This is a genomic window from Pantoea sp. ABR1s, assembly GCF_057812235.1.
The window spans coordinates 3,483,931-3,540,261 of sequence record NZ_CM173823.1 but is presented as its reverse complement, the minus strand read 5'-3'; the positions used below and the strand labels follow the sequence as shown (position 1 = coordinate 3,540,261).

Here is a 56,331-nt window from a genome sequence, read left to right as displayed (position 1 = left end):
AGGAACAGATTGGCAAACTAATTTGGCCTGCATCCCATTGATATTTCCCAGTGATTGGTATCCTTACGCATATACACTGTACGGTAGTAATGATGAGGCTTCGTTATAAACAGTATGTACTATCCCATCGTTCATTACTTTGAATAGTATGTTCTCAACATTGCTAAATTCTGGATTACCCCGTTTTGCAAGTGTGCTATCCAGAATTATTTATGTTTAATGTGTGTGTTTTTGCCGTAATTTTTAATACATTAACTTCACTATTATTCTTCTTTATTTCAGTGCATCCGGTTGGAGTAAATCATCGTTTTTGAAGTCAAAATAACCCAGCGTTACCATATGTGAATTATTCCATATAGCATAATCTGCAATATCACCCGGCTTACTCATTTTATATACACAGTAATAGTATGGCTGATATTTACGACACTCGTGAATGTTGTAGTTTAAATCTGCTTTGTCAGAGGAATATCTCACCTTTTACGCTTAGAACAGCTCTTCGCCTACGCCGACACCATTGAAAAACAGGTCAACAGTGCGCTCTTACGCATTAACAACCTGACGCAATCCATCCTGGCGAAAGCATTCCGTGCTGAACTCACCGCGCAGTGGCGGGCAGAAAAACCGGAACTAATCAGTGCTGAAAACAGTGCTACCAGTATTACTGGAAAAAATTAAAGCCGAGCGTGCAGCCAGTATAGGTAAAAAATCCTGATTCTTAATTTTTTTTGCGCACCTTAATGGCGCGCTTCTTATTATTTAATTCCAGCTAAATCTTAATATTTATATCCAAATGATTTTATAAATAGCTTATTTCACGCTGGACTTACCGTCTTTTTCCTGATGATATATACAGGTATTTAGCGCGGCGCGGATGTGCGCCAACACACCCGCGCCGCTAATCACAATCACTATTGAAAAGGAATAGTAATCATGACTGACGCCCATTCTATTGCACAACCGACCGAACCAGAAGTCTCTCCTGCAGATAACCGGCAATTAACCGTTAGCTATGCAAGCCGCTATCCGGATTACAGCCGTATACCCGCCATCACTATGAAAGGACAATGGCTGGAAGCTGCCGGTTTTGCCACGGGCACAGCAGTAGATGTAAAGGTAATGGAAGGTTGTATTGTGCTCACCGCCCGGCAGGAGAGCGAACTGATGCAGTCGCTGCGCCAGGTATGCAAGCTGTCGGCGCGGAAACAAAAGCAGGTGCAGGAGTTTATTCAGGTCATTGCCGGTAAACAGAAAGTCGTCTGAGTGTAAAACCGCTCCCGACATCGTATCGGGAGCGGTTAAATGTCAGGACGCGATCACTTCCACAAATACATCAGTTGCCTGACTTTCTTCGCTGTTGACCATATTTTCCTCCTTGCAGACCAGCGCCTTATTACCTGACCGCAAAGAAACGTTATCGCTGAACTTAAAGCTATACCGCTGTGATACAATGTTAATGCACGGTATCCCATTCCCTGATCGAAGCGAATATTCAATACTTGGCCATCTTCAGCGGTCATCGCCAGCTTACGATGATATTAAATATTACGAGGCGAACAGAATGCCATCACTTTGACTGGTTTTGACCTGCTCACCATTAATTAACATATTGCAATGTTAGTGCTGTCTTCATCGGAAATTTGAAGACGTGCGTATAAAAATGGCTTTTCAAATTAGCATCCTTCGTGAGGCCAGAGCCGATTTTTTTGCCCCGAAACTCTCCGTAAGCATACTATTCACAAAGCTACTTTCTAAACCTGGCGCAGGAAATCTGGCGGTAGAATTATAAAGAGTGTTATCTACATTCAGCACTGAGTTATCAAAGTCTATCAGAGTTTTCAGCACGTTGGCGAAATAGAAACACAGTAAATATTAGATATATCACTAACTCATGATTGTGCTGAATATTAGACGTAGATCATTTTCATTTTTTGATGAGGCATTATGATAAATCACCCTCATCTATAAAGTGGTCAAAGTAAAAGGAGCCAGACATGGCATTAAAAGGAATTTTCACTGTCAATGATGCAGATTACTCACCTTTACTCATGTATGGAATCGGGACGTTTATGGCGTACTCTGGTAACAGGGAATATCGCAATCGTGCAGGATGCATTGCAGTTCCAGACAACGGGCCAATACCTGATGGTTTATATCACATCGTTAAGCGCCCAACCGGTGGCTGGAAAGGTATAATCCGAACTGACTTGCACGATTTCTACTCATGGCCTACTTCAACGCCAGTTATCAAGTATGAATGGTTTGCTTTGTATCGTGATGATGGAAGGATAGATGACCATATGTGGGTTAATAATGTAGAGCGAGGGAATTTCAGACTACATCCTCGCGGGCCTCTTGGTGTATCTTTAGGTTGTATCACTTTGCAACACAGAACTGATTTCATCGCTATTCGGCAAGCATTACTCTCTACTTCACAAGTGAAATTACGTAATGGACTAATGTCTTTTGGCACAATTGAGGTGGTTTTAAATGGAAGCAAAACGTGTCCCAGCGGGGTTTAGAATCCTTATCGCAGTATCTTTGTTTGTAATGACGTTCCTTCTGACAAGACCGTCAGATCCATCGACACAAGGAGAGCAGCAGTTTTGGACAGAGTTAGCAAAGCTATTTAATCAACGCGATATTGAGGGTTTCGTGGGAATTGCGCTATTAGTGATATGTACAATGGTAACACTCATTGGTTATCAGATTATAGTCAGAGCGATTGAGAGGAAAAGTAACATTAAGAAATGATTTTTATAAAATGTGAATTAATTCTGGCAGAAGTTGAAAAATTAATTATAAATTGAATGATGTAAATCCTCTCACATTGTGCATTAAATTATTATGACATGTACGGCTAACTCTCAGGTTTTTTGCCAAAAAATACGTGCATGCGCAATTGATTGAGTTGCATTGTAACCTGCTCACTGTTTTCTGGTGTACCTCCATCGGGACATCGGGTTTTCGTTGCCTGATTGTTTGATTCACTTTCCTGCAGTCCGATTATCCTCCTGGGAATGAAAGAGACAACACAGGGATGCTTATACGGGATTGAGCCTGCCAGAAAACCGTTTTATTTGCCTGTCGATAGATAATCCGGAATGCTTTCCAGACAAGGAGAGCGGTCAAAGGAACAACTAAAAGCCATGATAGAGTGTGGTGATGTGGTATGCCTGAATGATGTGTCTGTTCTGTACGCCGGGCTGTTTTACATTGACGACAACGGTAAGTTAATTTGCGGCGATGAAAATGTCTTCAGATTCGGTGGAGCAAAAATATTATCGGTGCTTTTAATCATGCAGTGAGTAAGCGCGATCACCGACGGTCTGACGGAAAACCTGCGCCAACTTCATTAAGGCAGCTCCGCGTGGGAGGCGGGAGACAGTCAGTAACCTACGGAACGCTGAACATCAAAAACGTCGGCCGGTTACTCGCTGCTGGCGGTATCTGTAACGATAATAGTGAGGGGTTTCGTATAACGCTGAACAGTTTGGTGGCGATGTCTTCAGCAACTGATTAGTGTCAGGCGGGGAAACCCCCGGTTAACCTGTATCACAGATTAGATAATAGTTGCTTTAGTCAATGCAACAGGAAAGCTTGCCCCTTAAAATTATAAAGGGCAATAATTAAACTATAGTTAATTGATGTTTTTCGTATTTTAATATAATTATCGTTTGAGCGCTTATTGCACTCTGTACCCGGTACCTGAAATATCAGATAATCGCGGGTGGGTTTTCCCTGGTGTTGTATTGGTCTTTGACCTCCTGACCGCTAAGCATGGTGAGTGCCCGGTGGTCAGGTACTTTTTTAAGTATAGGGTCTGCGCAGGTGTAATAAAAGCTGTCTTAAAAGACAGGGGTAATGGTTCCCATGTGTGATTATCAGGAATGAATGAATGAATTCTGCTATTGAGTTTTTTTTGCGTGATTACGATGAATTTCCGCCAGAATTAGCAACCGAACTCTACCGGCTCAGAAGAAAAACATTTCGTGAGAGGCTCGACTGGAAAGTCGAATGCATTGACGGCATGGAAAAGGATCAATTTGACAACGAAAATACGACTTACCTGCTGGGCATGCATAACGGGAAGTTGCTATGTGGTGCACGGTTTATAGATTCGACGCAGCCGACGATGATGAGCGAAATTTTTCATGAATATTTCGAGGGTATAAGTGGTCTCCCCACAGATATCCCCTGTTGTGAGATTAGCCGGCTGTTTTTAGATAAAGAAAGACGTGACTCTGCAGGCCTTCATGGCTTGCCCGCCAGTAAAGTGTTATTCCTTGCAATGATTTTTTATTGCATGAAGAGAAACTATCGGGGGATGTACGCTGTGGCAAGTCGCGGCATGTATGCAATATTTCGCCATGCAAACTGGAAAATAGAAGTTATTCAAAAAGGCGTTTCTGAAAAAGGGGAAGTTATCTACTACATTTTCATGCCTGCCAGCATGAGCATCGTGGAAGATATTATCACCAGGGACAAAGCCAGTGGCTGGCTTCGTGAGATGTCCCGGCATTTACGCCATCTTTAACCAGTAACGCTGGCTCAGTTGTCCAGCAGCCGGAGCTCCGTCCCTAGTTTTACCGCATGTGTGGCGTTATTCACTCCGAGCTTTTTCATGACGTTGCCCATATGAAATTTTACGGTGCGTTCCGCAATAGATAAAATGACCGCAACTTCGGCGTATGTTTTCCCGGCGCCGACCCACTTAAGTATTTGCCGCTCACGCGGTGACAAAAAAACGTTTTTTTTCTGATGGTGTTGACTGTATAAGTTAAGCGTCTTCTGATGCAATTTAATAAGAAAACTAACTATTTTCGAACGATTTTTTTCCATGTCAATACCAGAATATTTCTGACTGATAATGGATAGCAAAGCCAGGTTGTTCAGGTAGTCATGCAGAGGGAATGTCTGCCCCTGGAAAATATTATATTGAAAACTTTCATTGAAGATTCGCGTGAGATTGTAGCCGCCTGACAGAATGACGTTGTTTTCCCAAAAAAAATCCTCAACACAACGTAAACTCTGAATAATGACAGGATCAATAAATTGATATTTTCTTTCAAGGTATATATCGAACCACTCAGGGTTATTATTAATAATACGCATCTGTGAAGGGTCTTTCTTGTTCATAATGGCGTAGGCATAGATAACACCCTTGTAATCCTCAAAGAATGCATTCAGTTCATTCTGGATTAACAAATTGATTCTTGTATCGTTGTAGTATGTATCCTTCACGTCAGTTTCTACCTCCGGGATGAGTGGATAAACCAGTATAATCCGCTTCGTTAGCTGTTGCTAATCGTATTTTAATCCAGCTAACGGACAGCGGAAATGACATCTGCCAGCAATATCCTGAATATTTTTGCTTTACAAAACGGATGGAAAGACCAGCTTACAAGACTACAGATGAATTATCGGGATTCACAAAAATCTGCGGGGACAGCAGGAACATTCGAATAATGATTCGCGATTTTAAGTTATTGCTGACTGGAGTGAACCGACAGCAGCATTTTTCATAACAAAACTCATGCTGGCAGGCGTAATTAAACAGGCACCGAGTCAGTATCTGACTGCTGACGGTTTTTAAATCCTGATGCTCATGCTCCCCCTTTGGCTACCCGGCGTTACCGGGTCGTCAGTTCTGCTGCGCTAACCCCTGTGGCTTTCGGACATAGGGCCTGATGGCAAACGTTCAGGTCAACCCTGCAGCCGGCTTAACGCCTGCGCTTTCACTGGCCGTATAGGTGATGACAAGCGAGTGTTAATCAGCAGGAAGCACATCAGGTCGTGTAAGCAGGCCGGTAACCTGATTACTCTCCTGAACAGCAAGTCTCTATTTTAGATGACTATTGGTTACTACTGGTTTATGGGATGAGTAAGTGGTCTTTCTATCAGAGGCCAGGGCGCATGGGGATGTACAGGGGCAATGATATGTTGCAGGATGTCCCCACGCTTTATCAGAAAAGCGTAACAGGGAAGGGGCGTTAATCATGAAAAACAAGATGATGCTAAGTGTCGTATTTTTCTTAACGGGATGCCCTGGGCCTGGCGACCGAATGGTGGAGCGCAAATCTACAACGGCATTTATCAAAGACAAGCAAGTTTGTGTGGTGTCGCCACTGGAGCCACAAGAAAGGATTACTGCCATTCAAATCAACAGCGATAAAAGCAACTCTCTTAACAAGGTTTTTGATGACAAACCTGTTTATATTCCAAAAGGTGAGTGTCTTCCTGTGTTTGGATTTAAGTTCACAACTGGAGAACGTTATTATTTCGCCTATGATGTTCAATCTGATAAATCAGCGTCGCATTTAGTCACTGCTGATTTTTCTTATTCCAAAGAATAAGGAGGCAGAACATTCACTCAGTTGCCCTAACCACCCTGCAACACCAGCGCTATACTAACCAACCCGAAGCTGGTTACCACTGGCTCCGTGCTAAACTGGATAAACGCTCCCCCAATATGAACCCTTGTTGATGAGGTTGTACCTGCATTGAGTCGCCTGACCGGACGCCATCCGCTGAACGGGAAATTATTGTGGCGATGCCGTTCTCTGCCGCTGGTCATCACGCTGCTGCTGGTGGGATGCGCCCGCTCTGACGCGCTGTGGACGGTCACGCATGACCTCTGCATGAATAACTATCACTATCGTCGCGATCCGGCTCCCTGCCAGCAAATTTATCTGCCGCAGGACAACACGCAGGGCTACAGCATCATCCAGAATCCTCGCCACAGGCTGCACTTTATTCTGGTGCCCACGGTGGCGATGTCCGGCATTGAGAGCATCGCGCTGACGCGCCCCGGACGTCCCGACTATTTCGGCTACGCCTGGTTAATGCGTTATCGTCTGATGGCGGCCTATGGCGCTAAAGTGCCTGAGGATCGGCTCGGCATGGCGCTGAATTCCGCTTATGGCCGTAGCCAGAATCAACTGCATATTCATCTGACCTGCCTGCGGGAAGATGTCTATCGCCAGCTTCAGGCCGAGCGCCCCTTTATTCATAATGACTGGCGACCCTTGCCCGACCGTTTGCTGAACCACACCTACTACGCCCGTCGCGTTATGCAGCCTACGGCGATGGGGATCTATCCTGTCTCCTCCGTAGCACGCCATTTCCGGCTGTCGCCGCCGCAGCTGGCGGAGTCTGGTGTGGCGCTCATCCCGGCGACGTTTTCGGGAGAAAAAGGGTTTATCCTGCTAACTACCCGGCGCGGCTGGGATAAGGGCAATCGGGCTTCCGTTGAGTCGCTGCTGGATAAACGCTGCGCAATTCTTTCAGCGCCGCCAGCTGATGTTTCAGACGGGAAGTAACTAAACCTTATCACCCTTAATCCTCCACCGACACAGCCACTCTGTTGTAATCAAATGCTCTGCCAGCAAGAACCCGACTGACGAGGACGATCGCCCGTGCATCGGTTTCGTAAACATTGAATCAGGTTCGTGTCCGCCCTGTTTCAGTTCCTGCTCCAATGCCACGAAAAATGCCTTCTTCATGTCGCTGAAGATATTGATTTTACCGACGCCATAACGAATTGATTCCGCGACCTCGCTGTTTTTGTTGCCCGAACCGCCATGCAGTACACGTGGAATATTAATTAATAGTAAGCTTGTTACAAGCTTGTCATTTATACATGATTGTTGAGCTATAACATCTCTGTTACTCTCAGGTTAAATAACAAGCCATAAACGCATATTAATTACATCTGTTAAGTGACTTATTGCTAACATAATCATCCTATTTCTTAAATTCAGACTTTTTCCAGGGAAAATTATTGCTCATTTTCTTTTCACCAGCGTAGGATAAGCGCACAAAGGATTATAGATGCAAGGATTATCAATGGCTCTACATGGAAAGTTTGTTATTAATGATGCTGACTACTCACCGTTATCCTTTCCGGGTGTGGGAACGTTTTTAGCGTTCTCTGGCAATGGTGCTTATCGTAATCGTGGTGCCTGTGGAATGATTCCTAAAGAGGGGCCTGTACCAGCGGGTAAATACTGGATTGTTGACCGTCCTGAGGGAGGCCTCCGATCACAACTAAATGCCGGTGTAAGGGATATTTATAATCATTTTGCCAGCGGTGCTACGTTCAGGCATTCCGAATGGTTTGCAATATGGCGGGATGATTGGGCAATTGATGATTACACCTGGGTTGATAGCGTTAAGCGTGGTAACTTTCGTTTGCACCCCGGCGTTCTTTCTGAGGGTTGTATCACACTTCCGCATGATTCTGATTTTTCCCTGTTACGCAATGCATTATTAAGGACCCAGAAAATAGAGGTTCCTTGTATGAGGAAGTTAAAGGCCTATGGAACGATTGAGGTAATTGCCAATGGCAAAACATGTCCTTAGTCTCTTTATAAAATTAGCGCTCTTTACTGTGATTATGCTGTTCGTTGCTAAAGAAGTTCCCTATGATGGATTAGTTGACTCTATAACAGCCTTATTTGATTTCCAAAGCGCTCTGAACGTTACCCATTTCATTCTGGGTGAACCTGACTTAGAGGCCTGGGAGTCGTTGCGAGATTACTTTTCTATTTTAATTAATACTCTAATCAGCATTCCGGTTATGAGTGCGATTATCACCCTTGTTAACGGCCTTACTCACAAAGTGAACCCATCTTGCCTCCCTAAAGAGTGGGCTTTCTCTACCGTGCGACGATTGATAAAAATAATCATTTTTGTAATGCTGCTTTGGTTATTCGTCCGCTTTGTACCTTACCAGGCTGTTTTTCCGGACATAGAAAAATTTTCAGATGTTGCTATGGCTGCACTTATGGCTTTCAACCTGATTTTAGCCATTTTCTGCTATTACTTTATTATGAAGAAATGCACATTCAAAAGGAGTTTGTAAAATGCCTATTCCAGCTTACATGTGGCTTAAAGATGACGGCGGTGCAGATATTAAGGGATCTGTAGACGTTCAGGATCGTGATGGTTCTATCGAAATTGTTGGCTTCAGTCACGGTTTAAATATTCCAGTGGATAGTGCCAACGGTAAAATCACCGGCAAGCGATCACACTCTCCCATTATGATTGAAAAAGAGTTTGATAGCGCCAGCCCATACTTATACAAAGCCGTTGCTACTGGTCAGACGCTGAAAAGTGCGGAGATTCGCTGGTATCGCATTAACCATGCCGGGCAAGAGGAATGCTATTTTGTTATGACTATCGAAGGGGTGAAGGTGACTGGCATTAATCCGGGGATGCCAAATGCTAAAATGGCAGGAAACTCGCAGATCAACCATATGGAAAGCCTTTCCCTGATGTACGACAAAATCACCTGGCGTTACGTTGATGGTAATGTGCAGTATACGGATGACTGGAATGTTCGGTCCTGAGATTAAAATCCTGTTTCCTGTGGTATAGCTAAGTTCTCCTTGGCAGTGAAGCAGTAATTAAAACGTTACCGGGGTGTAATGGGGGATTTAGTGACGACCTCCATGCATGCTCGAAAAACGTTACGACCGCGTTATCCGGTTGTACAACATCTAATAAAGGCACCTATTCATCGGTGCCTTTTCCCGGCCTCCCTACCAGTCTTCAAGCCACCATCCACGCCACACAACCCCTTACCGATACAACGCCGCTTTCCCCACCGAACTAAACAGCGCCATCTTCGCCGCGACCACTTCACTCGCCGCCTGCATCGGTTTAACAAAGAGGGAATTAGGCTCGTGACCCCCAAGCTTCAGTTCCTGCTCCAGCGCCACGAAGAACGCCTTCTTCATATCACTGGAGATATTGATTTTACCGACGCCATAACGGATCGATTCCGCGACCTCGCTGTCTTTGTTGCCCGAACCACCATGCAGCACCAGCGGAATATCAACCACCTTACGGATCTGCTGCAGGCGCTCGATATCCAGCTTTGGCTGCTTCCCTTTGGGGTAGAGGCCATGCGAGGTGCCGATGGCGACCGCCAGCGTGTCGGTGCCGGTCTCGCGCACAAAGGTCTCTGCCTGCTGCGGATCGGTATAGAGAATCTCGTTACTGCCACCTTCGCCGCTGCCTTCCGCCACGCCGATGGTGCCCAGCTCCGCTTCCACAGAGACATTAATCGTGTGCGCTATCTCGACAATCTTCTTCGTCAGCGCAATGTTCTGTTCGAAAGGGTGAGACGAGGCGTCAATCATCACCGAGGTAAAACCGGCGTAGATCGCCTTCATCACCTCTTCCAGCGAGCGGCCATGGTCCAGATGGATCACCACCGGCACGCGCGCCTGAATCGCCAGCGTCCGCAGATAGCCGATAAATTCCGGGCCGGTGAAGGCCATCTCTTCAGGATGGATCTCCAGAATCAGCGGTGAATCCAGTCGCTCGGCAGTCTCAACCGCCACACGGCCAAACTCCGCGCTGGCGATGTTAAACGCACCAACGCCAAACTGATGCTGTCGGGCAACGCTGAGCAGATCTTTCATGTTGTAAAGCATAGGTTTTATCCTTGTTTTGCAGGAACGGAGATATCTTTTTTCAGGAACAGCAGGATCAGCGCTGTCAGCAAACTGCCTGCGGCAATCGCAAACAGATAACCCATGACATTGCTGATCACGTTAGGAATGAAGATGACGAAAATGCCGCCGTGCGGAGCGCGGGAAGCACAGCCCAGCATCATTGACAGGGCGCCCGCTAATCCGGAGCCCGCCACGATGGCCGGGATGACGCGCAGCGGATCGGCGACCGCGTAGGGGATCGCGCCTTCGGTAATAAATGACAGACCGAGGATGTAGGTGACCTTGCCGGTCTCGCGCTCCTGCTCGGTAAATTTGCGGCGGAAGAGGGTGGTTGCCAGCGCGATGCCCAGTGGTGGCACCATGCCCGCCGCCATACAGGCGGCAATCGGTCCATAAACTCCGCTCGACATCAGGCCAATCGCAAACATACAGACGGTTTTATTCAGCGGGCCGCCCATATCAAAGGCCACCATCATGCCGAACAGCAGGCCGAGAATGGCCGCATTGGTGTTACCCAGCGAACTGAGGAAATCGGTCAGCCAGCCGAGCAGCATTTTTATCGGCTCACCAATCAGCAGCGCCATCAGTGCGCCGGTCAGCAGCACGCTCAGCAGAGGCACGATTAAAATAGGTTTCAGCCCGGCGACCGCTTTGGGCAGATGGATATGGTTATTGATCAGCAGCGTGATGTATCCGGCCAGGAAGCCGGCAATCAGCGCGCCAAGAAAGCCGGAGCCGGTGTGGATCGCCATCATCCCACCCACGGCGCCCGCCACGATGCCCGCTTTGCCGCTGACAGACTGGCTGATCCCCAGCGCCAGAATCGGTAGCATCAGGGCAAAGGCGGAACCGCCACCGATGTCAGAGAGCATCTTCGCTATCGGGCTGAAGTTCGCGTCCCCTGGTGTGGCCGCCGTAATCCCGAATGAAAAACTCAGCGCGATCAGAATGCCGCCCGCCACCACAAACGGGATCATCAGGTTCACGCCGGTGATCAGGTGCACATAAATCTCTGAAATCCAGGAACGGGAACCCGACGTCTCACGGGCACTGTTAGCCGGTTCCGATGCACTGGCCTGTGGGGCGGAGTCGGCAAGCCTGGGAGCCAGCTCGCCGTTAACAATGGCATTTAACAGGCCTTCAGCATCCTTCGCGGCACGGGTAACGGGCACCTCAATCACGTTTTTGTGCTGGAAGCGCGCCATCTCAACTTTTTTATCTGCGGCGATTAACACGACGTCCGCCCGATGAATATCGTCGTCGCTGAAAATATATTCGCTTTCAATCGCGCCCTGGGTTTCAACTAATACATTCAGGCCCAGTTTTTTAGCCGCTTTTTTTAAATTACTTTCGGCAAGGTAGGTGTGGGCGACACCTGTAGGACAGGCGGTAATGGCAATAATGTTCATAAATGTTCTCCAGTGAAAATTTTATATTTATGTTTTTCTGTCTGAAGGGATGGCTACAACCTGGAATACCTCCTTTATTTTTAATTCATGCTGCTCTCCGGTTTATTCAGGCTCCCGATCGGGATAAGAGTAAATGAAACATCTCTTCGCGATGCGGGACATTAAGTAATTGCTCGACGACATCCTCATCGCCTAACGCGATGGATATTTTGGCGAGCATTTTGATATGGCCCACATCTTTATCGGACTCTTTTACTGCGAACAGAATAACCAGCCGGACTTTAGTGCCGTCGATGGTCTCCCACGGAATATCCTGGCGTAAACGACCCACGGCAATGCGGGTTTTGGCGACGGCCGCAGATTTACCGTGCGGAATAGCAATATGGTTTTCAAATCCGGTAGAGCCTAATTCCTCACGCAGATAGACATCTTTCAGAAAAGCGGCTTTATCGGTGACGGCCCCGGTCTGGCAGAGCAGGTCGGTCAGTTGAGAAATAATCTGCTCTTTGGTCTGGCAATCGACATCGAGAATAATGCACTCTTCTTTTAATACTTCGTTAATAGCCACGGCTGTCGTCATTTTGCTTCTCCATTATCATTAATTAATCGAATTCGATACCAGACATTCTGTTACCCGTGCGATATCTTTCGCCGAGAACAGGGCCGAGACATACACCACCGGTTTTTCCAGCGGTTCCAGCCGGATGGTGGAAATCACCACGTCACACTCATGTCGTTTCAGGGAGTCAGCAATATTTTTCCCTGGAACGATGTCGATAATTTTCCAGTCGGGAAAGGCGCGGATAATCCGTCCGTAAAGCAGCTGCGAGGTGCCCAGACCGCTGGAGCAGACCAGCAAGACCCGTTTTACCTTGATGCTGTTTTCGATGGCCGCCTGAATATGCACCGTCAGGTAAGCCACCTCATCGTCACTGATCTCATCCAGGCTGTACTCCTGCGTCAGCTGGCTGATTACCGCTTTAACGGCGGCAAACACCGTGCCCAGCTCGGTCTGGATATCATGCAGCAGCGGATTTTTAATCCGGATGTGATATCTGAGGCGGTTCAGCATCGGCTTGATATGCGAGGACAATGATGCCTGCAGGTTCTGGTCGGTGGTGATTTCAATGTTGATGCGCTGCGCCACCCGGGCGATCAGCGCCTCAGCAAAGCGGGTTTCACGTTCCGAAATCAGCGAGTCATCGTGCTGTGGTGACTCACCACCCGCCTTACCGGAGGAGACCAGATACTGATAGATGGAGTGAGACTCCTCGGCCACCAGTACCGTGTTGTAGGCGGTCTCAATGCGCTCTATCACCGCCAGTGACACCTGCCAGGCGTGATGGTCGCTGACCCGGTTCATCGACACCGCGCGGGCGTCGGTCCTGTGCATCGGCGAGTGACTGCGGTGGATCAGCACCAGAATATGCGTAAATAAATTGATGTAGTAAGGATCGCTTATCGTATATTGCAGTTGCTGTTCAATAAAATTAATTAATTGCAGGGTAAAATGGACAGCCTGCTGACCAAACTTCTCTGAAAGCTCCTGCAGCGTGCTTTCATCCAGACGGCTTTCCATCATGTCCTGACGGTTATAAATCGATTTTAACACCAGCGCTTTCATCGCCATGCGAATATTATGGTCACTGCCTTTTATGCTGGTTCCGACACGACTTTTTAATAAGGTTAAATCAAACTGATGTAACCATGCTTCTAATGTTTTCAAATCATTCACTATCGAAGCGCGGCTGATAAAATATTTATCCGCCAGTTCGCTGATGGAGGAACTTTTTGGTGAAAGCATTAATAAATCAGACGCTATTTTCAGCATCCTGAAGTTACTGCTGAAATCATCCACCTCGGTTGAGAAAATCCGGCGCGCGGCTATTTCTGACTGCGCGTCAGCGAATTTAATTGTGATCCCTCTCCCACTTTTTCCGCTGAGATTGATTCCCTGGTCAGAAAGTTTTTCGTTAATGTCGGCAATATCGCGGCGTAGAGTTCTGGGTGTAATAGACGTTTTTTCTGAAATAGCGTGCAGGCTCACATAACTGTTATGAGAAATAAGCTGTCGCATAATCGTCAGTTGCCGTTCAGTCAGCGCCTTCATCATCATCAGGTTCCGCTTAATCCGTTATTCGCCTTGTCAGTTATCATCTAAACAAAGGCACTATGCCATGTAAATATTAAAACATGGCCACAACCTGGTGGTCAGGCTGACCACCTGACAGTAAATTTCTTAAATAATCGGGGACGAGATGAAAGAATAAGTGAAAGGGGATGGGAGGGTTTGGCGGGCTGACTGGCAGTGATCCGATTGGTGGGGCTACATCAATGGCTGAGGGCGGAACCTGGCGGGAAAGCCCGGCTTACGCCGGGCCAGATTTTATCTTTACGCCATCTTCAAACGCTGCAATCGTTTCTCGCGGCGAATCTTGCGCTCTTCCATCACCGCAACCAGCGCCATCAGGCAGATACAGGCGATAGCAGCGGCATCCAGTGCGGCAAAGGTGCCCGCCCAGCCGGTCAGGCCAAATATCGGCGTGCCGTCGGCAATCATGCCAAGGCCCAGTTTGGCGAAGCTGTCACCAATCAGATAGGCGAAGGTGCCTTTGATGCCATCTGCTGCGCCAATCGCTTTTTTCGGCACAAAGCCGACCGCGGCGACGCCGATTAACAGTTGCGGGCCAAAGACCAGGAAGCCCAGTGCGAACAGCGACGCCAGATAAACATACTGGTTGCTGGCATGCTGATAGATCCCGAGCGTGGCAATAATCAGCGCTAACGCGACGCAGGCGACCAGCGCACGGCGGCCATTGGCCAGATCGGATAACCAGCCCCACATCAGCGTGCCCACCAGTGCGCCCACTTCAAACAGGGTAAAGCCCTGAATCGCCACCTCTTTAGAGAGCTTCAGCTCCTGGAAGGCGTAAACCGTTGACCACTGATCGATCCCGATGCGCACCACATAGAGGAAGATGTTGGCGAAGCAGAGCAGCCAGATCACCTTGTTCTTCAGTACGTACTCGACAAAGATCTGCCATTTGGTCATCGACTCATCTTCAGCTTCTTTGTCCTCATCGCTCAGCTCTTCGTCAAACAGCTCTTCGGCCTTGCCCAGGCCATAAGATTCCGGGGAGTCGCTGCCGTAGCGCAGGCCGATAAAACCAACAATCAGCGCGATAATAGACGGGAAGATAAACATCCCAATTACGTGGCCGTTGAACAGCACATTGGCACCAAACAGCGCAACGCCTGCCGCACCGGCACCGCCGAGGTTGTGGGAGATATTCCACATGCCAAGATAAGTACCTCGTTTGCGGCGCGGCGTCCACTTAGTGATGGTGGAGTAGCTACAGGAGCCGCCGGTACTCTGGAAGAATCCGCTTAAGGCATAAAAGGCGATCATCAGAAACAGGCTGACGGATCCGGTGCCCATGCTGGCGCTGAAACCCAGCATACAGATGGCCGAGAGGATCAGCATAAACGGCAGGAACTGCTTGGTGTTTTTGCCATCAGCATAATAGGAGACCAGGGTTTTCCCGACGCCATAGGTGATGGAGAAGCCCAGACCGATCATCCCCAGCTGCGTCATGCTCAGTCCGTAGGTGGTGATCATATCGTTCTGCGCGATATTGAAGTTTTTGCGGATCAGATACATGGTCAGGTAGCCGATAAAGACCACCAGATAGGACTGCATAAACGGCTTGAACCACATCTTGCGCCGCAGTTCGATGGGCAGATCCAGCGTCGGTCTGCGCACCTGTTTGAGGAATGCCAGCATGGAAGGGGATTCTCCTGGTTGGAATAGCTGCAATGGGCAGCGAATGGCTGGCATTGTAAAAACCTGCCGCCAGACTGGCCTGAGACAGCATCCAGGCGAAACCAGGAAAATTTCTTAGTTTTGCCCCACTCGGGGCAAAAAGGAGAGGCGTATCACGCTTCAGGCAGGGCGCGCGGCGCCTGAGCATTTAAAAACGGCAGCAGAAGCAGGGCGGATATCCCCGCCGCCGTGGCAATCACTGCAAAGAAGCCGCTCCAGTGCCAGACGTCGATAACCCACGCCAGCGGCCAGCCGGAGAGGGACGCGCCAAGATAGGCGAAAAGGCCGACGAAGCCGGTTGCCGCGCCTGCCGCATCTTTATGGGAACACTCGGCTGCCGCCATACCAATCAGCATCTGCGGGCCAAAGACAAAGAAACCGGTAGTAAAAAAGCAGGCTGCCTGCATCACGTAACTGGTAAAGGGCATCAGCCATAGTGAGCCGACGGAAAGCAAAATCCCGGCTGCAAAAATCAGGTTCATCGGCCCACGGTTGCCGTTAAACAGCTTGTCCGAGCCCCAGCCCGCGACCAGTGCGCCTATCACACCGCCCAGCTCAAACAGGGTGACTACCGAGTTGGCCGTGACCAGATCTACCCCCAGCGTGTCGGAGATGTAGAGATTTCCCCAGTCATTAAGCGCCGCGCGAACCACATAGACCAGCACGTAACAGAGTGACAGCAGCCAGATATAGGGGTTGAATAGCACATAGCGTATCAGGATCGCTTTGCGACTCAGACCTGCGCCTTCCTGCTGCTGCGCCATCTCCATCTCATCCTGTCGCCAGTCGCCTACCGCGGGCAGGCCGACAGTCTGAGGCCGGTCGCGCAGACGCCAGCAGAGAAACAGTCCGGCGAGGATCGCTAAACTGCCCGCAATCATCATCCCGATTCGCCAGCCATAGTGCAGCGCCACTGCACCGATAACGATCGGGATAACCGCACCGCCAACGTTGTGCGCGGTGTTCCATAATGCCCACCAGCCGCCGCGCTCGTTGCGCGAATACCAGCTGGTCAGCAGGCGCGCGCAGACCGGCGCGCCCCAGCCCTGGAAAAAGGCGTTGATGGTCCACAGCAGCGCAAAGGCCCACAGTGAGGTCGAGAAGCCAAACAGGATATTGACCACGCCGGTAGCGATCAGCCCCAGCCCCATAAAGTAACGGGCGTTGGAGCGGTCACTGACGATGCCGGAGAAGAACTTCGACAGGCCGTAGGTGATGTAAAATAGCGTCGCCAGCAGGCCAATATCGGTGCGCATCATCACGCCGCTGGCGATCACTTCCGGCGCCGCCGCATTGAAGCTTTTGCGGGTAAAGTAGAACAGGGCATAGCCGATCCAGATGGTCGACATGATGTGCCGCCGCCAGTAGCGATAGCGGCTGTCAATCTCACTTTTGTCCTGCAGCGGAGCGGCGTTAGCGGGCGTTTTCAGAAAGTTAAACACGGTGATTCCTCAGGCCATACGCAGCGGCAGATGCACACTGACGCGGGTTCCATGGGTGCAGGAGATAGTCAGCGATCCGCCCAGCGCACTCACGCGTTCGCGCATCCCGACCAGACCAAAGCTTTGCTGACCGGAACCTGGCGGCAGACCGCAGCCATCATCTTCAATCACCAGCAAAACGCGACCATTCTGTTGCCAGCCTTTGAGCATCACGGCGCTGGCGCTGGCGTGTTTCACAATGTTGTTCAGCCCCTCCTGACAGACGCGAAACAGCGTGACGCGCTGCGCTTCGCTCAGCAGCGTCTCATCAATACGCCACTCAAGGTGACTGACGATGCCGCAATCCTCCAGCTCCATCTCACGCATCAGGGAGCGAACTGCCTGTTCAAGTGACAGGTCATCTAGCTGGCGGGGTCGCAGACGTCCCAGCAGTCGCCGCACTGAATCGTAGACACCCAGTGAGAGCTGCTCAATATGGACGCCGCTCTGGATCACCCGGCCATTATCCGGCGCAAGGCGCTGCACAATGCCCGCCTGGGTGCGGATTGCTGTAATCGTCTGACCGATGTCATCGTGCAGCTCGCGCGCCACCTCCTGGCGCACGTTCTCTTCTGTCTCGACCAGCCGTTCCGCCAGGCGCCGGTTGCGTGCCAGCTCACTCTGCAGCGACTGATTCAGCTCGCGCAGCCGCTGAATACCGGCACCCAGCAGCAGTCCGGTCAGGCTTTGCGCCAGCAGCGAGAGCAGAAGATCGACCGGATGATCGTGCCAGGTCTGGCTGGCGATCAGCGCGATTGCGTTCATCAGCGTAGCAATCAGCGCACCCTGCCAGCCGTAGTGCCAGGCCAGCGCAATAATCGGCAGCGCCAGACAGAATGGCGTAAAGCGCGACAGTTCAGCGGGCAGGCCAAGCTGCAACCAGAGACTGATGACAAACAGCAGCAGATACCAGATAAGATGCCGGGCGCGCCAGTTGACCGGGTGCGAGACCAGCGCCGGTCCCAGCGGCTGCCAGCGGGTGCTGGTGAGGTAGTGCCAGATGACCAGGCAGGTCGGGGCCAGCGTCAGACCACCGGTGAGCGTTAGCAGCAGCGCGTTCAGCATCTCCTGCTGTCCCGCCCACGCCAGGGATTGCAGCAGCGCCGCGGCGATCAGAGCCGCGCCCTGGCTCAGCAGCGTGCGCCAGTCACGCTGATGGCGGTAATGGGAGATCAGCGCCACCGGCAGCAGCGTCAGTACACTGCCCGCCATTAACAGCGGCAGATGCGCCAGCGCGACCACCTTCGCCAGCCAGATCAGCATGATCCACTCAGCTGCCAGCAACACCGGCCAGTAAGCGCGTGGACATTGCAGCATCAGCCCCAGACGCAGGCCAAACGGAAATAGCAGCACCGCCAGCTCCGGGCGTTCCACCAGGTGCAGGCTGATACTCCACAGGCAGAACCAGGCCGCCGAGAAGATGAAAAAGCTGGCGACAATGGAGATCAGCCGCGAAACACAGGGGCTCATTGCCAGCCATCAAACATGCGGCGCGCCAGCTCCACATCATTGCTGACGCCGAGCTTCTCCATCAGATTCGCGCGATGGACATGTACGGTTTTCGGTGACAGCGCCAGCTCAACGGCAATTTCCTTTACCGCCATGCCCTGTGACAGTTTTTCCGCCACCTGACGTTCGCGTCGGGTCAGCGGGTCCTGCCGACCGGCGGCCAGCTTGATCGCAATCTCTGGCGTCAGATAACAGCCGCCTGTGGAGACCGTGCGCACCGCCGCGATCAGCTCATCGGGACGACAGCGTTTAGAGAGGAATCCGCGCGCACCGGCATTAAGCGCCTGTTCCACCAGTGCCGGACTGTCATGGACTGACAGCATGATGGTGGCCAGGCCCGTCGGCAGCTTGCTCAGCAACTCCAGCCCGGAGAGATCCGGCATCGAAATATCGCAGATACAGACCTGAACGCCCCGGCCCGGTAAACCTGCCAGCGCCTCACGGCCAGAACCAAATTCCGCTACGACCTGGAAATCCGATTCCAGGCCCAGCAACTGGGCAAAGCCGGAGCGGACGATAAGGTGATCGTCAATAAGCGCGATGGTGATCATGTTTATTCCTGGCGGGTAAAATCGCGCTTACCTTAGCGATAAGCACGAAGCTGTTCAAGTCGTGAGCAGTCTATTCAGGTAAGGGAGTGGGTAGAGTGATGCAGGTCAAACTGTCGTGGATCGTGAGAGAAGCATGCCGGGCTGAATCGCCGCCCGGCAGATCGTGAGGCTAAGCAGCCGATCAGTGCAGACAGCACTGCTTATATTTTTTGCCGCTGCCGCACGGGCAGGGATCGTTGCGGCCAGGCAGTTTCTCTGCCGCGACAGGCTTCTGGGGAACGGGAATCGCTTCAGGCTGGGAGATCCAGTGATCGTGCAGCGCCAGCGCAGCAGGACGGATAGCTTCAATGCTGGCTTCCATCTCGTCCGGCGTCATGGCATCGATCTTTTCAAGATTCTCTTCCACGCCGTGCAGAGCGATGGCGTCCAGCGCGGGTTGCAGGTCCTGCGGCAGGGCAGTCCAGTCGGTCAGCGCGACACCGCGCATGTAGCCGAAGCACCACTCTTCCACCACGGTAAATTCCAGACCTTCCATTTCACGGATGCCAAACAGCGGTTCGAACTGCTCAGGGAATTCAGATAAGCGGTCAGCCACATCATTCATATGCTGGAAGCAAAGCGACATAAAGCGCGTCATTTCACGCTCGTTGCTCCATTTTGGGATCTGCTTCTCGCCACCCCACAGTGCCACCAGCCACTGGCTTGGCTCGACGGTGACGGGACCGGAGAGTACGGCAGTCAGCAGGCCGTCGAGCTCGGAGACATCAATAATCGATGCTTCGCTGCCATATTTTTCCAGCATATCTTCCAGCCATTGCAGCTCTTTTTCGGACAGTGGGCCTTCTTTCATGCGGTTGCCTCCCGGGCATTTCAAAAATTTCAGCGGCGTTGAGCCTTAAAACCGCAGCAGTGTACACCCTTGTGGACTGCAACACAGCTAACCCTGTTCGGGCATGCTGCGGTGATTAAACTGCGTTTAGCACCACTTTCACCCCGTTGTGCAGGCGATAGCCCACAGCACTTTATGGTACATTTTTGCGCTCCAGCCAGACAGTTGCGTGTTAAATAATAATAAGTAAATGATTAATATATGAAAAATGGATTTACTGGCAGGCCGGCTATTGCAGTCTCCCTTGCACGGCTGACCCCTGGCGGCCAGTGGATCAGCAGATTAATGACGCGATTCATGCCAGCCTTTATCTTCCTGCTGGCGGGATGTGGAACCCTGTCGCAAACGTCCGCCCCGGTGGGCGACCGCGTTTATCTGACTCACGCCACCTTTCATGAAAATGTCGATGACATCGTGCAGCATTACATGCAACAGAAGCAGGTTCCCGGCATCAGCATTGCGGTCATTCATCGCGGTGGGCCGACCCGCTATTACTCTTTTGGCGTCACCGATCGTGTGCATCGCTATCCGATCACGCCCGATACCCTGTTTGCGCTGGGATCGCTGAGTAAAGGCGTGACGGCAGAAGTGATTATCCAGCTGGTTGATCAGGGTAAACTGCGCTGGAGCGATACACTGGCCGATCTTCTGCCGGAAGGCGTTCACCTCAGCGCTGACGCGCGGCGCATCACGCTGCTGCAGCTGGTGACGCACACCTCGGGTCTGCCGCGACAGGATATGGATCTGACGATGCTGCAGCAGTTCGTACGTTATCTGGACACCGGCGAGAACTTCTATGGCAATCTTGATAGCGACAAGCTGCTGAGTTATCTGGCGGACTTCTCTGCGCCCTCGGTACGCCTGCCACACTACTCCAACCTCGGCTATGCGCTGCTCGGTTATATCCTGCGCACGCGTTTTCATCAGGATATTCAGACGCTGGCATCACAGCTTATCTTCACACCGTTAAAGATGAACCAAAGCAGTTTTGTACCGGAAACGCTGACGGGCTATCCGCTGCGTGCACTGGGCCATGCAGGCGATCAGCCGAAATTTATTCGCCGCGGCACGCTGACGCCTGACTGGCATTTTCACGGCAACATGGTGGCCGCGGCCAGTCTCTACAGTAACGCGCGCGATCTGAGTGCTTATTTGCGCGCACATCTCAGCGCTACCGGTGATGCTGCGCGGGACCGGGCTTTCGCGGCGGTAGATCAGGCGTGGTATCAGCAGGGCGCGCAGGCGCAGAATATCGCCTGGGTGACCGACACTTTCGAAGGGCAGCAGATCACCTATCAGGTGGGCTATATCGGCGGCTATGCCAGTTTTATCGGCTACGATAAACGTAACGGCAATGCGATTGTGGTGCTGCAGAACGGCTTTAACTGGAGTAACTATTTAGGCATTGCGTTGTTGGTCGATCTGGCAACTCAGGATAAAGTGGTCGGACAGTGATCCGCTACCTGGCCTGTGTGCAGTAAAGTGAATAGCGCTGTTTTTCCTTACACATAGCGTCAGTGCGCCGGAACTGAAGTGCGATAAACATTGTCTTTAGCCTGACTGTCAAAATTCAACGTGGAAATCATTATGCGCAGGACTCAACGTGTACTTTTATCAATGGGATTACTGGTTGGCTCGCTGAGCCTGATCCCCGCTGTACAAGCCGCTGGCGAAGCAACGGATACCGTTCCGCCACCGCCGCAGATTCAGCCTGCTAATCCGGATGCGCAGCCCGCTACGCCTGATACGGGCAGCGTTCAGCCGGATGCCGGTGGCGCGCAAAGCCAGGCACCGACCAGCTCACAATCTAATGATGGTATTACGCCGACCACGCCGGCACCTTCCAATGGCGCGCACCCTAATTACGACCTCAGCACCATCATCATCGACTACAAACAGTACCAAATCGGTGACACAGTGCCAGAGAAGTACACCGATAAAACGTACACCATCAATGAGTGGCAAAAGCGTAATCTGCCTGCTCCGCAGGAAAATACCCACTGGGCCTATATCAACGCCAACTACATTCTTATTACCAATGACACCGGCAAAATCGTCATGGGTAAATCGGGCGATATCTTCTTCCGCGGTTAAAATAAGCGGTAAAAATCAGCCGGTCGTGATGACCGGCTTTTTTTAGCTGAAACGCTCAGCACCAAAGCTTGACAGCATCGGATGCTTTTCACCGCTTACAATCTCCTCCGCCAGCAATTCACCGACAATCAGCGCCAGGGTTGCACCCGAATGCGTGAACGCCACATAACAGCCCGGCACCTTCTGCAGTTGCCCCAGTACCGGATCGCCATCGCCCGGAATCGGCTTCAGGCCAATTTTCCAGCTCTGGACGCTGAGCGGCTCGTCACCCCGTAACAACTGACTCGCTTCCTCGGCCAGCTTTGCTACAACCTGCTTATCAATATGGTAATCGCCTCCGGCCAGCTTCTGGATATCAGCCTCGTACCAGTCATGATCCAGGGCGTAACGGTTGCCGGGGTTTGGCCGGATGGCGGCGCGAGGCGTGTTCAGCACCGCCTTGAGTTCATGTTTGCCCGGCTCAGTGATCACCAGCATGGAGACGGGCGATCCGTTGGGAATCGTCACGCCCAGTGGCGCAATCACATCCGGTGTCCAGGGCCCGCAGGCGACCACCACCGCATCTGCCCGCAGTTCGCCCAGCTCACTGCGAATGCCGCAGGCCCGGCCCTGATCGGTGATCACACTGGCTTTACCGGCGTGTTCAATCACTTCACCACCCCGCGCCCGGAACTGATTCACCAGATACTCTGACAGGTGCGGCAGGCTGACCCAGCCTTCACCGGGGTTAAAAATCGCCTGCGACGGCAGCGCGTCGGGATCGATCGTCGCATCCGCCTGTGCCACGTTATCAGGGGTCATGAGTTGTGAGTCGTAGCCGTGTGCTTTCTCATAGGCGTGCCGCGCCTGCGTTCCGGCTGCATCATTGCTGAACCAGCAAACCCCGCCATCAAAACGCAGCCAGTCGAGGGTGGGTTGTTGAGCAAACAGGGTGCGATAGCGATCAATGCCCGCCATGCGCAGCGCGTGATAGGGGCGGGAACGTTCACCCGCCGAGTTGAGCCAGGAGAGTGAACGTCCCGATGCGCCGGAACAGAGCGCGGCTTCGGTCACCAGGGTCACCGCCGCTCCCCGTTTTGTCAGCTCCAGCGCCGTCGAGACACCTATTACGCCACCACCCAGAACAACCACTTTCATTTCAGTTTTTACCGCCATTATCAGGTTCCTTGCTCAGTTACAGCACTTCAGAGAGAAAACGTTGCAGTCGCGGCGACTGTGGCGTATCAAAAATGGCGCCCGGCGGCCCGGCTTCAACAATCTCGCCTTCGTCCATAAACACCACCTGATCCGCCACTTTGCGCGCAAAGCCCATTTCATGTGTCACCACAACCATCGTCATGCCGCGACGACAGAGATCCGCCATCAGCGTCAGGACACCCTTCACCAGTTCGGGATCGAGCGCGGAGGTCGCCTCATCAAACAGCATGACCTCGGGATCCATCGCCAGCGCGCGGGCAATCGCGACACGCTGCTGCTGGCCGCCGGAGAGATCGCGTGGCCGGTGATCGGCGCGCTGACCCAGACCCACTTCTTCCAGCCGCTGACGCGCAATCGCCATCGCCTGCGCTTTGGGCAGGCCCTTAACCCGCCACGGTGCCAGCGCCACGTTCTCCAGCGCGCTGTGATCGGGGAAGAGATTGAAATGCTGAAACACCATGCCGATCCGTAACCGCAGCGCATCTGGCTTGTCGCGCAACACTGACCGATCAGCCAGAAGTACATCCCCCGATTGCGGTTCATGCAGCCGGTTGATGCCGCGCAGCAGCGTCGACTTACCCGAACCGGATGGCCCGATAATGCAGGTGGTGCTGCCGGGCGCGACCCGCAGCGAGACGTTACGCAACACCTCAATCGGGCCATAAGCCAGAGTCAGATCGCGCAGCTCCAGGCTGGCACCGTGCCAGCTCGCGGCAGTGGTGCTGTTCAGGTTATTCATGGTTGCCTCCGATCCGGGGATGAGTGACCAGTGCGCCGCCGGGCGCTCTGACTTCCTCCACCTCTTTTAAGCCACTTTGCGGGGCAGTCAGGCGACGTCGGCCGGTGCGATAACGCACATCGACATAGTTGACCATGTGCGTCAGCGGCACAGTGATAATCAGATAGAACAGTCCTGCCAGCATCAGGGGCGAGAGGTTGCCGGTGAGCACTGCTGCATCCTGGCCCACGCGAAACAGTTCCCGTTGCTGGGTCATCAGGCCCAGCAGGTAAACCAGCGAGGAATCTTTAATGATGGCGATGAACTGGTTAACGATGGCGGGCAGTACGCGGCGGATCCCCTGCGGGATCACCACCAGTCGCATTGCCCGGCCATAACTCATCCCCAGCGCCCGGCAGGCTTCCATCTGGCCGCGTTCAACACTCTGAATACCGGCGCGGAAAATCTCGCCCATGTAGGCGCTGGCGATCAGGCTGAGGGCGAAGATCCCCAGCGGATAGGGCGTAGGACCGAACAGCTGATAGCTGAAGCGCGCCAGGCCCTGACCAATCAGCAGAATGGTCAGAATCGATGGCAGACCGCGGAACAGATCGGTATAGAGCCGGGCAGGCAGACGCAGCCAGCGTGAGGGCGAGATGCCCATCAGCGCCAGCAGAAGGCCGAATAGCGTGCCGAGCAGCGTTGCCGCCAGCGAGATAATCACCGTGTTGACCAGCCCGGTGGTCAGCATCTGCGGCAGTACTTCCATCATTGATGGAAAATCAAAGAAGGTGCGGGAAAGAATCGTGAGCAAGTCCATCGCCGTCTCCATGCAGAGTGGGGGATCCCCCGGTTAACTCAGGACGCGAACGTCCGCATCTTTACTGCCCGCCAGGCAGATACTGTTTTGGCATCGGCGATCCGGGGAACCACTTCTGATAGAGCCGTTGCCAGGTGCCATCCTGCATGGCTGCTTTAATGGCGCGGTCCAGCGCGGCCTTGAAGGCGGGTTTGCCTTTGGCAATGGCAATGCCGGCCGGTGCATCAAACGAGGGGATGTCGGCGGCAGAGACCAGCTTAAAGCGGTCGGCGTAGCTTTTTGCCGCCTCGTAGTCGAGGAAGATCGCGTCGAGCGTACCGTTGTTGAGCGCAGAGACTGCGCTGTTGTTATCCGGGAAGCGTACGAGATCGGTCTGGGTGAAGTGTTCGACGGCATAGCTCTCCTGCAGCGTACCCTGAACCACCCCGAGCCGGTGTTTTGCCAGGCTGGCGACATTCTTCACGCCGCTGTCGTGGCGGGTCAGCACGGTGAGAAATCCCGCCAGATAGCCGGTTGAAAAATCCACTGTCTTTTCACGCGCAGGGGTGATGCCGATAGCCGCCACCGCCGCGTCATACTGACCGTTGGCCACCGCTGGCATGATGGCCGAGAAGTCCTGTCCAATAAAATCGACCTTATCAATCCCGATACGATGGGCGACATCTTTGAAGAATTCGACATCAAAGCCGGTGAACTGACCGCTGGCATCCGTGAAGGTGTAAGGTTTTGAGTCGCCGACGCTGGCGATGCGTAGCTGACCCGGTTCGATCAGCCCATAGGGATTGTTATCGCTGGCAGCCAGCGTACAGAACGACAGTGAACAGAGTGCGAGCGTGGTGCCGAGCAGTTTGCCCAGGGTGGTTTGCGATTTCATAGCTCATCCGTTTTTGCAGGTTTAAACATCAGAGACTGTTGAGCCAGCGATTATTATTGAGACCGGTCTCAACACAGGTGGCACCTTAAGACACTGATGTTGTGAGACCGGTCTCAAGGGGTTACAATGAGTTTAAGCACAGCCTTTTTTCGGCGTCAATATTCCTGTCATCAACCTGTGATTCAAAATAATTATGACCAGCCAGAAACGACAATCTAAAGCGCCTACCGTGGCGGATGTGGCGCGCGCAGCAAAAGTATCTAAAGCCCATGCGGCGCGTGCGCTGGGTGGCTATGGGGCGGTCAGTGATGAGGTGCAGGAGCGGGTCAACAGCGCGGCCTCCGCGCTCGGCTACCGTCTGAATGCCCTGGCCCGCAGTATGAACACCGGACGTTCCAATACCATTGGTGTGATTGTCGGCGACATTGAGAATCCCCATTTCGGTCTTGCGCTGCGCGGTATGGCGGATGTGGCGCGCACTGCCGGTTACCATCTGCTGCTCAGTAACAGTGATGAGAAGTTGCAGGCTGAGCAGGATGCGGTGCGGGTGATGCTGGAAAAGCGGGTCGACGGCATTATCGTTGCGCCTTGCTGTTCAGAACACCATCACAACAGTCACCTGACTCAGGTACTGGAAGAGGGCAGAGCGCTGAAATTATTTGATCGCGCTGTCACTGACCTTGATGTGGAGGCGATCTGCTGCGAATTTACCGAAGTGGCTGCAGAAGCAACCTCGCAGTTACTGGAAGCGGGCCATCGCCACATCGCTTATATCACCAGCATGGCACTGGCAACCGACTACAGCACGCCAGGTGATTTTGGCCTGACGCCGGTCGCCCAGCGCGTGGGCGGCACGATGCAGGCATTTGCTGCCGCGGGCGTGGAATTTGATCCGACGATGGTGAAAGTGAATGCGCTGGACGAAGCGGAGATTGCCCGTATCGTGGCCGAGCTGTGGCAGCGTCCGCAGCCGCCCACTGCGCTGGTGGCTTCTGACAGCGTGGTGGCGATGTGGCTGCTGCGCGAAGTGACGCAGCGCGGACTGCGAATCCCTGCCGATCTCTCATTCGTGATGTATGACAATTTTCCGTGGAGTGAGATTGTCACGCCACCGCTGACGGTGGTAGCGCAACCGGTGTATGAGATGGGCCGTGAAGCGGCACGACGCCTGATCGCGGAGATACGCGGCGAAGCCGTCGGACCGATGCCGCGCTTTGATGCCCGTCTGATGATTCGCCAGTCCATTGCCGCACCGGCCAGCCTCATCAGTGCGGAATGATGCGGTTAACCCGGCCAGCCCGGTAACCGGTATATCGCCTGACTGATGCGTTCGCAGGCAATGGGTCTATCATTTTCGCCAGTTTTGGTCCTTTTTTATCAATTATGATCGTGGCAATCTGCAGAGATAATCTGCAGCCAGGAGGCAACATGCCACAACATACCAATCAGTTCGGACAGCCGGTCGGTGAGCCAATGCCAGACTGGCAGCCCCGACCTCTGCCCCAGCATCAGGTTTTTACTGGCGAAGTTTGTCGGCTGGAGCCGTTCAGTGTGGCGCGTCATGCTGAGGCACTGTTTGAGGCATGGGCGCTGGCTGAAGATGGGCGTGACTGGACTTACCTGCCTGCCGGTCCCTTTACCGAACGTCCGGCATGGCAGGCGTATGCCGCACAGCTTGCAATGAGTCGTGATCCGCTGCATTTTGCCGTGATCGATCTGGCCACCGACCAGGCAGTAGGCAGCCTGTCGTTAATGCGCATCCAGCCGGAACATGGCGTGATGGAAGTCGGGCATGTCATGTTTTCGGCCCGGCTGAAACAGACCCGCATGGCAACGGAGGCGCATTTCCTGCTGATGCGTTACGCCTTTGAGACGCTGGGTTATCGCCGCTATGAATGGAAATGCGATAGTTGTAATGCCCCTTCCCGTAAGGCGGCGGCACGTCTCGGTTTTCGTTATGAAGGCGATTTCCGTCAGGCAATCATCTACAAAGGGCGTTCACGTGACACCAGCTGGTTCTCGCTTATCGATAGCGAATGGCCGCAGGTGAAAAAGGGCCTGCAGCGCTGGCTGGCGGAGGAGAACTTTACCGCCGACGGTCAGCAGCGCGAAAAGCTGGAGGCGCTGCGCGACAGACCCTGACCGGGTGATAACGCGATCAAATTAAAATATCTTTCAGGACCGCCGCCAGCAGGGTGGTGGTCATGAGAATTGATAATCGTTTGATCCAGCGCATATCGGTGGTCAGGGTAACAACGTCATTTCTGAGGCTGTCCACAGCCGAAGTTAATCGGAAATTCATTTCACTGAGAGCGACATCCAGCTTATCCACCTTGGCTTCTAACTGATTAAAACGGATGGCCAGTTTGTCCGTTTTTCTTTCAACATGGCCAAGCCGCTCGTCTATCTGATGTACTTTTGTTGTGAGCTGACCAAGCCGCTCATCTATCTGATCGACTTTGGTTGTAAGCTGGCCGAGCCGGTTGTCTATCTGATCAACTTTTATTGTAAGCTGGCCGAGCCGGTTGTCTATTTGATCAACTTTTATTGAAAGCTGGCTGACCCGACTGTCTGTCTGGTCGACTTTCAATGTAAGTTTGCCGAGTCGATCATCCATCTGCTCGACTTTGGTCGTAAGGTGGCTGACCCGATCGTTTGTTTCGTCGACCCTGGTCGTAAGGTGGCTGACCCGATCGTTTGTTTCGTCGATTTTGGTCGTAAGGTGACTGACCCGATCGTTTGTCTCGTCGACTTTGGTTGTAAGGTGGCTGACCCGATCGTTTGTTTCGTCGACTTTGGTCGTAAGGTGACTGACCCGATCGTTTGTTTCGTCGACTTTTGTTGTAAGGTGTCTGACCCGATCGTTTGTTTCGTCGACGTTGGTCCTGAGCTGACTGACCCGATCGTCTGTCTGGTCGGCTTTTGCCTGAAGCTGGCCGAGCCGAATGTCTATATGGTTGGCTTTAGTCTGAATCTGACCGAGTTGCTTTCCAACCTGTCCGCCTGGCTGCCTCTGCTGCATATCAGTAAACACCTCCACCATCGCCTCCGCTTGCTGATCGTCGATCCCTGCCTGTTGCAGCGCTTTAAAGGCTTTGTGGGTACTCATCATTGTGCTTGTCATCACGACACCTCCCTGTGCACTTCAGCGATAACGGCATCATGACAGGCAAAAGACGTATCGCCACTAAGCCGGTTACATTTTGCGCGCCTCGCCGAAAAATATCAATTAGTACAACAAGTAACGTGCAGCAGAGTGCGGGCTGTCTCGCAACATTTAGCTGATGGCAGGATGAGGCGACTCTGCGGAAATCCGCAGAGTCGGAAAGAGAAAAGCGGGCGTCAGGGCTGTGGCACGATTTTAATTTCAACCATGCCGATGCCCAGTTTACGCGGATCCTGACCAGTGATATTGCCGGTGTTACTCAGCTGCGGTTCAGGTGGTGCAATCACCAGACGATGGCTGGCGCCTGGGTTATCAAAATGCAGGGTATGTGTCGATATCTCTTCACTCAGCGACAGCAGTTGCTGCTGATCGCCCACCCGAACCGGAATCGCCCGGTGCGCATTGGGGCCATACGCACGCGCGGTGATCACCAGATCGAACTTCGCGGGCAGCGCATCGATATAGTCGATATGAACCTCGGGCGCGAGATTAGCGTTAGACCAGCGTCCCCAGCTCTCTGGCCGTGAGATGCCGCTGAAGCTTTTAACACTCTCCGGCGCGCCAGGCACGTCGAGCCGGAAGCTATCGGCGCTGTAGCGAATGTTGTTATCTTCAATACGGATCTGCGCGAGGTTCTGCTGGTAACGCGCATCGCTGATAGCGCCCTCGGGGAAACGGACTTTGCCTTTCCACTGCGGTTTGTCGACATGCGTCACCGACGGCGTGCCGCCGAGCTGTCCCATCGCCACACAGAGATCGCCGGAGAGTGCCAGCGAAGGCTGCCAGAGTCGCGCCATTTTAAAACAGCGATCCACCCAGAGGAATTTATCGGCTGAGGCGAAATCCGCCAGCTGATAGCGCAGCGGTGCCGAATATTCCCCCTCCGGCATCGGCTCAACGTGCTTATCACTGATGCGGAACAGAATCGGCAATTTGAAGGTGGTCCCCGAGAAGCTGAAGATATTCTTCGCCTGATCCACCGTGAAGTTGTCTATCTTCTTCGGGAAGTTCCACAGCTGGATAATGTCGGGCTTCCAGCTCGCCACCTTACTCTTCATATCGTTGAACTGGGTGGAGAGTGAAAGCGATGAGAGGCTGCTGCGGCCCAGGCCAATCGCGTTATCGCCGCCGAGAATATCGAGCAGCGTGGCGCCGTTATCCAGCGTGCTGCGCTTCGCCTCCATCAATTCCGCCTGCGGCTTGTCACCACGGATCACCATGAAAAGATTGCGACGAGGCTGTTTGACCAGCCACGGATGCGCAGTGTTGTTCATCGCCAGATGATCCGAGCTCACCACAATCACGGTGTTTTTGAACCACGGCGACGCTTTAATGCGCGCAATCAGGCGCGCCACATGCTCCTGCGAGCAGGCGACCGCACTGAATGACTGATTCGGTTTGCCCTCAATGCTGTAGCTCCTGCGATCGCAGCTGCGTGAGATAAATCCGTCAGGATGATGGGTGTCGACGGTCAGCGTAAACAGCGCAAAAGGTTTACCGGCCTGAGAGAGTTCCTGATACTTCTCAAACACCTCATCCATTACCGTATCGTCGTAATAACCCCAGTTATTACGGTAGGTGGGATCGGCGACGCGGCTTTTCAGCTCCTGCGAACCATAAAGGTTAGCGGGATCAAAACCGTGTGATTTCAGGAAGACATCTTTCCCGGCGAAACGCAGATCGGCACCCTGAATAAACCAGTTCTCGTAGCCAGAGTTCTTCAGGATGTCGCCCAGACAGACGTTCTGAGGATAGAAGCTGGAGAGCGATGCTGACGCATTGCCATCAAACGGGGCAAACAGCGGAATGCCACACTGTGAGGCGACCATGCCCGCAATGGTGTAATCGGTACCTGGCAGCTGTTCGGTTTCGCTGAAGTCGATGCTCTGCTCTTTCTGCCGGCTCAGCTCCGGCGCTAAGCCGGGAAAGGCGATAGGGTCAAAATAGGTGCGCTCTAAGCTTTCACCATAGATGTAAACCACGTTGAGGTGCGGCTGTTCAATGCGATTACGCGGCACTTTATAGAAGTTGTCGAAGTCAGAATCTGCCAGTTGGGTATGCGACACAATCAGGGTCGCGACCTGGCGAAAGGCCGGGGTGGTCTGCACCGAGCCGAGTGCACAGGCGGCGGCCAGCAGCGACCAGCCCATGTGATGCGGACGCTTACGCCGCCGCAGAATCCACGACAGCAGGCAGAACAGCAGAAACAGCACGATGATCAGCCCAATCGCCGGCACCACATATTTACTGATACCCGCGCCGGTCAGACTGTTGGTCAGGGTATAAAGCACCGCATCGTTGATGCCGTCACCGGTAAAATAGTTGCTGGCATAGAGGGTGGCGTTCAGCACAACGAAAAGCACCAGCAGAATAAGAACGACAATAAACCAGAATTTGTTACGCCCGGCTTTACAGGAATAGATTGCAATAGCGGCCAGAAACAACGCGACGGACACCAATTCGGACAACGGCAAATCCTCTCTTCAGGGCTACGCGAGGCTTCACGCAACCGGCCACCTTCGGGGGATGGTTTTTCGACAATCTATATTGGCTGTAATCCGGCTGCAACATATCCGGCCCGATTTGTGCGGTGAAGAGCAGATTGGTTTATTGTCATTTCAGAAGTGAGGTTATCAGGCGTGACGGTGGCTGGCGCGCACCGTCAGCAGAGCAGAAGTCAGGGCGATTTTCAGAGTTTGCCGGTGAGATATTGTGCTTCGCCGTCGGCAAAACTCCAGTCACCTTTGTCATTGGTGATAAAGCTGATCATTAAATCGTTGCCCTGCACACCACAATGCTCACGCAGCTCACGCGCCAGCTCAGCCATAAACAGCTGTTTCTGTTCACTGCTGCGTGGGCTGGTATAGACCCGCACCATCACCAGATTATCGCTCCGGCTGAATCCCAGTCCGGTATCCTGAAACACCATCTGATAGCGCTTGTTTTCCTGAACAATCTGGTAGCGATCTCGTTCCGGCACCTTAAAGGCCGTGAGCACGGCGCGGTGTGCCGCATCCAGCAGTGTACGAAGCTCTGATTCTGAACGACCCTGGATAACATCAAATTGCAGCAGTGGCATAGCGGATTCCTCCCGGTGATTAAGAACCCTATGGTGACCCCTTTATCCGGCGGGAAAAAGCGCGTAGCCTGAAATGATTATTCACTATAGTGAACAATCACGATGAAAGAGATGAAAACGGATACGCTGTGGGATCATCTGCACTGGCTGACCGTACTGGCAGAGCAGGGCAGCTTTACCCGCGCGGCAGAGCGGCTCGACGTCAGCAAGGCGGCGATGAGTCAGAAAATTAAAGAGCTGGAGGAAATGGCCGGTGTGTTGCTGGTACAACGCACTACGCGCAGCGTGCGGCTGACCTCTGCCGGTGAGAAGCTGGTGGAGGAGCTACGCGAGCCTTTTGCCCGCATTGAACAGAGTTTTTTCAGCGTGCGGGACACCGCCGGGCCGGTCCGTGGCCTGGTGCGCATTACCGCACCGGTGGCGTTTGCCCGTCAGCAACTGGTGCCGATTATCGGTGAGTTTCTGCGTGATTATCCGCAGGTGCGTCTGCAACTGGATGTGACTGACCGCATTGTGTCGCTGAGCAGCGAGGGATTTGAGCTGGCCATTCGACACAGCGACACCCTGCCGGAAACCCACGTGGCACTGCCGCTGTGTGACACGCGAACATTACTGGTGGCATCACCCGCCTATCTCAACGAACAGGGGATACCGCGTACGCCGCAGGATCTGGCGCAGCATAACTGCCTTTACTATCCACGCGGCGTCGAATCACCGCGCTGGCGGTTTACCACCACCGCGGATAGCGAACAGGTCCAGATACGGATCCAGGGCAGCTTTGCCACTAACAACAGCGAGTCGATACGCGATGCGGCCCTGCAGGGGTTAGGGATCGCTATGCTGCCCGATTTCAGCGCCCGGGAGGCGCTGGCAGCAGGGTCATTGCAGCAGGTGTTGCCTGCGTGGCAGCCGGTTGAGGCCTTTGCCGCTCGCCTGTGGATCGTACGACCCTGGGCGGCGCAGGTGCCCCGCGCGGTCACCACGTTTACACACTGGCTACGCGCGCGCTTTGACCGTTGAAGGCAATGCCAGCGCAGGTGGCGTGGTGTGCATCATCTCGCCAATCAGGCTGCTGCGGTTATATAAACCAAGCCGCAGATTGAAGTCGAGATGCAGCCGCTCGTTGCCGGTTAATTTTATAATGGGTGGCGGCGTCTGTGGCCGCTGCTGAAACATCACTGACTGCGCAAAGGCGCTGCTGCTGTCGGCATGCAGGCGCTGATAGAACCAGGCGCTGGCTTCACTTTTACGCAGATAGAGATTCGCCCGCCGGTATTCCCGCATCGCAACCTGCTGCGCCAGCGACAGGAGCTGACGAGACGGATTCTCCATATTCTGCACAATCAGCGGAAAATCATCACGCTTCTTCAGCTCATGGAAATAGTTGCGGATACCGACGTTTTTAACCGGTGCCAGCTGTTTCAGCCATTCGCGGATAAAGGGATTTTGCGGGGCGGCAGCAAGAAACCAGCTCTCGGTGATCGGCGCAAGCAGGTTCAGCGTCGATTGCTCGCCATAGTAACCAATGAGATCCATTGACCGCGCTTCGTGAACGCGATGCACCCAGGCGAGATTCTCAAACAGCAATGTGCTGCAATCAATGCCGATGCCGCCATAACGGTGAATCAGCTCAAGCCGGATGATTTCACTTTTATGTGCCAGCGTCAGATCGGAAGAGATAAAGTTGAGATCGGGCAGCCACTGCGACAGGGTGCGCTGCGTAATCAGATAAACCTGGTGGTCGGGGTTGTCCCGCCGGATTTTACTGATATTCAGCGCCATCGAGGCAGGCAGGTGATCGTTATGCCAGACCATCCAGACGATTTTTGGAATCTCCGGCAGGTCTTTCTGCTGTGCGATCAATACGACATTATCTTCCTGACCCGGATCATATTCCGGAGCCCGACAGAGTTTCTGCTGTTTTCTATTCCATAACATCTGGCTACTGAACGATATTCTTTTCCAGTTACGCCAGATTTTATGCGCTGGACGTTGGCGATGTGAAGTCATGGTACACCTGTTATTTTTATTTTCCCGTCATAGTGCAGGCTCTGCCCGTTCCGCCAGAGGCGGGAACGGCCGACATTGCATACTGGCTGCAATCCCGATGAGTGCGGGAATTAATGAATAGTTTTCCCTGGTGGCGACGCAGTGCTGGAGCGCGCGATAGTTTCCTCACGGCTGTTTAATTGCACTGCACCTTTTTAATAAAACATTATTTACACATTAGCTATGTCTTTTTTTGACTTTAGGATAATACGGAAATAATCCGGTCACGTTATGAAAATAATAATGTCGTCACTGTTAATCATTTATTTAAATGCGGGAATAAACGCAGTTAAGGAATATCTGAATATTATTCTTAACCTGCGTGTTATCCTGCGGCCCGGGCCACAGGAACAGTGGCTATTGTACTTAACTGGTGGTGTAAGCCCGGCTCATCAATCCGCGGAATCAGACAGCCTGAAGAGGATTGTCTACGCTTAAGAAGAACTTACTGAGAAAGGAGCGCGCATGCAGAGTGAATCTTACGGGTTACTGGCGGTTGATAAGCAGGGTAATCGCGTCCTGTTTCTTAATCCGGAAACCTTCGCGGTCGAGCGGGAACTGAACGCTTTTCCACCGCGGCCGCATGAACTCCTGATGCTGGCCCCCTGGGGTAAAGCCTATGTACCCATTTTTGGCGACGGCGTTCATGGTAATAACCCGCATCCGGGTCACAAAGTGGCGATTATCGATTTACAGCGTCGGGAGATCAGCGGCTTTATCGATCTGTCGCCGCTGCGGGCACCCCACAGCGGGCAGCTGGGCCGCGATGGCAAAGTCTATCTCTGCTGTGAGCAGAGTGCCGCAGTGGCGGTGATCGATCCGCAGAGCGACAAAGTGGAAAAAATCATTCCAGTTCCTTCTCACAACGCGCATCGCCTGACGCTGTCACCCAGCGGCCGCAAGCTGTTCACCGATAACGAAGAGGATGCGACCATCACCGTGGTGGATCTCTGTGAAGCAGAGGGGCGGGTCATCGACACCATCCTGCTGCCCGGTCCGATTGCGGGCATCGCTGCCTCTCCGAAGCACCCCTATCTGGTCGCCAGCGCCGCTGATGCACCGTTGCTCTATGTGATCGATCGGCAAAGCCACCGCATTCGCCAGCGCCTGACGCTGCCGGGTCATGAGCGGCCCTGTCAGGTGGTACGCTTCAGCGCCGATGGCGAGCAGCTGGTGGCGATAGGGGATCAGGAACCGCTGGTGACGCTGTTTGACGATCTGCTGAATCCGCTGGGCGACATCCGGGTAGGTAAAATGCCGATGGATGGCTGTTTTACGCCAGACAGGCAACAGCTGCTGATTGCCAATCAGGATGATGGCACGCTGAGCGTCATCGATCTGGCGCAGCGTAAAGTGATTGCCACGCCGCGTGTCGGAACGGGCTGTGAGGTGCTGGGTTATTTTCCGATCGGTCAGATAAACGGACGATGATAGATCGCGGAACTCCAGTGGCGGCTGCTGGCGTGCTTCTCCGCCTGCCAGCCGCGTTTACGTAATTCGCGCGCAATCATCTTGTTCATGATGCCGTGACCCAGCAGCAGCACCGTACCATGCCGTGAGTGATCGATCAGCTTCTCTGCCGCCGCGGAGGCGCGGCTGCGCGCATGTTGCAGCGACTCCGCTTCACCCGCATACCCGCAGAACCACAATAGCCGCAACAGGGCCAGCCAGCACAGGGTAGGCAACTGCACCGCGCCGGTTCGCAGCAGTGGCACGGCGACTTCGCTGAACACGGCATCAACCTCATGGGGCTGCAGACCGAGCTGGCTCAGGGAGGATTGTGCGCGGGGCAGGGGACTACAGACAATCACCGCGGCCTGACGTGCAATCTCAATACTGCGCGGCGGCGGCCCGTCACTGACCTGTGACTGATCGTAGGCTTCGCACCAGTCTGCCAGCGCCTGCACGCTCTGGCGACCTGCCGCCTGATGATCGGGTTTACCATGTCGCATCAGAATAATGGTCATAACACCTCTGCCCGGACTTTTTGTCAGAGTAACGTATTGTCTGCGCTTACAGCGATTTTTCAGAATAAATACCCGTGTCATCTCATGGTCACAGGCGTGTGCGACAACAGAGCCCGATGAAAGGATTTTAGTCAGTCTTATAACGCTTAATCATAAGAGAAAATGGTAACTTATAGTCGATGGTGATTTTTTTCAGGCGATGTGTTGCGGGTAACTGGCTGAATTTGCGCTAAAAATGCGTGATGACGGGATGTGATAGTGAAGTTTTACTAATAATTTTCATCAGGATCTATTGATTTATCTACGCGCGTAGATACACTAGTTCCCCAGTGATTGCTCACGGTGCCCGATGCACAGTAGGCCCATCGATTGTTAAGTTACATTCGCTCAGTTTAAGCGACCGGTGAAAAATACACCGGCGAAATGGGGCGAAGAACAAGATTCCAACACCAGGGAATCCTTTAACCTTTCATCATGGTTAGTCAACTGAACGTCGTCACCGGGGAATTTCCGCTTTTATCAGGGAATCGACCCATGGACGGGCGTTTATCGATCTGCATACTCATTCAGGGATAGGGTTATGACGGCACACAACTCCGTTAATCAGCAGGCATCACTGTCATCCACTTCAGCCGCCGATGAGCGGTTTAACACCCCTTCAGGCCGCAAAGATTTCTGGCGCGCCACTTTCTCATGCTGGCTCGGAACGGCAATGGAGTACGCAGATTTCGCGCTCTATGGCCTGGCGGCCGGTATTATCTTCGGCGACGTCTTCTTTCCGGAATCAACCCCTGCCATGGCACTGCTCTCCAGCTTTGCTACCTGGTCAGTCGGCTTTGTTGCCCGGCCTATCGGCGCACTCTTTTTCGGCTGGCTCGGCGACCGCAAAGGCCGAAAGGTGGTGATGATCTCCACCATCATTCTGATGGGCGCTTCCACGACGTTGATCGGCTTAATCCCGAGCTATGCCTCTATTGGCGTCTGGGCTCCTGCCTGTCTGGTTCTGCTGCGCTTTACGCAGGGTTTTGGCGCTGGCGCGGAGTTATCGGGCGGGACGGTGATGCTGGGCGAATATGCGCCGACAGAGCGTCGCGGACTGATCTCCTCCGTGATCGCGCTGGGTTCTAACAGCGGCACACTGCTGGCTTCGCTGGTCTGGTTGCTGGTGGTACAAATGGATCAGCAGAGCCTGCTGGAGTGGGGCTGGCGTATTCCGTTCCTCAGCAGTGCGCTGATTGCGCTGGTTGCCTTGTGGATTCGACGTCATCTGCGCGAAACACCGGTGTTTGAGCGCAGAAAAGCGGAAATGGAAGCGGAACGCGCAGGCGTACTGGCCGCTCCGGTGGTGGATCAGCGGCCTTTCTTCCAGCGTACCCGTGCCTTCTGGACCATGGTTGGCCTGCGTATCGGCGAAAATGGCCCCTCCTATCTGGCGCAGGGCTTCATCGTCGGTTACGTCGCGAAGGTGCTGATGGTCGACAAGTCCGTACCAACCACTGCGGTGTTCCTCGCGTCGTTGCTGGGTTTCCTGATCATTCCTTTAGCGGGCTGGCTCTCTGACCGCTTTGGTCGCCGGGTGGTTTATCGCGTGTTCTGTCTGTTACTGATGTTCTACGCCTGGCCCGCCTTTACGCTGCTCGACACGCGTGAACCGATGCTGGTGATCCCGGTTATCGTGGTCGGTATGGCGCTGGCGTCGCTGGGTATTTTTGGTGTGCAGGCGGCATGGGGCGTGGAGATGTTCGGCGTTCATCATCGCTACACCAAAATGGCAGTGGCTAAAGAACTGGGTTCCATTTTGTCCGGCGGAACCGCACCACTTATTGCCGCTGCTATGCTTTCTTATACCGGTCACTGGTGGCCGATTGCGGTTTATTTCTCGGCGATGGCCGCAATTGGGTTCTTTACCACCTTTGTCGCGCCTGAAACGCGAGGGCGGGATCTCAATCTGCCTGAAGATGCCATCTAGCTTTGCCTGAGGATGCCATCTGCCAGGATAGCGCGAAAAGCAGCAGGCCGTGTAAAGCGGCCTGTTTTTTTATGGAGGAACGTGATGTGCCTAAGTCGTTAACGGGAAAAGTGACCCGCAGTGAAGTTGCGAAAGCGGCAGGCACCTCAGTGGCAGTTGTCAGTTATGTCATCAATAACGGGCCTCGCCCGGTTGCCGAGGCGACCCGTCAGCGGGTACTGGAGGCGATTAAAGCCACCGGTTACCGGCCAAATGCGGCAGCACGCGCACTGGCTTCCGGTAACACCAAAACCTTCGGGCTGGTGGTGCCCAACATCGGCAATCCTTTTGTGGCCTCAATGGCGCACGTGTTGTTGCAGGAGTCGATGAATCACGGCCACGTCATGCTGCTGGGTGATGCAGGTGATGACCGCAAGCGCGAACTGGAGTTAATTCAGGGACTGCTGAATCGGCAGGTCGATGGACTCTTTTACAACAGCGTTGATCGCCATCCTTACATTGACCTGATTAAAGCCAGCGGTACGCCACTGGTCATGCTGGAGCGGGTTGAGCCTCAGCCGGGCGTTAACATGCTGCGGGTCAATGAGCGTCAGGCCGCCTGGCAGGTGACGGCACATCTGTTGAGTCATGGTTATCAGCAGGTCGGCATAATCAGCGGCCCGGTGGATATGCTTAACGCGCAGGATCGTATTCAGGGCTGGCGTGATGCCATGCAGGATCGCGGTCTGCCGATTGATGAATCGCTGATGTTTCCCGCCAGCTACACCCCACAGGGCGGATACGCTGCGGCACAAACCATGATCGCCCGGGGTCGTGTGCCTCGTGCGCTGTTTACCAGCAACGAAGGTCAGGCGATTGGTGCGCTTCGCGCCTTTTCCGAACATCAGATCCGTGTGCCACAGGATGTGGCGCTGGTCTGTTTTAACGGTACCAATCACTCGTCGTTTCACGTCCCGACATTAACGACCGTGCGCCAGCCACTGCGTGAGATGGCTCGCTCTGCGATTCATATGCTGAAAGAGGGACAGAGCGAAGCGCAATTAAAGGAGTTTCCACACTACCTTGAAATCGGTGAATCCTGCGGCTGTGAGCCGCAAAGCCAGAGTTAGCCTATAAAAATATGAAAAGAATTATTATTGACTGCGATCCCGGCAACGGTATCGCGGGTGCCAACACCGATGATGGGCTGGCGATTGCGCTGGCCTTAGCTTCACCTGCACTGTCGCTGGAATTGATCACCACCGTGGCCGGTAACACGCCATGTGAAGTTGGCGCGCGCGTCGCCAAAGATCTGATCGTCCGGCTGGGATTATCTATCCCGGTAATCCAGGGGGCGACGCAGGCGCTACAGGAAGATCCTGCGCCGTGGCGCGAGACGCTGGATAACCGGGTCAATCAGCTTGCGCTGGGTGAGATGTGGCAGGGCGTGCGCCAGCCAGCGGATGTCGCGGCGGATGCGTTTGATGCTGCTGACGCTATCGGCAAACTGATTTGCGACAATCCGGGCGAGATTACCCTGGTGGCGATTGGCCCGCTGACGAATGTGGCGCTGGCAATGCAGCGCTATCCCGCCATGGCCGACGCTGTGGCGGAAATTGTCATCATGGGCGGTGTGTTTACGCTGGATGATTATATCAAAGACACCAATTTTGGACTGGATCCGGAAGCGGCCCATCAGGTGTTGCACAGTGGTGCAGCAGTAACGCTGGTTCCGATGGATGTCACCACGCAGACGCTGCTGACCCAGCAGGATTTGACCCGCCTGACCGCCGTCGATCATCCACTGACCGAATTTGTGCGCGATACGCTGCGTCCGTGGATCGACTATTCGATGGCGACCCGGCAGCTGGCGGGATGCTGGATCCACGATGCGCTGGTGGTCGCCTGGTTGCTGAATCAGCGGGTCGCTTCAGGCATCGATTACCGGGTGGATATCGAACTGCGTCCCGGTGCGACGCGCGGCAAAAGCTGGCGTTATCGTCAGCCCCTTCGGCTCACTGTCGGCGTGCCTGAGCAGTGCGGCGCATCGGTACATGTGCTGCATCGTGTCGATAACACGCTGCTGTTGTCGATTATTGAGCAGGCATTTAAGCGCCTGAAATCCTGATATCGTGGGCGATTAACTCGCCCGCGTGCTGGCGGCGGCGGATCGGTTTCCAGAAGGGCGCTGTGGCCATCAAACGCTGACGGTATCTGTCAGTTTGTCAGCGGCATCAGGATGCGGGCAGAAGGTGCAGGGCTTGTGTGAGCTGATACCCGGCATTACATTGCTTCGCACACGTCGATCCAGCGGGCGTTAGTCAGTTCAGCCATCAGCTGTGGGGTAATGCGGACGGCGCTGTGGATAGCGCCGGCGGCGGGCAGGACTTCCTCGAAACTGCGCAGTGAAACATCACAGTAAACGGTCAGCGGATTCTCAAGACCGAAAGGACAGACGCCGCCCACCGGATGGCCGGTCCAGTTAATCACCTCGTCCACGCTCAGCATTCGCGCTTTCGCCCCCAGCGCCGCTTTCAGCTTGCGATTATCCAGCCGGGCATCGCCTCGTGTCACAATCAGCACCACGTCGTTTTTCACTTTCAGTGACAGGGTTTTGGCAATCTCTCCTGGCGTCACGCCATGGGCGCGGGCAGCCATCCCGACCGTCGCAGTGCTTTCGGCCAGTTCAATAATTTCAATTTCAGGGGCGTGTTCGGCGAAGAACTGGCGCACGGACTCCAGGCTCATCTTTCTCTCCAGGCTGATCGAAGGCGTAAAAATTGCCACAAGCCTCAGTGCCTGTAAACGAGATAAACGGAGAATTCAGCGTAATTAAGTCTGTTTAGCTGCCGCTCAGGGTGCAGTTGCCGCATTGTTCGACATCGGGAATGCGATAACGCTGGCAGCAGCTGCGACGGACCAGTTCACCATTACGTGGGATCATGGTGCGGTAGAGCGGATTTTCGCTGCCATCCAGCAGCCGCTGGTTGAAGAACAGCGCCTGCTCCAGTTGCAGCACCAGCGACTCATCGATCTGACTTTTCAGCTCACCCAGGAACCACTGGAATGAGTAGCCCATATTGTTCCAGATGAGTCGGGCGTTGATATCACCATGCTGCGTAATACCATTGACTACCGGGATCAGATGCTGCTGAATCAGCCGATCGATACGCTGCTGAGGGTTAAGGTAGCGCGCTTCTTCATCTTCCTGGACATCGATCCAGAAAGTGGCCGGATGACCATTTTCATGAAAACCGACGCGGATATGCTCTGGCGAGCAGTCCAGCGCACGCGACTCCTGCAACAGCGCCATGATCAGTGTTGGCAGCAGCAGGCCAAAATACCATTGCGCCCAGAGTGACAGCACCGGTTTCGCTTCACGAACCGCATCAGGATGATCGCGATAGAGGTAATCGCTGTAGCGCTGAATAATTGGGGTAAAGGCTTCTGATTGTGACCAGGCGGCGAGGGTCAGCGTGTCGCGCGGAGCAGGCTGGCTGAGCTTCGTCGATTCAAGCAGATAGCTGCGCTGTTGTTGCAGCCGCTCATGCAGACTTTCCGCCAGTGGACGGTCATTCTGCCGGAAGATCATCGACTGAGCGTTAAAACGCTGTTCCTGAGCTGAAACGGTTGCCATGACGACTCGCGAAAAGTGTAGATAAGAAAGCAAATGATAATCGTTATTGATTAACTCTACAAGTCGTGTAAAAAATCGTCGTTGCGGGTGGGAAAACGGCGGGGTTGAGGTCAGTTATCCGATCGGGCAGAGCAGCAGAGAGCCGGGCATATCGCGCCGAAGCTTCAGTGATTACCGATGGCGTTACGTTTAATTAGGCATGTTCACTGGCGGCGTGATGCTGTTTTCGGGGTAAATCTTCCCAGGCAAGAATGGTATTCCGGCCCTGATTTTTAGCCACATATAATGCGCTGTCAGCATTGGCGACCGCCAGGTCAAATTCATTATCGTAAATAGGCGCGATGCCGGCACTGATGGTGACGTGGGTTGAAACGGTTTCATTGAAAAGATGAGGAATTTCTAAATCCAGCACGTACTGACGGATTCGCTCTGCCAGTTTCATGGCGATGGAACTGTTCACATTGGTCATCAATACCAGAAACTCTTCGCCGCCATAGCGGGTGACAACATCGCGTGAACGCACCGCATCACGAATTGCGACAGAGACCCGCGCCAGCGCCTGATCGCCCATCGCATGCCCGTAATTGTCGTTATAGGACTTAAAGTGATCGATATCCAGCAGCAGCACATAGTGGCTGCCAGCATGGTTTTCCAGAATATTATCCAGCCGGTTCTTAAGACCACGACGGTTATAAAGCCCGGTCAGCGGGTCGAGCATGCTGAGGTCGCTGAATGTCTCTTTCTCTTCGTAGAGCTGATGCATCAGGCGCAGAGTAAAGTTGTCGGCACGGCGGCGCATCAGATGCTGTAGTGAGAAACCAATCAGCGGCAGCGTAATGGTTAGCAGGATCAGTGGCAGGTGCTGCGCATTGTCGAGCAGCAAAACGGTGAGCACCGGTGGCGTGACATGCAGACAAAAAGCCCCCAGATAATCGCTCAGGGCGATGGCACTGATAAATAACACACTGATCAAACTGATAATAAGAAAGCCACCATCAAAATAGAACACCTGATGAAAGCGATAATTAATATGCCAGGCCCAGAGCATTCCCAGCAGCAGCGCCACAGGATTTAACAGGGGAAGTTTTACTTTAGGCCATATTAAAAGGGAAATTAACATAATGCCGCTAAAGGCCGCGACACTCATTACCGGCAGGGTCGTCTCACTTTGCTCACTGCTCATTATTGGCAGCAGATGAAATAGCGAAACGGCGATATTCAGAAACAGGAAAAGCATCACTGAAAGCCGGTATTTACTCTGTTTCAGTTCTTCATAAGATTGTAATTTCATTATAAGTACTCGTGACGACCCTGAAATACCAAAGCGCACGCCGGCAAAACCAGGTTCTGCCAGACAATGAGCAAATTATTGCTGTTGTTGTTATTAAAGGTGTTATCGGCCGCAATCTAGCATTTTCCAACTGGTCTGTCATCTTCGTTGCCGGGCGTGACAAAAACAGGCTGCAGAGCAGGCAAAACTGTCATATGATAATGGGAATGCTTATCATTTGAGGTTGGTGTCATGGGGATAGCGATTATCGCGGCCTGCGGCCTGTGGGGAGTCAGTTGGGCACTGGGTAAAAAGCTGGATAGTGCGTGGGGCGTGTTGCTGCCGTGCATTGCGCTGCCGCTGTTCGCCTTATGGGAACCAAGCTTCAGCCAGTGGCGGATGGTGATGACGGTTGCACTGCTGCTGACAGTCGTGATGCTGTTTAACCAGCGGCTGCGTCACTATCTGCTGCTGCCATCCTGTCTGGCGTTAGCGGGCGGACTGGCGGCTGTCTCTGTGAATTTTCATCTGAATTAACATAAGCGGAGTGGTTAAAACCGGCGAACGGGGTAAAGCGGCTGGAAAAGGTAAAGCGACCGGAAAACAGAACAACTGGAAAAGGTAAAACGAGCAGGGGGTAAAACAAAACTACAGGGGAACAGAAGAGATGAGCGGGAAAGGCCTGAAGATGACAACGTTGGTGCGAAGAGAGGGACTTGAACCCTCACGTCCGTTAAGACACTAACACCTGAAGCTAGCGCGTCTACCAATTCCGCCACCTTCGCATCGAGTTGTCTGTTCATATCACCGCAATGGTGCGAAGAGAGGGACTTGAACCCTCACGTCCGTTAAGACACTAACACCTGAAGCTAGCGCGTCTACCAATTCCGCCACCTTCGCGCAGTGCTCGCGATATGAAACTTGTGATTTTGGTGCGAAGAGAGGGACTTGAACCCTCACGTCCGTTAGGACACTAACACCTGAAGCTAGCGCGTCTACCAATTCCGCCACCTTCGCATACCCGTAACACCTTGAGAATGTTACAACCACGGAGGCGCATTCTAGAGATTTTACTCTTTGCGTCAACAACTATTTCGTCGGGCTGAAACGATCGCTGTAAAAAGCAACGTTTTCAGCCCGGCAAAGCAGTTAACGGCAGGAAAAACCCTTAGCGCGTTTTGGCACCGCGACCATAGACGGCACGGTAAACTTTAAAGCGCCCGGTTTGCGCGATGACTTCGTGACTGCCGAAGGCTTCATCCAGCGCCTGCGGATAGGGCAGGAAGGTGTTGGCAACGATACGCAGCTCGCCGCCGGTATTCAGGTGCTTCACCGCACCACGAATCAGCGCCTGTGCGGCGTCGAGGCTGGTCTGAGTGCCTTCATGGAAGGGCGGATTAGAGATAATCATGTCGAAACGACCGGTTACGTCAGAGAAGACGTTGCTGGCGAAGACTTCGCCCTCGATGCCATTGGCGGCCAGCGTCGCTTTACTCGCTTCAATCGCCGCTGCGTGCACGTCACACAGCCACAGACGCACTTTAGGCGAACGGGCAGGCAGTGAGGCGGCAATCACGCCCGCGCCACAGCCCATATCCAGCACTTTACCTTTGGTGTGCGGGGTAAAGGTCGACAGCAGCAGTGCGCTGCCACTATCCAGACCGTCACGGCTGAAGACGCCAGGCAGGGTATGAATCGTCAGACCATCAAGCTGATACTGGTGACCAAAGGTGCTGGCATCGAATTCAGGCTGCTTGTCGAGGCGACCGTGGTAGAGACCACAGCGACGCGCGCTGTCGATCTTCTCCAGCTTCACCCATGACTCCATCATGCCTTCGGCGCTGCGCACGCCGCTGCGGTTTTCACCGACCACGAATACGTCGCAGCCCACCGGCAGCAGCGACAGCAGGTTCTGCAGCTGGAACTGCACTTCCGGCTTATTCTTGGTCCAGAAGTAGACCAGGGTATCGCAGCCCTGCACATCTTCGGCCTGAGCAACCATTCCGTAACGCGCCTGTTCGCCCATACGGCGGCTCAGGTTTTGCCAGTGATGATATTGCTGGGTGTGAACGCGCGATGAGGCGGTTTCCAGCTGAGCGGGCAGGTCATCCTGCAGATCGCCAGCAAATAAAACATGGCGGGCGGTAAATTCATCACTGTGGCGCAGAATGACTTCGCTGGCCGGGGTAAAAGCAGACATGTAGGGCTCCTGTAAGATCTGAGCGGGGATTATAGTGGTTTGTTGGCGCATGTTCGATGGGTTTGCTAGCATAGCGTCGCATTCAGGCAGCAGAACAGGTAACACCATGACGTCCAGGCGCGACTGGCTTTTACAGCAAATGGGAATTACGCAGTACCAACTGCGCCGCCCGCGCGTGCTTCAGGGCGAAATTGCCGTCACGCTGGCACCGGACACGCAGTTAATTATTGTCGCTGACGCGCCCCCCGGTTTGCATGAACCGCTGATGCGCGATGTGCTGCATGCCCTCAATCTGCAACCCGCCCAGGTAATGACCGTGACACCGGATCAGCTGCAAATGCTGCCGGAGACGCTGAACTGCGCGGGCTGGCTGCTCGGCGTAGAGAGCGAACAGACTTTCAATGGCGTGGCATTAACCAGCGCCTCTTTCAATGAACTGATCAGCAGCGGCGTCGCCAAACGCGCGCTCTGGCAACAGATGTGTAACCATGACAGCCATCTCTTTACTCACCCCTGACGATCTGGCGCAGGCCTTCGCCATTGAGTGTCGTAGTCACGCGTTTCCCTGGAGTGAAAAGACGTTTGCCAGCAATCAGGGCGAGCGCTTTATCAATTTACGTCTCGACGTTGACGGCCAAATGGCCGCCTTTGCGATTACGCAGGTGGTACTGGACGAAGCCTCGCTGTTTAACATCGCGGTCGATCCCGCTTTTCAGCGCCGGGGATTGGGCCGCCAGCTGTTGCAGCATCTGATCGATGAGTTGATCAAACGCGACGTGCTGACGCTGTGGCTGGAAGTGCGGGCCTCGAACCTGCCCGCCATCGCGCTCTATGAGCAGCTTGGATTCAATCAGGTCAGTCGTCGCCCCAACTATTATCCCACCGCCAGCGGCCGTGAAGATGCCATTCTCATGGCACTGACGCCGTAGCGGTGTTAAGGAGCTTTAATGATTGATAACTGGGATTGCATCCTGTTTGATGCCGACGATACCCTTTTTCATTTCGACGCCTATGCCGGTTTGCAGCGCCTGTTCGCCGGTTATGACGTGCAGTTCACCGACCAGGATTACAGCGATTATCAGGCGATAAACAAGCCGCTGTGGGTCGATTATCAGAACGGTGCTATCTCCGCGTTACAGCTGCAGACTCAGCGTTTCAACCACTGGAGCGAAAAGCTCAGCGTTGCGCCGGAGATCCTCAACAGCGGCTTCCTCAGCGCAATGGGAGAGATCTGCACGCCGCTGCCGGGCGCGGTCAGCCTGATGAACCAGCTGCATGGCCGGGTGAAAATGGGCATCATCACCAACGGTTTTACTGCGCTGCAGCAGACGCGTCTGGAGCGCACCGGTTTCCGCGATTACTTCTCGGCGCTGGTAATCTCCGAGCAGGTCGGCCAGCCAAAACCGGCGCCAGAGATTTTTGATTACGCACTGAATCTGATGGGCAACCCGGGTCGTGAGCGGGTGCTGATGGTGGGTGATACGCCAGAGTCAGACATTCTGGGCGGCATGAATGCCGGTATTAAAACCTGCTGGCTCGATCATGGCACCCGGCCATTGCCGGAACATATCAAGCCCACCTGGCAGGTCAAATCGCTGGGCGAGCTGGAAGCGCTGCTCATCGGCTGACGCAAGACGCCTCGCAAATCAGCATCTTTCCCATAAAAAAGGCCCGCACAGCGGTAATGCTGGTCAGTTAAGCGACAGGTGATAACGCAGTCTGGTGCCGGGCAGGGGCTGGCGGTCCTCGCGCCGCTGCGCGGTCCCTTCACTTCATTCCTCTGCCTGACGGACCGCCGGGGATGGCACATCCTGTGCCGCCCCGCCTTTCGCCCGCGTCCTGCGGGCTCTCCTGGCAGACTCATTCTGTTCAGCGCTGCGGATTGCCTGCCCCTGCCCGCCACCGGCCTGCTCTGAAACTTCAGTGTGTATTGTTAAAAAGAGCACGAGAGTGGAGGCCTGAGCGCCTCTGCTGCTGAAAGGGCTATCCGCAGCGCTGAGGCTTGACGGCGGGCCAGAAGTCCACGCCGGGAAGCGTGGACAGTTCGGGGCCGGCCAGGGAGGGCCGATCCCCGAACGGTTCGTCGGCACGCCGTCAAAGCCGAAGGTACCGCGTGAGCGGCGCGAGGACGGCCCGGCAGCAGCAGAGGTGCTCAGGCCCGCACTGCGGCCCGCCCGCAAAAAAAGCCGCCACGTTTGACCGTGACAGCCTTTACAAATCTAATCTTAACTGACCAGCATTACCGCTGTGCGGGCCTTTCTTGTTTTATCTTTACCGCAGCCGGAGCGTTACTCTTTCTTCTCGTCGTCATCATCCCGATCCTCTTTCACCGGGGTGCTGGCGGTGAGCAGGAACGGCGACTGCTGCCAGCGGGTGCGGCGGTGGCGCAGCAGGGTGCGTGAGAGAATAATGCCAATTGCCAGCGCCAGCAGCATCATCAGACGCAGAATATTGGTGGTGTTATCGACCTGGTGCGAGTCGGTGACCAGCACATGGGTATCCAGCGTCACGCGCAAAAAGCCCAGCGGACCCTCGTTTCCGGCCAGCGGCTGCACAATCTGATGGTTGAAATAGCTGCCCGCGCGCTGGCCGTCGAGCGCCAGCCGATCGCGTACATTGATGTTTTCACCGCTGTGCGCCACCAGACTTCCGTCGCCGTCATAGACCGATGCATCCAGAATACGGCTGTTAGCCGTCATCTGATTAAGAATGGCTTCTATCTGAGTCCGGTTATTTTCACTGTTGTCCATCAACGGCTTAAGGCTAAACGCCACCTGGCTGGTCAGCGTATGCGCCAGCTCCTCGACTTGTTCAGAACGCGCCGCCTGATGGCCGAGACTGAACCAGGATGCGCCCTGCATCAGCACGACCAGCAGCGCCATCGAGATGAGAACGATCACGGTACGATGTAAGCGAAATTTCAGTGCGGTTTTAGCCATTAATCATCCGGGTCATATCACAACAGAAAGCCTGGAGATTATGTTGCCAGAAGCGGCGCAGACAAGGTAGCCTCTTGCGTGGTTTTGTTGTCCCTACAGGAGCTCTGATGCCAAATCGTTTAACCTGGTGCGATCTTCCCGCCGATGTCTCCCTCTGGCCGGGTTTGCCCCTTTCTCTTAGCGGTGATGAAGTGATGCCGCTGGATTATCGCGCTGGCCGTACCGGCTGGCTGCTGTATGGTCGCGGGCTGGATAAGCAGCGGCTGACCGATTACCAGCACCAGCTGGGTGCTGCCATGGTGATCGTCAGCGCCTGGAACGTCGATGAGTATCAGGTGATTCGCCTGGCGGGATCGCTGACGCCGTTTGCCAGCAAGCTGGCGCACGACGCCGGACTGGATGTCGCGCCGCTGGGCAGAATTCCGCATCTCAAAACGCCAGGCCTGCTGGTGATGGATATGGACTCCACCGCGATTCAGATCGAGTGCATCGATGAGATTGCAAAACTGGCGGGCTGCGGCGAGCAGGTGGCCGAAGTCACGGAACGCGCGATGCGCGGCGAACTCGACTTCACCGCCAGCCTGCGTCAGCGCGTGGCCACGCTGCAGGGCGCGGACGCCAATATTCTGAAACAGGTGCGTGATGCCCTGCCGCTGATGCCAGGCTTAACCACCCTGACGCAGAAGCTGCAGGCGCTGGGCTGGCAGGTTGCCATCGCGTCTGGCGGCTTTACCTACTACGCCGAATACCTGCGCGACAAGCTGCATCTGTCGGCGGTGGTGGCTAATGAACTCGAAATTCGCGACGGCAAACTGACCGGCAACGTGCTGGGACCGATTGTCGACGCACAATACAAAGCCGATACCCTGAAGAAGCTGGCGCAGCGTTTTGACATCGCGCCGGAACAGACGGTGGCGATCGGCGATGGTGCCAATGACCTGCTGATGATCAAAGCCTCAGCACTGGGCATTGCGTTCCATGCTAAACCTAAGGTGAATGAGCAGACTGCGGTCACCATTCGCCATGCCGATTTAATGGGGGTGTTCTGCATCCTCACCGGCAGCCTGATCCACGAAGAGCGTTAACTGAGGTATTGATTTGGCCAAAGCGGCAAAACGCGCATTTGTCTGTAACGAATGTGGCGCAGATTACCCACGCTGGCAGGGGCAGTGCAGCGCCTGTCACGCCTGGAACACCATCACCGAGGTGCGCATTGCCGCCTCGCCCGCGGCTGCGCGTAACGAGCGCCTGAGTGGTTATGCCGGTAGCGCCGGCACCAGCCGGGTGCAGAAGCTCTCTGAAATCAGCCTGGAGGCGTTACCGCGCTTCTCGACCAGCTTCAAAGAGTTTGACCGGGTGCTGGGCGGTGGGGTGGTGCCGGGCAGCGCCATTCTGATTGGCGGCAGCCCCGGCGCAGGCAAATCCACGCTGCTGCTGCAGGTGATGTGCCGGTTGTCAGAGGGGATGAAAACCCTGTATGTCACCGGTGAAGAGTCACTGCAGCAGGTGGCGATGCGCGCCCATCGTCTGGGATTACCTACCGAAAATGTGAATATGCTGTCGGAAACCAGCATTGAGCAGATCTGCCTGATCGCCGAACAGGAGCAGCCGCAACTGATGGTGATCGACTCGATCCAGGTGATGCACATGGCGGAGATCCAGTCATCGCCCGGCAGCGTCGCCCAGGTGCGTGAAACCGCCGCTTACCTGACGCGCTTCGCCAAGACGCGCGGCGTGGCGATCATCATGGTCGGTCACGTCACCAAAGATGGCTCCCTGGCCGGACCGAAAGTGCTGGAACACTGTATCGACTGTTCAGTGCTGCTGGATGGCGATGCCGATTCCCGCTTCCGCACCCTGCGCAGTCATAAAAACCGCTTCGGCGCGGTCAATGAACTGGGTGTGTTTGCCATGACCGAGCAGGGCATGCGTGAAGTCAGCAACCCGTCAGCTATTTTCCTGTCGCGCGGCGAAGAGGTCACCTCGGGCAGTTCGGTGATGGTGCTGTGGGAGGGAACGCGACCGCTGCTGGTGGAGATTCAGGCGCTGGTCGATCACTCGATGATGGGCAATCCACGCCGCGTGGCAGTGGGTCTGGAGCAGAACCGTCTGGCGATTCTGCTGGCGGTGCTGCACCGTCACGGCGGATTGCAGATGGCGGATCAGGATGTGTTCGTTAACGTGGTCGGCGGCGTCAAAGTCACCGAAACCAGTGCAGACCTGGCGCTGATGCTGTCTATGGTGTCGAGCCTGCGCGATCGTCCGTTGCCGCAGGATCTGGTGATCTTCGGCGAAGTGGGACTGGCGGGCGAAATCCGTCCGGTGCCCAGCGGTCAGGAGCGCATCGCTGAAGCGGCGAAGCATGGCTTCAAACGCGCCATTGTGCCGGCAGGGAATGCACCGAAAAAACCGATTGCCGGGATGCAGGTTTTCAGCGCGAAGAAGCTGGCCGATGCGCTGGCGATTCTGGACGATCTGTAACGCGCCTGCGGCCGCCAGCGAAAAGCCGCTGGCAGGCCGCTCCCACCTTAACCGCATTGATGCAGGAGGCACGACATGTCGTCGTTTGATTATCTGAAAACGGCCATTCGCCAGCAGGGCCACACGCTGCAACAGGTCGCTGATGCCAGCGGCATGACCAAAGGCTATCTGAGCCAGTTGCTCAATGCCAAAATCAAAAGCCCCAGCGCGCAAAAGCTGGAGGCGCTGCACCGTTTTCTGGGTCTGGAGTTTCCGCGCCGCGATAAAACGGTCGGCGTGGTGTTTGGTAAATTCTATCCGCTGCACACCGGCCATATCTATCTGATTCAGCGTGCCTGTAGCCAGGTCGATGAGCTGCATATCATTATGGGCTACGACGAGCCACGTGACCGCGAACTGTTTGAGAACAGCGCGATGTCACAACAGCCCACGGTCAGCGATCGACTGCGCTGGCTGCTGCAGACCTTTAAGTATCAGAAAAATATCCGCATTCACGCCTTTGATGAGGAGGGGATTGAGCCCTATCCACACGGCTGGGATGTCTGGAGTAAGGGCGTCAGCGCGTTTCTCAGCGAGCACGGTATTGCGCCGGACTGCATCTACACCAGCGAAGCGCCCGATGCGGAGATGTATCAGCAGCATCTTGGCATTCAGACTGTACTGGTCGATCCCAGCCGATCCTTTATGAGCATCAGCGGCGCGCAGATCCGTCAGGATCCGTTCCGCTTCTGGGATTATATCCCGACCGAGGTGAAACCTTTCTTTGTGCGCACCGTGGCGATCCTCGGCGGGGAGTCGAGCGGTAAATCGACGCTGGTGAATAAACTCGCCAACATCTTCAATACCACCAGTGCCTGGGAATATGGCCGCGACTATGTCTTCTCCCACCTGGGCGGTGATGAAATGGCGCTGCAATATTCAGATTACGACAAGATCGCACTGGGCCAGGCGCAGTACATCGATTTCGCGGTTAAATACGCCAATAAAGTGGCCTTTATCGACACCGACTTTGTGACCACGCAGGCGTTTTGTCTGAAGTATGAAGGGCGTGAACATCCGTTTGTGCAGGCACTGATCGATGAATATCGCTTTGATCTGGTGATTCTGCTGGAGAACAACGTGCCGTGGGTTGCCGATGGCTTGCGCAGCCTGGGCAGTTCCGTGGATCGCCGGGAATTTCAGTCGATGCTGGTGACGATGCTGCGGGAAAACAACATCGAGTTCCTGCACGTGCAGGAAGATGATTATGACACCCGGTTCCTGCGCTGCATTGAACTGGTGAAAGCGATGCTGGGCGAGAAAAACGCCCAGCCGTAACGCATGCTGTGACCCGGTCTGCCGCAGAGCAGCCGGGTCAGCGCATTAATACACCATCACTACTTTGCCGCGCATGTGGCCTTCCAGCACGCGCTGATGGGCGGCAGTTAAGGTCTCAACGCTTAAGCCGTGCAGCGTCTCGCTCAGTGTGGTTTGCAGCTTACCTTCATCCAGCAACGCCGAGACGGCATCCAGAATCTCACCCTGACGCGCCATATCCGGCGTGTTAAACATGCTGCGGGTGTACATCAGCTCGAAATGCAGGGCAGCACTCTTCAGCTTCAGCTGATCCATCGACAGCGGATGTTCGTTTTCCACGATGGTGCAGATATGGCCCTGCGGGGCGATCAGCTTTGCCATGGTCTCCCAGTGACCGTCGGTATCATTCAGGCAGAAGATATAATCGACCTGTTTAATGCCCTGTTTTTCCAGCTCACCAATCATATCTTTGTAGTTGATCACCAGATCGGCGCCGCGATCGCGGCACCACTGCGCGGAATCTTCACGCGAAGCGGTGGCAATGATCTTCACCTTGCTGCGCAGTTTCGCCAGCGGGATCGCCAGCGATCCGACGCCGCCTGCGCCGCCCACGATCAGCAGCGTCTGATCTTCCGTTGCTGACTCAAGGTTCAGTCGCTCAAACAGTCCTTCCCAGGCGGTCAGGGCCGTCAGCGGGATCGCGGCGGACTGCGCCCAGTCCAGGCTCTCTGGCTTGTGACCGGTAATGCGTGAGTCAACCAGCTGCTCGGTGCTGTTACTGCCAGGACGGGTCAGGTCACCCGCATAAAAAACTTTATCGCCTGGCTTAAAGTTGCTGACTTTGCTGCCCACTTCCAGCACCACACCGCTGGCATCCCAGCCGAGGATGCGTGGCTGCTCTAGTCCGCTCTTCTTCGCCCCTTTGTGAACCTTGGTATCGACCGGGTTGACCGACGCGGCTTTGACTTCGACCCGCAGGTCATACTCCCCTGGCGCTGGGGTATCAGGGAAAATTTCAGTAAATTTTTCAGGACTTTCCGGATTAATTGCGATAGCGCGAATAGACATACATTTTTCCTGTTTAGTCAGGCTGGAAGCCTGGATCTGGTGGTTGCCATTCTGGCCCTGAAGAGTGCTCACACTCCGCAGGGGCTGTGCCACACTGTCTGTGGCAGACTGGCTGATGATTCGGAACAGGCTTTAAGTGTAGAACCTGATTTTAGCAGTGATAAGATGGACAATCTTTCATAGAGTGTTCGTCTGAGGTGAACAATGGCATTTCGTCAGTGGCAGGATATGGCACTGTTTGCGCTGGTGGCGGAGTGCGGCAGCTTTACCGGCGCGGCAGAACGCGCAGGGCTGCCAAAATCGAGCGTCAGTCAGCGCATCAGCCAGCTGGAGCAGCGGCTGGGGATTCGTCTGCTGAACCGCACCACCCGCCAGCTCAATCTGACCTTTGCGGGTGAGCGCTATCTGCTGCATTGCCAGGAGATGATGCAGGCCAGTGAACGCGCCGATCAGGCGATCGCCAGCCTGCGTGAAAATCCCAGCGGGCGTCTGCGTATCACCAGCCCGGCGGGGATTGGTGCCACGCTGCTGGCGCGCTGTAACGCGGCGTTTTTACGTCTCTATCCCGATGTGACGCTGGATGTCTCGATCTCCGATGAGATGCGTGATCTGGTGCAGGAGGGCTTTGATGTGGCGCTGCGCACCGGTCAGCCGCAGGAGTCTTCGCTGATTGGCCGCCGTATAGGCAACTGCCCGCGACTGCTGGTCGCTTCACAGCGCTATCTTGATCAGCATCCGCCGCTGGTTCATCCACAGCAGTTGTCGGCCCACCGCTGTATAGCACATCGCGCCTGGAATGAATGGGTGTTGCAGCGCGATGACGAGTTCTACCGCTGGCTGCTGCCGCCAGGCCATCTCACGGATAATTTACTCTATGCGCGCGAATCTGCGCTGGGCGATGCGGGCATTACGCTGCTGCCGCACTTTCTGACCGATGGGGCGATGGCGGATCCCCGGCTGGTGCCGGTACTGCCGGAATGGGAAATCGAGGGGAATGAGCTGTGGCTGGTCTATCCGGGCCGTAAACTGAATTCACCTGCGCTGGCGCGGTTTATTGAATTCGCGCTGCAGTCACCGGTGTTCAGGGAGTTTTATCGCTAATAAATCCATAAAAAAAGGCGACATCGCAGCCTGATGCCAGTCAGTTAAGCGACAGGTGATAACGCAGTCTGGTGCCGGGCAGGGGCTGGCGGTCCTCGCGCCGCTGCGCGGTTCCTTCACTTCATTCCTCTGCCTGACGGACCGCCGGGGATGGCACATCCTGTGCCGCCCCGCCTTTCGCCCGCGTCCTGCGGGCTCTCCTGGCAGACTCATTCTGTTCAGCGCTGCGGATTGCCTGCCCCTGCCCTGCACCGGCCTGCTCTGAAACTTCAGTGTGTATTGTTAAAAAAGGGCACGAGAGTGGAGGCCTGAGCGCCTCTGCTGCTGAAAGGGCTATCCGCAGCGCTGAGGCGTGACGGTGGGCCAGAAGTCCACGCCGGGAAGCGTGGACAGTTCGGGGCCGGCCAGGGAGGGCCGATCCCCGAACGGTTCGTCGGCACGCCGTCAAAGCCGAAGGTACCGCGTGAGCGGCGCGAGGACGGCCCGGCAGCAGCAGAGGTGCGCTGGCCCGCACTGCGGCTCGCTCGCCCGGAAAAAAAGGCTGCCACGTTTGACCGTGGCAGCCTTTACAAATCTAATCTTAACTGACCAGCATTACGACATCGCTGCCGCCCTATTATTCGATTACTTCGTCATACGCTTATACTTGATGCGCTTCGGCTCCAGCGCTTCGGCGCCGAGGGTACGCTTCTTGTACTCTTCATATTCGGTAAAGTTACCTTCGAAGAATTCGATGTTGCCCTCATCCTGATAATCCAGGATGTGCGTGGCGATACGGTCCAGGAACCAGCGGTCATGCGAGATCACCATGGCACAACCCGGGAACTCCAGCAGGGCGTTTTCCAGCGCGCGCAGGGTTTCAATGTCCAGGTCGTTGGTTGGTTCATCGAGCAGCAGCATGTTGCCGCCAACCTGCAGCAGCTTCGCGAGGTGCAGACGACCACGCTCACCACCCGACAGTTCGCCTACGCGTTTGCCCTGATCGACGCCTTTAAAGTTAAAGCGGCCGACATAGGCGCGGCTTGGCATCTCGGTGTTACCGATGCGCATGATGTCCTGACCGCCGGAAACTTCTTCCCACACGGTTTTGGCGTTATCCATGCTGTCGCGGAACTGATCCACAGAGGCCAGCTTGACGGTTTCACCCAGTACAATCTCGCCAGAATCAGGTTGTTCCTGACCAGACATCATGCGGAACAGCGTTGATTTACCCGCGCCGTTTGGACCGATAATCCCGACAATCGCGCCTTTCGGTACCGAGAACGAGAGATCGTCAATCAGCACACGGTCGCCATAAGACTTACGCAGATTGCTGACTTCCAGCACTTTGTCACCCAGACGGGCACCTGGCGGAATGAACAGTTCGTTGGTTTCGTTACGTTTCTGGTAGTCGGTGTTGTTCAGCTCTTCAAAGCGTGCCAGACGGGCTTTGCCTTTAGACTGCTGGCCTTTTGGCCCTTTGCGTACCCACTCCAGCTCTTTCTCAATCGACTTGCGACGAGCGGCTTCAGAGGAGGCTTCCTGCGCCAGACGCGCATCTTTCTGCTCCAGCCAGGAGGAGTAGTTACCTTCCCACGGAATCCCTTCACCGCGGTCAAGTTCCAGAATCCAGCCTGCAACGTTATCCAGGAAGTAACGGTCATGCGTAATCGCGACGACGGTGCCTTCGAAGTCGTGCAGGAAGCGCTCCAGCCAGGCGACAGATTCGGCGTCCAGGTGGTTCGTTGGTTCGTCCAGCAGCAGCATGTCTGGTTTTTCCAGCAGCAGGCGGCAGAGGGCGACGCGACGACGTTCACCACCGGAAAGGGTGGCAATTTTCGCGTCCCAGTCAGGCAGGCGCAGCGCATCGGCAGCACGTTCCAGCTGGGTATTCAGGTTGTGACCATCGTGAGCCTGGATGATCTCTTCCAGACGGCCCTGTTCCGCGGCCAGTTTGTCGAAGTCTGCATCTTCTTCAGCATAGAGCGCATAGACTTCGTCGAGACGCTTCAGTGCGCCAACGACTTCTGACAGCGCTTCTTCTACCGACTCACGCACGGTGTGTTCAAGGTTAAGCTGCGGTTCCTGCGGCAGGTAGCCAATCTTGAGGCCTGGCTGCGGACGCGCTTCCCCTTCGATATCTTTATCGATGCCGGCCATGATGCGCAGCAGGGTAGATTTACCCGCGCCGTTCAGGCCGAGTACGCCAATTTTTGCGCCAGGGAAGAAGCTGAGCGAGATGTTTTTCAGGATATGTCGCTTCGGCGGAACCACTTTGCCGACGCGATGCATGCTATAGACGAATTGAGCCACGTTGGTT

General features: G+C 54.4%; 53 protein-coding genes, 3 tRNA genes and 3 pseudogenes. 28 read left to right on the top strand and 31 right to left on the bottom strand.

Features of this window, described 5'->3' with window-relative positions; translation table 11 throughout:
* Positions 1-483: 483 nt before the first annotated feature.
* The 6 genes and pseudogenes from ACXKZD_RS16735 to ACXKZD_RS16710 all read left to right on the top strand — a co-directional run.
* Positions 484-715 (top strand): annotated as a pseudogene (locus ACXKZD_RS16735) (restriction endonuclease subunit S); the annotation flags it as partial.
* 218 nt (positions 716-933) lie between these two features.
* Positions 934-1,263, top strand: a complete 330-nt coding sequence (gene symE / locus ACXKZD_RS16730) for an endoribonuclease SymE (protein ID WP_033770916.1) — start codon at positions 934-936, stop codon at positions 1,261-1,263.
* 731 nt (positions 1,264-1,994) lie between these two features.
* Positions 1,995-2,522: a DUF2778 domain-containing protein gene (locus ACXKZD_RS16725; RefSeq protein WP_073970690.1), complete on the top strand. Its 528-nt coding sequence runs from the start codon at positions 1,995-1,997 to the stop codon at positions 2,520-2,522.
* Between the two features lie 582 nt (positions 2,523-3,104).
* A complete protein-coding gene (locus ACXKZD_RS16720) occupies positions 3,105-3,308 on the top strand; it encodes a DUF8093 domain-containing protein (RefSeq protein WP_488981747.1) in 204 nt (67 codons plus the stop codon).
* A complete protein-coding gene (locus ACXKZD_RS16715; RefSeq protein ID WP_488981746.1) occupies positions 3,305-3,523 on the top strand; it encodes a hypothetical protein in 219 nt (72 codons plus the stop codon). Before ACXKZD_RS16720 ends, ACXKZD_RS16715 begins: the two co-directional genes overlap by 4 nt.
* A 375-nt stretch (positions 3,524-3,898) precedes the next feature.
* On the top strand, positions 3,899-4,537 hold the full coding sequence (locus tag ACXKZD_RS16710) for an acyl-homoserine-lactone synthase (RefSeq protein WP_427053163.1): 639 nt from the start codon (positions 3,899-3,901) through the stop codon (positions 4,535-4,537).
* A 14-nt stretch (positions 4,538-4,551) separates the two neighbouring features.
* Here ACXKZD_RS16710 and ACXKZD_RS16705 read toward each other — a convergent pair whose 3' ends face one another.
* Positions 4,552-5,244: a helix-turn-helix transcriptional regulator gene (locus tag ACXKZD_RS16705; RefSeq protein WP_488981745.1), complete on the bottom strand. Its 693-nt coding sequence runs from the start codon at positions 5,242-5,244 to the stop codon at positions 4,552-4,554.
* 755 nt (positions 5,245-5,999) lie between these two features.
* On the opposite strand from ACXKZD_RS16705, the gene ACXKZD_RS16700 reads away from it, so the two are divergent.
* Together ACXKZD_RS16700 and ACXKZD_RS16695 are read left to right on the top strand one after the other, a co-directional pair.
* Positions 6,000-6,356, top strand: a complete 357-nt coding sequence (locus tag ACXKZD_RS16700) for a putative T6SS immunity periplasmic lipoprotein (protein WP_488981744.1) — start codon at positions 6,000-6,002, stop codon at positions 6,354-6,356.
* Positions 6,357-6,545: 189 nt separating this feature from the next.
* Complete coding sequence (locus ACXKZD_RS16695; RefSeq protein ID WP_488982091.1) at positions 6,546-7,322, top strand: CDP-diacylglycerol diphosphatase; 777 nt, start codon at positions 6,546-6,548, stop codon at positions 7,320-7,322.
* On the opposite strand, the pseudogene ACXKZD_RS16690 reads toward ACXKZD_RS16695, so the two are convergent.
* Positions 7,323-7,610: pseudogene (locus ACXKZD_RS16690) on the bottom strand (class II fructose-bisphosphate aldolase); the annotation flags it as partial.
* A 238-nt stretch (positions 7,611-7,848) separates the two neighbouring features.
* Between ACXKZD_RS16690 and ACXKZD_RS16685 the strand changes: the two are divergent.
* The 3 genes from ACXKZD_RS16685 to ACXKZD_RS16675 are packed head-to-tail and all read left to right on the top strand — an operon-like array spanning position 7,849 to position 9,353.
* Positions 7,849-8,364, top strand: a complete 516-nt coding sequence (locus ACXKZD_RS16685; protein WP_010671743.1) for a DUF2778 domain-containing protein — start codon at positions 7,849-7,851, stop codon at positions 8,362-8,364.
* Positions 8,345-8,866: a hypothetical protein gene (locus tag ACXKZD_RS16680; RefSeq protein WP_488981743.1), complete on the top strand. Its 522-nt coding sequence runs from the start codon at positions 8,345-8,347 to the stop codon at positions 8,864-8,866. The genes ACXKZD_RS16685 and ACXKZD_RS16680 overlap by 20 nt, the downstream gene beginning before the upstream one ends.
* A gap of 1 nt (position 8,867) precedes the next feature.
* Positions 8,868-9,353, top strand: a complete 486-nt coding sequence (locus ACXKZD_RS16675) for an Hcp family type VI secretion system effector (protein WP_010671741.1) — start codon at positions 8,868-8,870, stop codon at positions 9,351-9,353.
* 231 nt (positions 9,354-9,584) lie between these two features.
* Here ACXKZD_RS16675 and ACXKZD_RS16670 read toward each other — a convergent pair whose 3' ends face one another.
* From ACXKZD_RS16670 to ACXKZD_RS16625, 10 genes and pseudogenes are all read right to left on the bottom strand, one after another.
* Positions 9,585-10,445: a ketose-bisphosphate aldolase gene (locus ACXKZD_RS16670; protein WP_010671740.1), complete on the bottom strand. Its 861-nt coding sequence runs from the start codon at positions 10,443-10,445 to the stop codon at positions 9,585-9,587.
* A 5-nt stretch (positions 10,446-10,450) separates the two neighbouring features.
* Positions 10,451-11,875: a PTS fructose transporter subunit IIC gene (locus tag ACXKZD_RS16665; RefSeq protein WP_033759776.1), complete on the bottom strand. Its 1,425-nt coding sequence runs from the start codon at positions 11,873-11,875 to the stop codon at positions 10,451-10,453.
* A gap of 106 nt (positions 11,876-11,981) precedes the next feature.
* Positions 11,982-12,455 carry a PTS sugar transporter subunit IIA gene (locus ACXKZD_RS16660; RefSeq protein WP_022625347.1) on the bottom strand — a complete coding sequence of 158 codons (474 nt, stop codon included), beginning with the start codon at positions 12,453-12,455 and terminating at the stop codon, positions 11,982-11,984.
* Between the two features lie 18 nt (positions 12,456-12,473).
* Positions 12,474-13,679 carry a BglG family transcription antiterminator gene (locus tag ACXKZD_RS16655; protein ID WP_229518688.1) on the bottom strand — a complete coding sequence of 402 codons (1,206 nt, stop codon included), beginning with the start codon at positions 13,677-13,679 and terminating at the stop codon, positions 12,474-12,476.
* 174 nt (positions 13,680-13,853) lie between these two features.
* A pseudogene (locus ACXKZD_RS16650) lies at positions 13,854-13,952 on the bottom strand (HTH domain-containing protein); the annotation flags it as partial.
* Between the two features lie 315 nt (positions 13,953-14,267).
* Positions 14,268-15,659, bottom strand: coding sequence for a hexose-6-phosphate:phosphate antiporter UhpT (gene uhpT, locus ACXKZD_RS16645; protein ID WP_010251526.1), 1,392 nt, complete (start codon positions 15,657-15,659; stop codon positions 14,268-14,270).
* 152 nt (positions 15,660-15,811) lie between these two features.
* The gene (locus tag ACXKZD_RS16640) at positions 15,812-17,140 is read right to left on the bottom strand and encodes an MFS transporter (RefSeq protein WP_089414598.1); all 1,329 of its coding nucleotides are present in this window, start codon (positions 17,138-17,140) and stop codon (positions 15,812-15,814) included.
* A gap of 9 nt (positions 17,141-17,149) precedes the next feature.
* Positions 17,150-18,649, bottom strand: a complete 1,500-nt coding sequence (gene uhpB, locus ACXKZD_RS16635) for a signal transduction histidine-protein kinase/phosphatase UhpB (protein WP_010671735.1) — start codon at positions 18,647-18,649, stop codon at positions 17,150-17,152.
* Positions 18,646-19,239, bottom strand: coding sequence for a response regulator transcription factor UhpA (gene uhpA / locus ACXKZD_RS16630; RefSeq protein WP_010251517.1), 594 nt, complete (start codon positions 19,237-19,239; stop codon positions 18,646-18,648). Before uhpA ends, uhpB begins: the two co-directional genes overlap by 4 nt.
* Positions 19,240-19,420: 181 nt before the next feature.
* On the bottom strand, positions 19,421-20,089 hold the full coding sequence (locus tag ACXKZD_RS16625) for a YecA/YgfB family protein (protein WP_010671734.1): 669 nt from the start codon (positions 20,087-20,089) through the stop codon (positions 19,421-19,423).
* A gap of 240 nt (positions 20,090-20,329) precedes the next feature.
* On the opposite strand from ACXKZD_RS16625, the gene ACXKZD_RS16620 reads away from it, so the two are divergent.
* Together ACXKZD_RS16620 and ACXKZD_RS16615 are read left to right on the top strand one after the other, a co-directional pair.
* Positions 20,330-21,583 carry a serine hydrolase domain-containing protein gene (locus ACXKZD_RS16620; protein WP_033759782.1) on the top strand — a complete coding sequence of 418 codons (1,254 nt, stop codon included), beginning with the start codon at positions 20,330-20,332 and terminating at the stop codon, positions 21,581-21,583.
* Positions 21,584-21,715: 132 nt separating this feature from the next.
* Positions 21,716-22,222, top strand: coding sequence for an RcnB family protein (locus tag ACXKZD_RS16615; RefSeq protein WP_033759783.1), 507 nt, complete (start codon positions 21,716-21,718; stop codon positions 22,220-22,222).
* Positions 22,223-22,264: 42 nt separating this feature from the next.
* Here ACXKZD_RS16615 and ACXKZD_RS16610 read toward each other — a convergent pair whose 3' ends face one another.
* The 4 genes from ACXKZD_RS16610 to ACXKZD_RS16595 form a co-directional block, all read right to left on the bottom strand.
* Entirely contained in the window at positions 22,265-23,377 is a 1,113-nt protein-coding gene (locus tag ACXKZD_RS16610; protein ID WP_033759785.1) for an NAD(P)/FAD-dependent oxidoreductase, read from the bottom strand.
* 19 nt (positions 23,378-23,396) lie between these two features.
* Positions 23,397-24,158 carry an amino acid ABC transporter ATP-binding protein gene (locus ACXKZD_RS16605; protein ID WP_010671731.1) on the bottom strand — a complete coding sequence of 254 codons (762 nt, stop codon included), beginning with the start codon at positions 24,156-24,158 and terminating at the stop codon, positions 23,397-23,399.
* Positions 24,151-24,957, bottom strand: a complete 807-nt coding sequence (locus tag ACXKZD_RS16600) for an amino acid ABC transporter permease (RefSeq protein WP_010671730.1) — start codon at positions 24,955-24,957, stop codon at positions 24,151-24,153. The genes ACXKZD_RS16605 and ACXKZD_RS16600 overlap by 8 nt, the downstream gene beginning before the upstream one ends.
* 61 nt (positions 24,958-25,018) lie before the next feature.
* Positions 25,019-25,831: an ABC transporter substrate-binding protein gene (locus ACXKZD_RS16595; protein ID WP_022625355.1), complete on the bottom strand. Its 813-nt coding sequence runs from the start codon at positions 25,829-25,831 to the stop codon at positions 25,019-25,021.
* Between the two features lie 193 nt (positions 25,832-26,024).
* Here ACXKZD_RS16595 and ACXKZD_RS16590 point away from each other — a divergent pair, with 193 nt between their 5' ends.
* Positions 26,025-27,110: a LacI family DNA-binding transcriptional regulator gene (locus tag ACXKZD_RS16590; RefSeq protein ID WP_488981742.1), complete on the top strand. Its 1,086-nt coding sequence runs from the start codon at positions 26,025-26,027 to the stop codon at positions 27,108-27,110.
* Between the two features lie 149 nt (positions 27,111-27,259).
* Positions 27,260-27,973, top strand: coding sequence for a GNAT family N-acetyltransferase (locus ACXKZD_RS16585; protein WP_033759789.1), 714 nt, complete (start codon positions 27,260-27,262; stop codon positions 27,971-27,973).
* A gap of 16 nt (positions 27,974-27,989) precedes the next feature.
* Here the strand turns inward: ACXKZD_RS16585 and ACXKZD_RS16580 are convergent, their stop codons facing one another.
* The 3 genes from ACXKZD_RS16580 to ACXKZD_RS16570 form a co-directional block, all read right to left on the bottom strand.
* Positions 27,990-28,955, bottom strand: a complete 966-nt coding sequence (locus ACXKZD_RS16580; RefSeq protein WP_033759791.1) for a tropomyosin — start codon at positions 28,953-28,955, stop codon at positions 27,990-27,992.
* A gap of 218 nt (positions 28,956-29,173) precedes the next feature.
* Positions 29,174-31,465 carry a phosphatidylglycerol--membrane-oligosaccharide glycerophosphotransferase gene (gene opgB, locus ACXKZD_RS16575; RefSeq protein ID WP_488981741.1) on the bottom strand — a complete coding sequence of 764 codons (2,292 nt, stop codon included), beginning with the start codon at positions 31,463-31,465 and terminating at the stop codon, positions 29,174-29,176.
* Between the two features lie 221 nt (positions 31,466-31,686).
* Positions 31,687-32,076, bottom strand: coding sequence for a tautomerase family protein (locus ACXKZD_RS16570; RefSeq protein ID WP_010251498.1), 390 nt, complete (start codon positions 32,074-32,076; stop codon positions 31,687-31,689).
* A gap of 102 nt (positions 32,077-32,178) precedes the next feature.
* Here ACXKZD_RS16570 and ACXKZD_RS16565 point away from each other — a divergent pair, with 102 nt between their 5' ends.
* Complete coding sequence (locus ACXKZD_RS16565) at positions 32,179-33,096, top strand: LysR family transcriptional regulator (RefSeq protein ID WP_201500109.1); 918 nt, start codon at positions 32,179-32,181, stop codon at positions 33,094-33,096.
* Here ACXKZD_RS16565 and ACXKZD_RS16560 read toward each other — a convergent pair.
* Positions 33,073-34,086 (bottom strand): glycosyltransferase family 32 protein, encoded by a 1,014-nt coding sequence (locus ACXKZD_RS16560; RefSeq protein WP_010251493.1) that lies wholly within the window; start codon positions 34,084-34,086, stop codon positions 33,073-33,075. The two genes, ACXKZD_RS16565 and ACXKZD_RS16560, sit on opposite strands and share 24 nt — an antisense overlap.
* Before the next feature lie 504 nt (positions 34,087-34,590).
* Here ACXKZD_RS16560 and ACXKZD_RS16555 point away from each other — a divergent pair.
* On the top strand, positions 34,591-35,556 hold the full coding sequence (locus ACXKZD_RS16555; protein ID WP_488981740.1) for a beta-propeller fold lactonase family protein: 966 nt from the start codon (positions 34,591-34,593) through the stop codon (positions 35,554-35,556).
* Here ACXKZD_RS16555 and ACXKZD_RS16550 read toward each other — a convergent pair.
* The gene (locus ACXKZD_RS16550) at positions 35,538-36,092 is read right to left on the bottom strand and encodes a histidine phosphatase family protein (RefSeq protein WP_052271132.1); all 555 of its coding nucleotides are present in this window, start codon (positions 36,090-36,092) and stop codon (positions 35,538-35,540) included. The two genes, ACXKZD_RS16555 and ACXKZD_RS16550, sit on opposite strands and share 19 nt — an antisense overlap.
* Positions 36,093-36,672: 580 nt before the next feature.
* Here ACXKZD_RS16550 and ACXKZD_RS16545 point away from each other — a divergent pair.
* From ACXKZD_RS16545 to ACXKZD_RS16535, 3 genes are all read left to right on the top strand, one after another.
* Complete coding sequence (locus ACXKZD_RS16545) at positions 36,673-38,061, top strand: MFS transporter (RefSeq protein WP_010251485.1); 1,389 nt, start codon at positions 36,673-36,675, stop codon at positions 38,059-38,061.
* Between the two features lie 86 nt (positions 38,062-38,147).
* Positions 38,148-39,170, top strand: coding sequence for a LacI family DNA-binding transcriptional regulator (locus ACXKZD_RS16540; RefSeq protein ID WP_029519642.1), 1,023 nt, complete (start codon positions 38,148-38,150; stop codon positions 39,168-39,170).
* A gap of 11 nt (positions 39,171-39,181) precedes the next feature.
* Positions 39,182-40,168, top strand: coding sequence for a nucleoside hydrolase (locus ACXKZD_RS16535; RefSeq protein WP_031593280.1), 987 nt, complete (start codon positions 39,182-39,184; stop codon positions 40,166-40,168).
* Positions 40,169-40,323: 155 nt separating this feature from the next.
* Here the strand turns inward: ACXKZD_RS16535 and ACXKZD_RS16530 are convergent, their stop codons facing one another.
* The 3 genes from ACXKZD_RS16530 to ACXKZD_RS16520 form a co-directional block, all read right to left on the bottom strand.
* The gene (locus ACXKZD_RS16530) at positions 40,324-40,788 is read right to left on the bottom strand and encodes a YbaK/EbsC family protein (protein WP_010251476.1); all 465 of its coding nucleotides are present in this window, start codon (positions 40,786-40,788) and stop codon (positions 40,324-40,326) included.
* Positions 40,789-40,882: 94 nt separating this feature from the next.
* Positions 40,883-41,677, bottom strand: a complete 795-nt coding sequence (gene fhuF, locus ACXKZD_RS16525) for a siderophore-iron reductase FhuF (protein ID WP_010251473.1) — start codon at positions 41,675-41,677, stop codon at positions 40,883-40,885.
* A gap of 193 nt (positions 41,678-41,870) precedes the next feature.
* Positions 41,871-42,968 (bottom strand): GGDEF domain-containing protein, encoded by a 1,098-nt coding sequence (locus tag ACXKZD_RS16520; RefSeq protein ID WP_010671715.1) that lies wholly within the window; start codon positions 42,966-42,968, stop codon positions 41,871-41,873.
* 231 nt (positions 42,969-43,199) lie between these two features.
* Here ACXKZD_RS16520 and ACXKZD_RS16515 point away from each other — a divergent pair, with 231 nt between their 5' ends.
* Complete coding sequence (locus ACXKZD_RS16515) at positions 43,200-43,484, top strand: DUF1435 domain-containing protein (protein ID WP_010251467.1); 285 nt, start codon at positions 43,200-43,202, stop codon at positions 43,482-43,484.
* A 161-nt stretch (positions 43,485-43,645) separates the two neighbouring features.
* On the opposite strand, the gene ACXKZD_RS16510 is transcribed toward ACXKZD_RS16515, so the two are convergent.
* The 4 genes from ACXKZD_RS16510 to rsmC form a co-directional block, all read right to left on the bottom strand.
* A tRNA-Leu gene (locus tag ACXKZD_RS16510) sits at positions 43,646-43,732 on the bottom strand.
* A gap of 28 nt (positions 43,733-43,760) precedes the next feature.
* A tRNA-Leu gene (locus ACXKZD_RS16505) sits at positions 43,761-43,847 on the bottom strand.
* Positions 43,848-43,877: 30 nt separating this feature from the next.
* Positions 43,878-43,964: transfer RNA gene (locus ACXKZD_RS16500), tRNA-Leu, on the bottom strand.
* Positions 43,965-44,115: 151 nt separating this feature from the next.
* A complete protein-coding gene (rsmC, locus tag ACXKZD_RS16495) occupies positions 44,116-45,147 on the bottom strand; it encodes a 16S rRNA (guanine(1207)-N(2))-methyltransferase RsmC (protein ID WP_010253598.1) in 1,032 nt (343 codons plus the stop codon).
* Positions 45,148-45,253: 106 nt separating this feature from the next.
* Here rsmC and ACXKZD_RS16490 point away from each other — a divergent pair, with 106 nt between their 5' ends.
* Genes ACXKZD_RS16490 through yjjG form a run of 3 tightly spaced genes read left to right on the top strand, consistent with a single transcriptional unit; the run spans position 45,254 to position 46,775 of the window.
* The gene (locus ACXKZD_RS16490; RefSeq protein WP_022625367.1) at positions 45,254-45,664 is read left to right on the top strand and encodes a DNA polymerase III subunit psi; all 411 of its coding nucleotides are present in this window, start codon (positions 45,254-45,256) and stop codon (positions 45,662-45,664) included.
* On the top strand, positions 45,636-46,076 hold the full coding sequence (gene rimI, locus ACXKZD_RS16485) for a ribosomal protein S18-alanine N-acetyltransferase (RefSeq protein WP_010671713.1): 441 nt from the start codon (positions 45,636-45,638) through the stop codon (positions 46,074-46,076). Before ACXKZD_RS16490 ends, rimI begins: the two co-directional genes overlap by 29 nt.
* Before the next feature lie 18 nt (positions 46,077-46,094).
* On the top strand, positions 46,095-46,775 hold the full coding sequence (gene yjjG, locus ACXKZD_RS16480; protein ID WP_488981739.1) for a pyrimidine 5'-nucleotidase: 681 nt from the start codon (positions 46,095-46,097) through the stop codon (positions 46,773-46,775).
* Between the two features lie 660 nt (positions 46,776-47,435).
* Here yjjG and ACXKZD_RS16475 read toward each other — a convergent pair.
* Positions 47,436-48,086, bottom strand: a complete 651-nt coding sequence (locus ACXKZD_RS16475) for a YtjB family periplasmic protein (RefSeq protein ID WP_089414591.1) — start codon at positions 48,084-48,086, stop codon at positions 47,436-47,438.
* A 107-nt stretch (positions 48,087-48,193) separates the two neighbouring features.
* Between ACXKZD_RS16475 and serB the strand changes: the two genes are divergently transcribed.
* From serB to nadR, 3 genes are all read left to right on the top strand, one after another.
* The gene (gene serB / locus ACXKZD_RS16470; protein WP_010253608.1) at positions 48,194-49,171 is read left to right on the top strand and encodes a phosphoserine phosphatase; all 978 of its coding nucleotides are present in this window, start codon (positions 48,194-48,196) and stop codon (positions 49,169-49,171) included.
* Positions 49,172-49,184: 13 nt separating this feature from the next.
* Positions 49,185-50,567 carry a DNA repair protein RadA gene (gene radA, locus ACXKZD_RS16465; RefSeq protein WP_031593287.1) on the top strand — a complete coding sequence of 461 codons (1,383 nt, stop codon included), beginning with the start codon at positions 49,185-49,187 and terminating at the stop codon, positions 50,565-50,567.
* 75 nt (positions 50,568-50,642) lie between these two features.
* Positions 50,643-51,884 (top strand): multifunctional transcriptional regulator/nicotinamide-nucleotide adenylyltransferase/ribosylnicotinamide kinase NadR, encoded by a 1,242-nt coding sequence (gene nadR / locus ACXKZD_RS16460; protein WP_010253612.1) that lies wholly within the window; start codon positions 50,643-50,645, stop codon positions 51,882-51,884.
* A gap of 45 nt (positions 51,885-51,929) precedes the next feature.
* Here the strand turns inward: nadR and ACXKZD_RS16455 are convergent, their stop codons facing one another.
* The gene (locus ACXKZD_RS16455) at positions 51,930-52,931 is read right to left on the bottom strand and encodes a zinc-binding alcohol dehydrogenase family protein (RefSeq protein ID WP_457184095.1); all 1,002 of its coding nucleotides are present in this window, start codon (positions 52,929-52,931) and stop codon (positions 51,930-51,932) included.
* 204 nt (positions 52,932-53,135) lie between these two features.
* On the opposite strand from ACXKZD_RS16455, the gene ACXKZD_RS16450 reads away from it, so the two are divergent.
* Positions 53,136-54,032: a LysR family transcriptional regulator gene (locus ACXKZD_RS16450; RefSeq protein WP_010253616.1), complete on the top strand. Its 897-nt coding sequence runs from the start codon at positions 53,136-53,138 to the stop codon at positions 54,030-54,032.
* Positions 54,033-54,656: 624 nt separating this feature from the next.
* Here the strand turns inward: ACXKZD_RS16450 and ettA are convergent.
* Positions 54,657-56,324 (bottom strand): energy-dependent translational throttle protein EttA, encoded by a 1,668-nt coding sequence (gene ettA, locus ACXKZD_RS16445; RefSeq protein WP_031593292.1) that lies wholly within the window; start codon positions 56,322-56,324, stop codon positions 54,657-54,659.
* Positions 56,325-56,331: the final 7 nt, after the last annotated feature.

Excerpts from the sequence above, each read along its gene's own strand:
- symE (WP_033770916.1), top strand. The coding sequence starts at position 934 with ATGACTGACGCCCATTCTATTGCACAACCGACCGAACCAGAAGTCTCT.
- ACXKZD_RS16725 (WP_073970690.1), top strand. The coding sequence starts at position 1,995 with ATGGCATTAAAAGGAATTTTCACTGTCAATGATGCAGATTACTCACCT.
- ACXKZD_RS16720 (WP_488981747.1), top strand. The coding sequence starts at position 3,105 with ATGCTTTCCAGACAAGGAGAGCGGTCAAAGGAACAACTAAAAGCCATG.
- ACXKZD_RS16710 (WP_427053163.1), top strand. The coding sequence starts at position 3,899 with ATGAATTCTGCTATTGAGTTTTTTTTGCGTGATTACGATGAATTTCCG.
- ACXKZD_RS16700 (WP_488981744.1), top strand. The coding sequence starts at position 6,000 with ATGAAAAACAAGATGATGCTAAGTGTCGTATTTTTCTTAACGGGATGC.
- ACXKZD_RS16685 (WP_010671743.1), top strand. The coding sequence starts at position 7,849 with ATGGCTCTACATGGAAAGTTTGTTATTAATGATGCTGACTACTCACCG.
- ACXKZD_RS16680 (WP_488981743.1), top strand. The coding sequence starts at position 8,345 with ATGGCAAAACATGTCCTTAGTCTCTTTATAAAATTAGCGCTCTTTACT.
- ACXKZD_RS16675 (WP_010671741.1), top strand. The coding sequence starts at position 8,868 with ATGCCTATTCCAGCTTACATGTGGCTTAAAGATGACGGCGGTGCAGAT.
- ACXKZD_RS16670 (WP_010671740.1), bottom strand. The coding sequence starts at position 10,445 with ATGCTTTACAACATGAAAGATCTGCTCAGCGTTGCCCGACAGCATCAG.
- ACXKZD_RS16665 (WP_033759776.1), bottom strand. The coding sequence starts at position 11,875 with ATGAACATTATTGCCATTACCGCCTGTCCTACAGGTGTCGCCCACACC.
- ACXKZD_RS16660 (WP_022625347.1), bottom strand. The coding sequence starts at position 12,455 with ATGACGACAGCCGTGGCTATTAACGAAGTATTAAAAGAAGAGTGCATT.
- ACXKZD_RS16655 (WP_229518688.1), bottom strand. The coding sequence starts at position 13,679 with ATGCTTTCACCAAAAAGTTCCTCCATCAGCGAACTGGCGGATAAATAT.
- uhpT (WP_010251526.1), bottom strand. The coding sequence starts at position 15,659 with ATGCTGGCATTCCTCAAACAGGTGCGCAGACCGACGCTGGATCTGCCC.
- uhpB (WP_010671735.1), bottom strand. The coding sequence starts at position 18,649 with ATGAGCCCCTGTGTTTCGCGGCTGATCTCCATTGTCGCCAGCTTTTTC.
- uhpA (WP_010251517.1), bottom strand. The coding sequence starts at position 19,239 with ATGATCACCATCGCGCTTATTGACGATCACCTTATCGTCCGCTCCGGC.
- ACXKZD_RS16625 (WP_010671734.1), bottom strand. The coding sequence starts at position 20,089 with ATGAAAGAAGGCCCACTGTCCGAAAAAGAGCTGCAATGGCTGGAAGAT.
- ACXKZD_RS16620 (WP_033759782.1), top strand. The coding sequence starts at position 20,330 with ATGAAAAATGGATTTACTGGCAGGCCGGCTATTGCAGTCTCCCTTGCA.
- ACXKZD_RS16615 (WP_033759783.1), top strand. The coding sequence starts at position 21,716 with ATGCGCAGGACTCAACGTGTACTTTTATCAATGGGATTACTGGTTGGC.
- ACXKZD_RS16610 (WP_033759785.1), bottom strand. The coding sequence starts at position 23,377 with ATGGCGGTAAAAACTGAAATGAAAGTGGTTGTTCTGGGTGGTGGCGTA.
- ACXKZD_RS16605 (WP_010671731.1), bottom strand. The coding sequence starts at position 24,158 with ATGAATAACCTGAACAGCACCACTGCCGCGAGCTGGCACGGTGCCAGC.
- ACXKZD_RS16600 (WP_010671730.1), bottom strand. The coding sequence starts at position 24,957 with ATGGACTTGCTCACGATTCTTTCCCGCACCTTCTTTGATTTTCCATCA.
- ACXKZD_RS16595 (WP_022625355.1), bottom strand. The coding sequence starts at position 25,831 with ATGAAATCGCAAACCACCCTGGGCAAACTGCTCGGCACCACGCTCGCA.
- ACXKZD_RS16590 (WP_488981742.1), top strand. The coding sequence starts at position 26,025 with ATGACCAGCCAGAAACGACAATCTAAAGCGCCTACCGTGGCGGATGTG.
- ACXKZD_RS16585 (WP_033759789.1), top strand. The coding sequence starts at position 27,260 with ATGCCACAACATACCAATCAGTTCGGACAGCCGGTCGGTGAGCCAATG.
- ACXKZD_RS16580 (WP_033759791.1), bottom strand. The coding sequence starts at position 28,955 with ATGACAAGCACAATGATGAGTACCCACAAAGCCTTTAAAGCGCTGCAA.
- ACXKZD_RS16570 (WP_010251498.1), bottom strand. The coding sequence starts at position 32,076 with ATGCCACTGCTGCAATTTGATGTTATCCAGGGTCGTTCAGAATCAGAG.
- ACXKZD_RS16565 (WP_201500109.1), top strand. The coding sequence starts at position 32,179 with ATGAAAGAGATGAAAACGGATACGCTGTGGGATCATCTGCACTGGCTG.
- ACXKZD_RS16560 (WP_010251493.1), bottom strand. The coding sequence starts at position 34,086 with ATGACTTCACATCGCCAACGTCCAGCGCATAAAATCTGGCGTAACTGG.
- ACXKZD_RS16555 (WP_488981740.1), top strand. The coding sequence starts at position 34,591 with ATGCAGAGTGAATCTTACGGGTTACTGGCGGTTGATAAGCAGGGTAAT.
- ACXKZD_RS16550 (WP_052271132.1), bottom strand. The coding sequence starts at position 36,092 with ATGACCATTATTCTGATGCGACATGGTAAACCCGATCATCAGGCGGCA.
- ACXKZD_RS16545 (WP_010251485.1), top strand. The coding sequence starts at position 36,673 with ATGACGGCACACAACTCCGTTAATCAGCAGGCATCACTGTCATCCACT.
- ACXKZD_RS16535 (WP_031593280.1), top strand. The coding sequence starts at position 39,182 with ATGAAAAGAATTATTATTGACTGCGATCCCGGCAACGGTATCGCGGGT.
- ACXKZD_RS16530 (WP_010251476.1), bottom strand. The coding sequence starts at position 40,788 with ATGAGCCTGGAGTCCGTGCGCCAGTTCTTCGCCGAACACGCCCCTGAA.
- fhuF (WP_010251473.1), bottom strand. The coding sequence starts at position 41,677 with ATGGCAACCGTTTCAGCTCAGGAACAGCGTTTTAACGCTCAGTCGATG.
- ACXKZD_RS16520 (WP_010671715.1), bottom strand. The coding sequence starts at position 42,968 with ATGAAATTACAATCTTATGAAGAACTGAAACAGAGTAAATACCGGCTT.
- ACXKZD_RS16515 (WP_010251467.1), top strand. The coding sequence starts at position 43,200 with ATGGGGATAGCGATTATCGCGGCCTGCGGCCTGTGGGGAGTCAGTTGG.
- rsmC (WP_010253598.1), bottom strand. The coding sequence starts at position 45,147 with ATGTCTGCTTTTACCCCGGCCAGCGAAGTCATTCTGCGCCACAGTGAT.
- ACXKZD_RS16490 (WP_022625367.1), top strand. The coding sequence starts at position 45,254 with ATGACGTCCAGGCGCGACTGGCTTTTACAGCAAATGGGAATTACGCAG.
- rimI (WP_010671713.1), top strand. The coding sequence starts at position 45,636 with ATGACAGCCATCTCTTTACTCACCCCTGACGATCTGGCGCAGGCCTTC.
- yjjG (WP_488981739.1), top strand. The coding sequence starts at position 46,095 with ATGATTGATAACTGGGATTGCATCCTGTTTGATGCCGACGATACCCTT.
- ACXKZD_RS16475 (WP_089414591.1), bottom strand. The coding sequence starts at position 48,086 with ATGGCTAAAACCGCACTGAAATTTCGCTTACATCGTACCGTGATCGTT.
- serB (WP_010253608.1), top strand. The coding sequence starts at position 48,194 with ATGCCAAATCGTTTAACCTGGTGCGATCTTCCCGCCGATGTCTCCCTC.
- nadR (WP_010253612.1), top strand. The coding sequence starts at position 50,643 with ATGTCGTCGTTTGATTATCTGAAAACGGCCATTCGCCAGCAGGGCCAC.
- ACXKZD_RS16455 (WP_457184095.1), bottom strand. The coding sequence starts at position 52,931 with ATGTCTATTCGCGCTATCGCAATTAATCCGGAAAGTCCTGAAAAATTT.
- ACXKZD_RS16450 (WP_010253616.1), top strand. The coding sequence starts at position 53,136 with ATGGCATTTCGTCAGTGGCAGGATATGGCACTGTTTGCGCTGGTGGCG.